The organism is Microcystis sp. M079S1 (assembly GCF_020246425.1).
Lineage (GTDB): Bacteria > Cyanobacteriota > Cyanobacteriia > Cyanobacteriales > Microcystaceae > Microcystis > Microcystis aeruginosa.
The window spans coordinates 1-57671 of sequence record NZ_JADBSZ010000052.1; the positions used below are offsets into that span (position 1 = coordinate 1).

At 42.4% G+C, this 57671-nt stretch carries 53 protein-coding genes (1 of these 53 running past the window's edge); 23 read left to right on the forward strand and 30 right to left on the reverse strand.

Features of this window, described 5'->3' with window-relative positions; translation table 11 throughout:
• Window positions 1-177: 177 nt before the first annotated feature.
• From IM456_RS02765 to IM456_RS02775, 3 genes are all read left to right on the forward strand, one after another.
• Complete coding sequence (locus IM456_RS02765) at window positions 178-741, forward strand: thylakoid membrane photosystem I accumulation factor (protein ID WP_149986934.1); 564 nt, start codon at window positions 178-180, stop codon at window positions 739-741.
• 270 nt (window positions 742-1011) lie between these two features.
• Window positions 1012-2574 (forward strand): iron uptake porin, encoded by a 1563-nt coding sequence (locus IM456_RS02770; protein ID WP_287692814.1) that lies wholly within the window; start codon window positions 1012-1014, stop codon window positions 2572-2574.
• An 814-nt stretch (window positions 2575-3388) separates the two neighbouring features.
• Entirely contained in the window at window positions 3389-4219 is an 831-nt protein-coding gene (locus IM456_RS02775; RefSeq protein WP_149986936.1) for an energy-coupling factor transporter transmembrane component T family protein, read from the forward strand.
• Between the two features lie 9 nt (window positions 4220-4228).
• Here IM456_RS02775 and coaE read toward each other — a convergent pair whose 3' ends face one another.
• Both coaE and purC read right to left on the reverse strand, forming a co-directional pair.
• Window positions 4229-4810, reverse strand: coding sequence for a dephospho-CoA kinase (gene coaE / locus IM456_RS02780; protein ID WP_287692817.1), 582 nt, complete (start codon window positions 4808-4810; stop codon window positions 4229-4231).
• Between the two features lie 310 nt (window positions 4811-5120).
• Window positions 5121-5846 carry a phosphoribosylaminoimidazolesuccinocarboxamide synthase gene (gene purC / locus IM456_RS02785; RefSeq protein WP_287692819.1) on the reverse strand — a complete coding sequence of 242 codons (726 nt, stop codon included), beginning with the start codon at window positions 5844-5846 and terminating at the stop codon, window positions 5121-5123.
• A gap of 337 nt (window positions 5847-6183) precedes the next feature.
• On the opposite strand from purC, the gene IM456_RS02790 reads away from it, so the two are divergent.
• Window positions 6184-6480: a DUF7219 family protein gene (locus IM456_RS02790; RefSeq protein WP_002743720.1), complete on the forward strand. Its 297-nt coding sequence runs from the start codon at window positions 6184-6186 to the stop codon at window positions 6478-6480.
• 87 nt (window positions 6481-6567) lie between these two features.
• Here IM456_RS02790 and thrS (IM456_RS02795) read toward each other — a convergent pair whose 3' ends face one another.
• Window positions 6568-8367 carry a threonine--tRNA ligase gene (gene thrS, locus IM456_RS02795; protein WP_149987354.1) on the reverse strand — a complete coding sequence of 600 codons (1800 nt, stop codon included), beginning with the start codon at window positions 8365-8367 and terminating at the stop codon, window positions 6568-6570.
• A 134-nt stretch (window positions 8368-8501) separates the two neighbouring features.
• Here thrS (IM456_RS02795) and IM456_RS02800 point away from each other — a divergent pair, with 134 nt between their 5' ends.
• Complete coding sequence (locus IM456_RS02800; RefSeq protein WP_287692821.1) at window positions 8502-9422, forward strand: metal ABC transporter solute-binding protein, Zn/Mn family; 921 nt, start codon at window positions 8502-8504, stop codon at window positions 9420-9422.
• 302 nt (window positions 9423-9724) lie between these two features.
• Here the strand turns inward: IM456_RS02800 and IM456_RS02805 are convergent, their stop codons facing one another.
• A complete protein-coding gene (locus tag IM456_RS02805; RefSeq protein ID WP_149987352.1) occupies window positions 9725-10810 on the reverse strand; it encodes a CobW family GTP-binding protein in 1086 nt (361 codons plus the stop codon).
• Window positions 10811-10912: 102 nt separating this feature from the next.
• Window positions 10913-11350, reverse strand: coding sequence for a DUF4079 domain-containing protein (locus IM456_RS02810; protein ID WP_046660890.1), 438 nt, complete (start codon window positions 11348-11350; stop codon window positions 10913-10915).
• 4 nt (window positions 11351-11354) lie between these two features.
• Between IM456_RS02810 and IM456_RS02815 the strand changes: the two genes are divergently transcribed.
• A complete protein-coding gene (locus tag IM456_RS02815; RefSeq protein ID WP_149987351.1) occupies window positions 11355-13991 on the forward strand; it encodes a M1 family metallopeptidase in 2637 nt (878 codons plus the stop codon).
• Between the two features lie 137 nt (window positions 13992-14128).
• On the opposite strand, the gene IM456_RS02820 is transcribed toward IM456_RS02815, so the two are convergent.
• From IM456_RS02820 to IM456_RS02850, 7 genes are all read right to left on the reverse strand, one after another.
• Window positions 14129-14740 carry a DUF4276 family protein gene (locus IM456_RS02820; RefSeq protein ID WP_149987350.1) on the reverse strand — a complete coding sequence of 204 codons (612 nt, stop codon included), beginning with the start codon at window positions 14738-14740 and terminating at the stop codon, window positions 14129-14131.
• Window positions 14741-14764: 24 nt separating this feature from the next.
• Window positions 14765-15952, reverse strand: coding sequence for an AAA family ATPase (locus tag IM456_RS02825; protein WP_079208723.1), 1188 nt, complete (start codon window positions 15950-15952; stop codon window positions 14765-14767).
• Between the two features lie 307 nt (window positions 15953-16259).
• A complete protein-coding gene (locus tag IM456_RS02830; RefSeq protein ID WP_287692825.1) occupies window positions 16260-17300 on the reverse strand; it encodes a sulfate/molybdate ABC transporter ATP-binding protein in 1041 nt (346 codons plus the stop codon).
• 80 nt (window positions 17301-17380) lie between these two features.
• Complete coding sequence (gene cysW / locus IM456_RS02835) at window positions 17381-18223, reverse strand: sulfate ABC transporter permease subunit CysW (RefSeq protein WP_002797969.1); 843 nt, start codon at window positions 18221-18223, stop codon at window positions 17381-17383.
• Window positions 18224-18264: 41 nt separating this feature from the next.
• On the reverse strand, window positions 18265-19107 hold the full coding sequence (gene cysT, locus IM456_RS02840; protein ID WP_002797970.1) for a sulfate ABC transporter permease subunit CysT: 843 nt from the start codon (window positions 19105-19107) through the stop codon (window positions 18265-18267).
• A gap of 19 nt (window positions 19108-19126) precedes the next feature.
• Complete coding sequence (locus tag IM456_RS02845; RefSeq protein WP_002768372.1) at window positions 19127-19468, reverse strand: NIL domain-containing protein; 342 nt, start codon at window positions 19466-19468, stop codon at window positions 19127-19129.
• Between the two features lie 11 nt (window positions 19469-19479).
• The gene (locus IM456_RS02850) at window positions 19480-20523 is read right to left on the reverse strand and encodes a sulfate ABC transporter substrate-binding protein (RefSeq protein WP_287667742.1); all 1044 of its coding nucleotides are present in this window, start codon (window positions 20521-20523) and stop codon (window positions 19480-19482) included.
• Window positions 20524-20693: 170 nt separating this feature from the next.
• Here IM456_RS02850 and IM456_RS02855 point away from each other — a divergent pair, with 170 nt between their 5' ends.
• On the forward strand, window positions 20694-21473 hold the full coding sequence (locus IM456_RS02855; protein ID WP_002802585.1) for a Crp/Fnr family transcriptional regulator: 780 nt from the start codon (window positions 20694-20696) through the stop codon (window positions 21471-21473).
• A 19-nt stretch (window positions 21474-21492) separates the two neighbouring features.
• Here IM456_RS02855 and rnc read toward each other — a convergent pair whose 3' ends face one another.
• Window positions 21493-22170, reverse strand: coding sequence for a ribonuclease III (gene rnc, locus IM456_RS02860; protein WP_052278499.1), 678 nt, complete (start codon window positions 22168-22170; stop codon window positions 21493-21495).
• 58 nt (window positions 22171-22228) lie between these two features.
• Between rnc and IM456_RS02865 the strand changes: the two genes are divergently transcribed.
• From IM456_RS02865 to IM456_RS02910, 10 genes are all read left to right on the forward strand, one after another.
• On the forward strand, window positions 22229-22795 hold the full coding sequence (locus tag IM456_RS02865) for a hypothetical protein (RefSeq protein ID WP_287692827.1): 567 nt from the start codon (window positions 22229-22231) through the stop codon (window positions 22793-22795).
• Window positions 22796-23390: 595 nt separating this feature from the next.
• Entirely contained in the window at window positions 23391-24419 is a 1029-nt protein-coding gene (locus IM456_RS02870; protein ID WP_287692884.1) for a chlorophyll a/b binding light-harvesting protein, read from the forward strand.
• A 266-nt stretch (window positions 24420-24685) separates the two neighbouring features.
• Window positions 24686-25198, forward strand: coding sequence for a flavodoxin FldA (fldA, locus tag IM456_RS02875; RefSeq protein WP_002760221.1), 513 nt, complete (start codon window positions 24686-24688; stop codon window positions 25196-25198).
• 132 nt (window positions 25199-25330) lie between these two features.
• The gene (locus tag IM456_RS02880) at window positions 25331-26074 is read left to right on the forward strand and encodes an alpha/beta hydrolase (protein ID WP_287692829.1); all 744 of its coding nucleotides are present in this window, start codon (window positions 25331-25333) and stop codon (window positions 26072-26074) included.
• A gap of 19 nt (window positions 26075-26093) precedes the next feature.
• Window positions 26094-26471, forward strand: coding sequence for a hypothetical protein (locus tag IM456_RS02885; RefSeq protein WP_106908245.1), 378 nt, complete (start codon window positions 26094-26096; stop codon window positions 26469-26471).
• 109 nt (window positions 26472-26580) lie between these two features.
• Window positions 26581-28437 (forward strand): threonine--tRNA ligase, encoded by a 1857-nt coding sequence (gene thrS / locus IM456_RS02890; protein WP_287692831.1) that lies wholly within the window; start codon window positions 26581-26583, stop codon window positions 28435-28437.
• Between the two features lie 113 nt (window positions 28438-28550).
• Window positions 28551-29582: a CobW family GTP-binding protein gene (locus IM456_RS02895; RefSeq protein ID WP_287692832.1), complete on the forward strand. Its 1032-nt coding sequence runs from the start codon at window positions 28551-28553 to the stop codon at window positions 29580-29582.
• Between the two features lie 521 nt (window positions 29583-30103).
• Window positions 30104-30883, forward strand: a complete 780-nt coding sequence (locus IM456_RS02900) for a hypothetical protein (RefSeq protein ID WP_149987341.1) — start codon at window positions 30104-30106, stop codon at window positions 30881-30883.
• Complete coding sequence (locus IM456_RS02905; RefSeq protein ID WP_149987340.1) at window positions 30883-31692, forward strand: metallophosphoesterase family protein; 810 nt, start codon at window positions 30883-30885, stop codon at window positions 31690-31692. Before IM456_RS02900 ends, IM456_RS02905 begins: the two co-directional genes overlap by 1 nt.
• A 21-nt stretch (window positions 31693-31713) precedes the next feature.
• Window positions 31714-32412 carry a metallophosphoesterase family protein gene (locus IM456_RS02910; RefSeq protein ID WP_002735860.1) on the forward strand — a complete coding sequence of 233 codons (699 nt, stop codon included), beginning with the start codon at window positions 31714-31716 and terminating at the stop codon, window positions 32410-32412.
• Between the two features lie 122 nt (window positions 32413-32534).
• On the opposite strand, the gene IM456_RS02915 is transcribed toward IM456_RS02910, so the two are convergent.
• The 6 genes from IM456_RS02915 to IM456_RS02940 form a co-directional block, all read right to left on the reverse strand.
• Window positions 32535-33518 (reverse strand): methyltransferase domain-containing protein, encoded by a 984-nt coding sequence (locus tag IM456_RS02915; protein ID WP_287692886.1) that lies wholly within the window; start codon window positions 33516-33518, stop codon window positions 32535-32537.
• Between the two features lie 176 nt (window positions 33519-33694).
• The gene (locus IM456_RS02920) at window positions 33695-33934 is read right to left on the reverse strand and encodes a FeoC-like transcriptional regulator (protein ID WP_149987339.1); all 240 of its coding nucleotides are present in this window, start codon (window positions 33932-33934) and stop codon (window positions 33695-33697) included.
• Between the two features lie 109 nt (window positions 33935-34043).
• The gene (gene feoB / locus IM456_RS02925; protein ID WP_287692835.1) at window positions 34044-36368 is read right to left on the reverse strand and encodes a Fe(2+) transporter permease subunit FeoB; all 2325 of its coding nucleotides are present in this window, start codon (window positions 36366-36368) and stop codon (window positions 34044-34046) included.
• Between the two features lie 35 nt (window positions 36369-36403).
• A complete protein-coding gene (locus tag IM456_RS02930; protein WP_149987337.1) occupies window positions 36404-37045 on the reverse strand; it encodes a FeoA family protein in 642 nt (213 codons plus the stop codon).
• 1033 nt (window positions 37046-38078) lie between these two features.
• On the reverse strand, window positions 38079-38969 hold the full coding sequence (locus IM456_RS02935; RefSeq protein ID WP_287692837.1) for a PEP-CTERM sorting domain-containing protein: 891 nt from the start codon (window positions 38967-38969) through the stop codon (window positions 38079-38081).
• A 267-nt stretch (window positions 38970-39236) separates the two neighbouring features.
• Window positions 39237-41624: an ATP-binding response regulator gene (locus IM456_RS02940; RefSeq protein ID WP_287692839.1), complete on the reverse strand. Its 2388-nt coding sequence runs from the start codon at window positions 41622-41624 to the stop codon at window positions 39237-39239.
• Between the two features lie 277 nt (window positions 41625-41901).
• On the opposite strand from IM456_RS02940, the gene IM456_RS02945 reads away from it, so the two are divergent.
• The 3 genes from IM456_RS02945 to kaiC all read left to right on the forward strand — a co-directional run bounded on the left by IM456_RS02945 (window position 41902) and on the right by kaiC (window position 44958).
• Entirely contained in the window at window positions 41902-42831 is a 930-nt protein-coding gene (locus IM456_RS02945) for a circadian clock protein KaiA (protein ID WP_287692841.1), read from the forward strand.
• Window positions 42832-42887: 56 nt separating this feature from the next.
• Window positions 42888-43202 carry a circadian clock protein KaiB gene (kaiB, locus tag IM456_RS02950; protein WP_002733742.1) on the forward strand — a complete coding sequence of 105 codons (315 nt, stop codon included), beginning with the start codon at window positions 42888-42890 and terminating at the stop codon, window positions 43200-43202.
• A 193-nt stretch (window positions 43203-43395) separates the two neighbouring features.
• Entirely contained in the window at window positions 43396-44958 is a 1563-nt protein-coding gene (gene kaiC, locus IM456_RS02955) for a circadian clock protein KaiC (RefSeq protein WP_012266128.1), read from the forward strand.
• A 21-nt stretch (window positions 44959-44979) separates the two neighbouring features.
• Here kaiC and IM456_RS02960 read toward each other — a convergent pair whose 3' ends face one another.
• The 7 genes from IM456_RS02960 to IM456_RS02990 all read right to left on the reverse strand — a co-directional run bounded on the left by IM456_RS02960 (window position 44980) and on the right by IM456_RS02990 (window position 51957).
• Window positions 44980-45975: a lysylphosphatidylglycerol synthase transmembrane domain-containing protein gene (locus IM456_RS02960; RefSeq protein WP_287692843.1), complete on the reverse strand. Its 996-nt coding sequence runs from the start codon at window positions 45973-45975 to the stop codon at window positions 44980-44982.
• Window positions 45976-46269: 294 nt separating this feature from the next.
• Window positions 46270-47367 (reverse strand): sulfotransferase family protein, encoded by a 1098-nt coding sequence (locus IM456_RS02965; RefSeq protein WP_287692845.1) that lies wholly within the window; start codon window positions 47365-47367, stop codon window positions 46270-46272.
• Between the two features lie 5 nt (window positions 47368-47372).
• Window positions 47373-48761 (reverse strand): aspartate aminotransferase family protein, encoded by a 1389-nt coding sequence (locus tag IM456_RS02970; RefSeq protein WP_287692846.1) that lies wholly within the window; start codon window positions 48759-48761, stop codon window positions 47373-47375.
• 418 nt (window positions 48762-49179) lie between these two features.
• Complete coding sequence (locus tag IM456_RS02975) at window positions 49180-49413, reverse strand: photosystem I reaction center subunit IV (protein ID WP_147068840.1); 234 nt, start codon at window positions 49411-49413, stop codon at window positions 49180-49182.
• Window positions 49414-49492: 79 nt separating this feature from the next.
• Window positions 49493-50122, reverse strand: coding sequence for a DUF6391 domain-containing protein (locus IM456_RS02980; protein ID WP_149987266.1), 630 nt, complete (start codon window positions 50120-50122; stop codon window positions 49493-49495).
• On the reverse strand, window positions 50119-51240 hold the full coding sequence (locus IM456_RS02985; protein WP_149987265.1) for a tetratricopeptide repeat protein: 1122 nt from the start codon (window positions 51238-51240) through the stop codon (window positions 50119-50121). The genes IM456_RS02980 and IM456_RS02985 overlap by 4 nt, the downstream gene beginning before the upstream one ends.
• A gap of 15 nt (window positions 51241-51255) precedes the next feature.
• Window positions 51256-51957 carry a 16S rRNA (uracil(1498)-N(3))-methyltransferase gene (locus tag IM456_RS02990; protein ID WP_149987264.1) on the reverse strand — a complete coding sequence of 234 codons (702 nt, stop codon included), beginning with the start codon at window positions 51955-51957 and terminating at the stop codon, window positions 51256-51258.
• A 322-nt stretch (window positions 51958-52279) separates the two neighbouring features.
• On the opposite strand from IM456_RS02990, the gene IM456_RS02995 reads away from it, so the two are divergent.
• The 3 genes from IM456_RS02995 (at window position 52280) to IM456_RS03005 (ending at window position 55113) form a co-directional block, all read left to right on the forward strand.
• The gene (locus IM456_RS02995) at window positions 52280-52450 is read left to right on the forward strand and encodes a hypothetical protein (protein ID WP_172970535.1); all 171 of its coding nucleotides are present in this window, start codon (window positions 52280-52282) and stop codon (window positions 52448-52450) included.
• A gap of 315 nt (window positions 52451-52765) precedes the next feature.
• Window positions 52766-54706, forward strand: coding sequence for an AAA family ATPase (locus tag IM456_RS03000; protein WP_287692847.1), 1941 nt, complete (start codon window positions 52766-52768; stop codon window positions 54704-54706).
• Window positions 54706-55113, forward strand: coding sequence for a hypothetical protein (locus IM456_RS03005; RefSeq protein WP_002798003.1), 408 nt, complete (start codon window positions 54706-54708; stop codon window positions 55111-55113). Before IM456_RS03000 ends, IM456_RS03005 begins: the two co-directional genes overlap by 1 nt.
• 42 nt (window positions 55114-55155) lie before the next feature.
• On the opposite strand, the gene IM456_RS03010 is transcribed toward IM456_RS03005, so the two are convergent.
• The 4 genes from IM456_RS03010 to argS form a co-directional block, all read right to left on the reverse strand.
• Entirely contained in the window at window positions 55156-55407 is a 252-nt protein-coding gene (locus IM456_RS03010; RefSeq protein WP_002798004.1) for a hypothetical protein, read from the reverse strand.
• A gap of 5 nt (window positions 55408-55412) precedes the next feature.
• Window positions 55413-56171: a hypothetical protein gene (locus tag IM456_RS03015; RefSeq protein ID WP_149987273.1), complete on the reverse strand. Its 759-nt coding sequence runs from the start codon at window positions 56169-56171 to the stop codon at window positions 55413-55415.
• Window positions 56172-56201: 30 nt separating this feature from the next.
• Window positions 56202-56594, reverse strand: a complete 393-nt coding sequence (locus tag IM456_RS03020; protein ID WP_149987262.1) for a Mo-dependent nitrogenase C-terminal domain-containing protein — start codon at window positions 56592-56594, stop codon at window positions 56202-56204.
• A 629-nt stretch (window positions 56595-57223) separates the two neighbouring features.
• Window positions 57224-57671, reverse strand: partial view of an arginine--tRNA ligase gene (gene argS / locus IM456_RS03025; protein WP_149987261.1) — the 3' portion only. The gene runs 1310 nt beyond the window's last position; only the last 448 of its 1758 coding nucleotides appear in the window; the start codon falls outside the window, past its right edge; the stop codon is at window positions 57224-57226.

Consider the following 57671-nt stretch of genomic DNA (forward strand, 5'->3'; position numbering starts at 1 on the left):
AAGGGAGCGAAAGTCTGAGGAGAGAACCACCTCTGGGTGGGATTTCGCCAGGAATCTAATTCAAGTGGACTCGTTGAGCCAGAAATTCACAGCAGTGATGCTAGAAGAATCCACGTCCGTTTACGGCGTGGGGTATGTCAAACTAAAAATTGTCTTAATATTCTAACCCTGTTGATCATGAAATCTCGTTATCGGCTGCGTCTTCAGATCTGTCTTGTCTTTCTCATTGTTGCTCTGACGAGTTTCTCTCCTTGGCTAACCCCTAGCGCCTATGCGGGGATCGATGATGATCGCCTCGATGGTAATATTTTTGTGGTCTATGCGGGTAATGGTTCCCTCGTGCCACCGCGTTTAAATTTAGCGGAAACTTTTCAACGGAAAATTCCAGCTATTATTGTCTATTATTTGGATGATAGTAGTGATTGTAAGCAATTTGCGGCGATTGTCTCCCGTTTTCAAGAGTTTTACGGTCGCGCCGCCAGCATTATCCCCGTTACTGTCGATTCTATCCCCTTAAAGTCTTCCTATCGTCCCGATGAACCGGGTTACTATTATCGCGGTGGGGTTCCCCAAACGGTGGTTTTAGACCAACAAGGTAAAGTGGTTTATGATGGTTTGGGCAATGTTAAATATGAAGATGTGGATGATGTCTTAAGAAAGGTTTTTGAGCTTCTGCCTCGATCAGAATCGGTAGAGTTAAAAAGACGCTCTTTTAACGAGTTTAACGCTGAATTGCGCTAGTTACCTCTTTTTTATCCTCAATTGAACCAAAAATAATCATTTAGAGATGCTGTCAGCAGCGTCTCTATCTTGTTTTTAGGAACAATAAAATTATTTACTTATTGCTTTTATTATCATTTAAGATTTATTTTAATCAATAAATGCTAGGCAATTCAGATTTTATCTGGAGTAACACTTGAAAAATATTTGCAACAGTGCCAGACTGAAAAAAGTTTGCTAACCTGATTATACTGAGAATAATAATCATTCTTATAGGTGTGGGAGACAACAATGAAAATCAAGCAAAATTTCCTAACAGCAGCGATATTACTGGGTTTTTCTGGTCCGGTACTGGCTAATAGTCTCGAAAACCTCTCTAGTAACCCCATGGCACAGGTGACGACGGTGAATCAATTGCGGGATGTTTCTCCCACCGCCTGGGCTTTTGAGGCATTAAGAAGTCTCGTGGAGAGGTATGGTTGTATAGTAGGTTATCCTGACCGCACTTTTCGCGGTGAACGCGCTTTAACTCGTTGGGAATTTGCCGCCGGGTTGAATTCCTGCTTAAATACCCTAGAAAGATTGATTCAAGAAGGAGTAGCGGTATTAAAAGAAGATCTAGACAGAATCAAGCGATTAGTCAGGGAATTCGAGACAGAATTAGCGGCATTAGGGGCTAGGGTTAATAACTTAGAAAATCGAGTCGCTTTTCTGGAAAATAATCAATTTTCCACCACTACTAAATTAACTGGGGAAGTGGTGATGGCATTATATGGGGTAGCCACAGGAGAAAAAAACGGTGGTGAAGGAATTCCCCAAGTACCAGCTTTTGGTTATCGGGCCCGTTTAGAATTAAATACTAGCTTCACAGGCAAAGATTTACTCTATACCCGTCTAGCAACAGGAAATATTGCCGATTTAGCCGATACCACCGGAACTTTTGCAAGTACCTTAGCCTTTACCCAACCCGACGGCAACGATTTATTGCTAGAAGTTTTAAACTACAGTTTCCCCCTAACGGAAAATATCCAACTCTGGTTAGAAGCGACGGGAGGTGCTAAAGATGACTTTACCAATACCCTCAACTTTTTCGATGGAGATGGTGCTAGTGGGGCGCTTTCCGCTTTTGGTACCCGCAATCCCCTTTATTTTGCCCCCGGACAAACTGGACTCGGTTTACAGGGTAATTATGGGTCTTTCCAGTTCAGTGCCGGTTATCTTGCCGGAGATGCTAACGATCCTAACCCGGGAGGGGGTTTATTTAACGGTTCCTATACTGCCCTAGGGCAGCTGGGTTATGTTCCAGACGAGAATTTTGGCATTGCTTTATCCTACTTTCATGGTTATAACCAATTAGATACGGGAACGGGAAGCCAGCGCTCAAATTTCCAATTTTTCACCGAAGAACTATTCGGGGAGGCTGTCCCGACCATTAATAATAGTTTGGGTTTACAATTTAGTTGGCGAATTGTCGATGGTTTTGTCCTCGGTGGTTGGGGGGGTTACACAAAAGCTATCACCCTTAGCACCTTAGATGGACAACTAGAACGCGGGGATTTAGATATCTGGAATTGGGCGATAACTTTGGCTTTTCCTGATTTATTTAAGGAAGGAAATACGGCTGGTATTATTGTTGGTATGCAGCCCTGGGTATCTAGTTCTAGTATTAGATTAAATGATGGTAGTGCCACTAATGATCCCGATACTTCCTTTCATATCGAAGGATTTTATGAGTGGAAACTCACCGATAATATTGCCCTTACTCCGGGGGTAATCGTGATTACTTCTCCTAACTCGAATAACAACAATTCCACCTTAGTTATCGGTACTATCCGCACGACTTTTACTTTCTGATTTGTCTAGGCAGCCGGTCAGAAATAAACTACTAAGTTTCTCATAAAGATGAAGTATAACGGGATTTGACCTCATCTCTCGACGACCGGCTGCTGTTCTGGCGTTCCCCACTCTCCTATCGCTTTTAAATAGGATTTAGTATCAGTAAGTAAGTGGTTTTAATTATAGCAGTTTTCATCAGAATGAGGTATGGGCAAGGGGCTTAAACCCCTTGTTGGCAAAACTTGTCGATACCTCAGTAACGTGAAAAGTGCTATAAATAGGGTTTGCGGCAAAAAGTTTTTCCTGGGGGCAGGGTGTGGGGTGTAGGGTGTGGGGTGTAGGGTTTTACCGATTTTGAGGGGGTCAATTACCTAATTTTCAGGGAAAAAGTACCTGAATTTCCCCCTGATCACTCCCATGCCAGGCACTTTGGGATTTCAAAAAGGTCTAAAAGTCTTATCCAACTAGATTTTTAGATTTATTCATCAAGCCCTAAATAGAAGATAGATTTTGCCTTCGATCCCCCCAACCCCCCTTGATAAGCTATCCATTATAGGGAGCTTTATTCACAATTTTGTCAGTAAGCACTCCAACCCTTATCCTGACTTGATTTCAGTTTTTTCTTTGTCAGTAAGGGTGTCAACAAGGAATATTACAGATTGTTAACCGAGTCTTGAAAGCCTTGTGCTACAAAGGTTTGAAATGTTAAGAAAGATGTGACTAATGGACAGAAGGGGGTGCCGATGGGCGGTGATCCCCCCTTAATCCACCCTTGATAAGGGGGCTCTGACAATTTTTAACACCTAACTACTTACTAACTTTTTTCTTGATTATGCAATCATTTAACTGGCAAACCGTCGATCGAGATTCTCCTTTTACTACCTTAGATTTTCGGACAAAATTAACCATGATGATCATGGTTACTCTCATCGCTTTTACTTGGGAAAGTCCGATCGCTGGCGGTTTGCTAACTCTTATTGTCGCTTTAGCTTGTCTCTGGGCCGGGGTAAAATGGTCTTATCTCCTCACCATTTTAAAATTCATGGCTCCTTTTTATCTATTCTTATTAATTACCATGGGATTTTTTAATGTGGAACAGGTAAAAAATTTAACGGGAAAAACTGAATTAACTCCCTTATTAACTGTCGGTTCTGCTCAAATGACTGTCGAGGGAACCCTCTACGGTTTAAATGTGATCTTTAAAACTCTCACCATGGTTTTAATTATTCCCCTCGCTATTTTTACCACTGATATAAATCAGATGATGGTCAGTTTAACTAAAGCCAGAATTCCTTACAAAATAGTCTTTATCTTTTCCTCTACCCTGCGCTTATTTCCTCTCCTAGTAGAAGAATCTCGCTCGATTATTTCTGCTCAAAGATTACGAGGATTAGCAATAGAAAAAATGGGTTGGTTACAAAAAGGAAAAATTTACGCTTCTATCGCTGTACCTTTAATTTTAAACGCTATGGCTAAATCGCAAAAACTAGAGGTAGTTTTACAAGCTAAAGCTTTCTCTGGTGATCCTGATCGCACATTTTTACAGGAATCAATCTTAACCAATAAAGACTATTTATTAATTATTGGCTTTCTATTTTTATTGGTTTTGGCAATTATTCTCTATGTAAAATTCGGGGTGGGAAAATTTGCCTGGTTGTTTTAAGATTAATCCCTATTGTATAGCTCGATCGATCTGGGTATATAAAGCTTCTAAATCCCCAGAATTGTCTAAAACAATATCAGCTAAGGCAATTTTTTCGGCTAAAGGCATTTGATTATTAATCCGAGCGATCGCTTGTTCTCTAGTTAAGTTATTTCTAGTCATTAAGCGTTCAATTTGTTGCTCGAAACTGCAAGAAACCACCCAAATCTCTGTGACTAAATGGGTTAATTTGGCTTCCAATAATAAAGGAACAGAAAAAACAACTATCGGGACTTCTAACTGCTCTAAATGCCGCTTAAAACATTCTCTAACGTAGGGATGAATCTGACTTTCTAACCAGATTTTTTCCTCGGGATTATTAAAAATAATCTCTCCTAACTGTTGGCGATTAAGGGAATTATCCTCAGTTTTAACTTTTCTGCCATAACGCTGAAAAATTCTCTCTAAAATTGCCGAACCTTTTTCCACTGCTTCCCGGGCATAAATATCCGCATCAAGGACAGGAATTTTGTAGATATTTTCTAAATAATTGGAAACCGTGGATTTACCACAGGCTATTCCCCCTGTTAACCCGATAATTCTTCTTGACATAAATTATTACAGCGTTTTTTGAAAAGATGAAGTACATTCTCTGCTGGGGTGCATCTCATATTTGTAGAAACACCGACAATTAGCAATTATCAGTTACTCTTAAATCAATACAAATATATGAACAACTGCGTGTAAGCATCTCACCGAAAAGCTAATGCGCGGGGGGTTTGGGGGGTAGAACCCCCCAAGAGTTTGGATTGAGTGATAAAATCGGCAGTAACGCCCAATTTTAGCAGAGAGTTTCCTTTTAAAAATACCAACTTAGTAGATTTACAAAAATGAGATGCACCCGCCCTAACACACCCTAAATTTATAAACTCTCTATCTGTTGTAAAACTCTTGCTTGTACTTGTTGATAGGCAGTTTCCACATCTCCTAAATCGCGACGAAAACGATCCTTATCGAGAATGCGCGCTTGGGCATCCTCTTGGGTTTTATCCCAGAGACGACAGGTATCGGGACTAATTTCATCACCTAGATAAATTTTGCCCGTTTTATCAACTCCAAATTCTAACTTGAAATCGACGAGAATAATCTGGCACTTATCGAAAAATTCTTGCAGATATTGATTGATTTGCAGGGCTAAATCTCGTAACTGATTGACTTGCTCCTCGCTGGCAATATCGATCACTTTTATGCGATCGGGCGTTAACAAAGGATCGCCCAAAGCATCATCCTTGAGGTAAAATTCTACAAGAGGAAAAGGTAAAACTTTCCCCTCCTTTAATCCCGTTTGCTTGCACAAACTCCCAGCGGCGATATTTCTGACTACTACCTCCAAAGGAATAATTTTAATCGCCTTGACGCGCATTTCCCTAGAACTAGGGCGATCAATATAATGGGTAGGTATTCCTAGTAATTCTAACCATTGAAATAGAGCAGTGGAGACAGTACAGTTAATTTCCCCTTTGCCGACAATTTGCCCGCGTTTTTGGGCATTAAAAGCGGTGGCATCGTCTTTGTAATAAGTGAGGAGAATATCGGGATCATCGGTTTGATAGAGAATTTTGGCCTTACCTTCATAGAGTTTTTCCATAGTTATCATCCTCGGCATTGATAAACGAAAATCGATGGTTAATCAGATAGCGGCAGCAGCAAATTTTGGCGATCAACCTAGACAAAAAATTTATATCATTGGGTAGATGATCGTTGAAAAAAAATAATGTATAATTGCTGCTTAAAGATAACTGCCAACATTTTGCGACCGAATCTTAACCTATAACCAAAAAGTGTCACGATCCCAGGGTTCAACTTTTGGCGAATCGGCCCAGTTTTTACTTAAATCCCCAATGATAGCCAACAATTGATATTATCTCCCATTACCATTACCGAAAAATCTAAAGAAATTCCGAAAAATTACCCGCCGTCGCCCTATGAACCAGAATCCTCCTAACGATGATAACCCGAATCTCCCCGATCGCCGCAAGGAGGATTTTCTCTATCCTCGCGCCCCCTACTATGGAGAATTTAAGCCAGAAAACCTGCTATTTAACGCTAATTTACAGGAATTTGCCCAAAAAGTCAGTTTTATTTGTAATCTGGAAACGGGGGGCAAAATCAGTTCTCTAGAAGCCTATCAAAAAATTAAAGCCCTCTGGAAAGACTTAAAACAGAGCAAAAAAGGCCTAGGCATTGGGGAAAATCCCTTTCAAAAAGATGATGATACCTAAAGGGTAATCAGGAAAAATCTCCTCGCTTGATAAAAAATACTGGGACAGAAATATTTTCTGCCCCCATACAATTAGATGAGTAAACGCTTAAAAATTACCGTGATTTTGGATGGCATTTTCTAATTTTGCCACCACTTCCTCGACGCTAATTACTCCTAAATCGCCCGTGGCACGGGTGCGAATACTTAAACTATTACTTTCCATTTCTTTGGCCCCCACCACTGCCATCACTGGAATTTTTTCAGTTTCAGCATTGCGAATCATTTTACCCAAACGTTCGCCACTGGTATCGGTTTCGGCGCGAATTCCTAACAACTGCATTTTCGCTGTCACCTCTTTAGCGTAATCCAATTGAGTATCACTAACCGGTAATAATCGTATCTGGACAGGGGCTAACCAAAGAGGAAAATCTCCCGCGTATTCTTCGATTAAAATACCGATTAAACGTTCCAAAGAACCAAAAGGTGCGCGATGAATCATCACCGGACGTTTACGATTACCATCTTCGGCAACGTATTCTAGTTCAAAACGTTCGGGTAAATTATAATCTACCTGTACCGTTCCTAACTGCCATTCTCTTTCGAGGGCATCTTGGAAAATAAAGTCTAATTTTGGACCATAAAAAGCCGCTTCTCCGGGGGCTTCAAAATAATCCATCCCCAAAGTTTGCACCGCTTTTCTAATCGCTGATTCTGCCTTTTCCCAAGCTTCATCGGAACCGATATACTTATCCGATTCGGGGTCACGAAAACTCAATCGCGCCTTAAAATTCTTTAATTGTAAACTCTTAAACACCGTCAAAATTAAATCAACAACGCTTAAAAATTCCTTGTCTAATTGTTCGGGAGTGACAAACAAATGGGAATCATCGACGGTAAAACCGCGAACTCTAGTCAATCCTCCCAATTCTCCCGATTGTTCGTAACGATAAACTGTACCGAATTCTGCCAAACGCATCGGCAATTCCCGATAGGATCTCAAATCACTTTTATAGATTTGAATATGAAAAGGACAGTTCATCGGTTTGAGGACAAATCCTATTTCTTTACTAGCAGATTCCTCATCGTCTGCCATCATGGGAAACATATCTTCTTTGTACTTTTGCCAGTGACCGGAAATTTTAAACAAATCGACGCGAGCAATATGGGGAGTAACTACGGGTAAATAACCGCGTTTTAACTGTTCTTTTTTGAGAAAATCTTCTAACAAAGAACGAATTAAAGTTCCTTTGGGTGTCCATAAAGGCAACCCCGGCCCGACAGAATCAGAGAAAATAAATAAACCTAATTCTTTGCCTAATTTCCGATGGTCGCGTTTGAGGGCTTCTTGCTTACGGCGCTTGTATTCGGCTAATTGTTGGGGATTTTCCCAGGCTGTGCCGTAAATGCGCTGTAATTGGGCTTTATTCTCATCCCCACGCCAATAAGCACCCGCTACCGTCTCTAATTCGATCGCTTTTGGGTCTAGTTCGCTTGTATTATCTAGATGCGGACCGGCGCACAAATCCCACCAAGCGTCACCAAGATGATAGAGGGTGATGGGTTCTTGAATTCCCGCCAGAATTTCCAGCTTATAGACCTCATTAATCGCTTTAATGCGCTTTTCCGCTTCTTCCCGAGAAACTTGCTCGCGAATCACCGGCAGTTTTTTATTGATAATTTTGACCATCTCTTTCTTGATGTCCTTGAGATCCTTATCGGTAAAAGGTTCCGGCACATCAAAATCGTAGTAAAATCCGGTTTCAGTCCAAGGCCCGATAGTAACTTGGGCTTTCGGGAATAATTTCTGCACCGCCATGGCCATAACATGGGAGGTGGTGTGACGAATGCGCTTGAGGTGGTCGGATTCGCTGGTTTTCGGTAGTTTAATCGGGGCTTGGTTATCCATATCTCTTCAATTTACACCTTCTCTATTCTCTATTTTAATAGTAAAAGGAGTCTTTAGTCAGGAAAAAAATCAGGATAGATATCAATGCCATTTCCCCTCATCTCTAACCTCTAACCCCTCATCTCTATTTCTCGATGAAAAAACTAATTTTATCCTGTTTATTTTTGGGATTGGTTGCTTGTAATGCCTCGGTTAATACCACTGATAACCAAAAACCCAAGGTAATCTCCACCAGCACAATTATCGCCGATTTAACCGCACGAGTGGGCGGTGAAGAAATTGACCATCAAGACATTTTAAAACCGGGGGATGATCCTCACGTTTATGAACCGGTTCCCGCCGATAGTGTGGCTTTAGAAAAAGCTGATTTAATTCTCTATAACGGTTATAATCTCGAACCGGGGTTAATTAAAATGATCGATTCTACGGGAATTAAAGCTAAAAAAGTGGCCGTGGGAGAAGCCATTACACCTTTACAACTGGAAAAAGAGGGGCAGAAAGTCCCCGATCCCCACGTTTGGGGTTCGGCCAAAAACGGTATAATCATGGTGGAGAAAATCCGAGATCAATTGATTGAATTAAGTCCCGAAGATAAAGAGATTTTTACTGAAAATGCCGCCAAATTAATCAGGGAATTAGAAAATCTTGATCACTGGATTACTGCGGCTATTGAAACTATCCCCCCTTCCCAAAGGCAATTAGTCACCACTCATGACGCTTTTCAGTATTATGCTCATGCCTACGGTTTAAAAGTTGCGGGAACTTTAATTGGCATTAGTACCGAAGAACAACCTAGCGCCCAAACGGTGAAAAATTTAGCCGATGCTATTAAAAATCTCCAGGTTCCTGCTATCTTTGCCGAGACGACTATTAATCCCGCTTTAATTACCACTGTAGCCGCAGAAGCGGGGGTGAAATTAGCACCACAACAATTATATTCTGATTCGATCGGTGCGGTGGGTACTGGGGGGGATAGTTATGTAAAAATGCTGAAAGAAAATACTCGCTCGATCGTGGAATCTTTAGGAGGAAAAGTACCTCAAGAAGGTCAATAGACCTCTTGTAAAAATCAAAAAATTGTCCTTAGAGTCAGGAGTTAGGAAGGCAGAAATACCGACAATCAGCAATTATCGGTGACTTTTAGATGATGACAAATGGATCAGCAGCTGCCTGTAAGCATCCCACCGAAAAGCTAATGCGCGGGGGGTTTGGGGGCGGCGCCACGCCCCCAACGGGGGGTTTGGGGGGTAGAACCCCCCAAAAGCTTGGATTGAGGGAAAAAATCGAAAGTAACGCCCGACTTTAGCAGAGAGTTTCCCCTTAAAAATCCCAACTTAGTAGATTTACAAAGCGGGGTTTATTTGCCAAATCCTTTACCGCGATTGACAGCAGGTAAAATGAGACAACTGTTAATCTGTTCTTTTAGGGTTTCATGATCGAGATTTTGACCGATAAGAACTAGCTGATTTTTGGGAGTACCTTTCCATTCGTCATCTTCGAGAGTAAAACGTTTACCACTGAGGTGAAAAATATGACGTTTAGGACTTTCATCAAACCAGAGAATACCCTTAGCGCGGAAAACGCTTTCTGGTAACTGATTATCGAGGAAATATTGGAACTTCCGAATCGAAAAAGGTTGGTCACTAGCAAAGGAAATAGAAGTAAATCCATCCACCTCTAAATGATTGGAATGGTCGTGATGATCATGATCGTGATCGTGGTGGTGATCATGATCGCAATGGTCGTGATCGTGGTGATGATGGTCGTGGTGTTCTTCTTCTGTGTCGAAATATTTATCCGATTCAAATAGTCCGACGCTGAGAATTAGGGGTAAAGGGACTTGACTTTTGCTAGTACGAAGAATTCTTGCTCCTTCCTTCATGTCCCGGATTCTTATTTCTAAAGAATCCACATCCGCTTCATCCACTAGATCGGTTTTATTGAGAACAATAATATCACCGTAGGTGATTTGACTTAAGGCCGCTTGCGAGTTGAATAAATCGAGACTAAAATTGGCACAATCCACCATAGTGACAATGGAATCTAAACGGGTCATTTCCCGTAATTCCGTACCTAAAAAGGTTAAAGCTACCGGTAAAGGATCGGCTAATCCCGTGGTTTCTACGACTAAATAATCGATTTTTTCGGGACGTTCGAGAACTTTATAAACCGCTTGAATTAAATCCTCGTTAATCGTGCAGCAAATACAGCCATTATTTAATTCTACCATGCTGTCATCACTACTGATAATCAGTTCGTTATCGATACCGATTTCACCGAATTCATTGACAAGAACAGCAGTTTTTAATCCCTGTTGATTGCTGAGAATATGATTGAGGAGAGTAGTCTTACCACTACCAAGAAACCCAGTAATAATTGTTACTGGAAGACCTTGTTTTTGCACTGACATCGTGTTAATAGCTTGTGATTCGACGGTTTGCATAATGATTTGGGGGTGAGTATTCTGTCACTAAAAAGCGATTTTTCGGGATGAGATAGCTAGTTTTTCTCGATCAAACAGTCTCCACTCGATCGCCGACTATTTTTATTGTAGATATTTTTGGACCACATCCCATCCTGTTAGGGTAACAAAAAGAAAACCCAGAAACAATAAAAGATTAGTGCCGATGTGGAGAGACCGCGCTAGAGGTGGACGGGTTGTAATGTTCAGTCCGCTAATTGCCGAAACAAAAACCAGAAAAACCACCGATAAACCCGCTATCAGGTGGGAAGAGTGGCCTAAACTGCCATAATGACCGATTGTTCCCACTAATCCGATTCCCAGCAGAATTAAGACCAAAGCAACCATGATCAGGCCGCTGAGGAGATGAAAGGATCTTAACCATTTCGGTCGAGATTGGCCCGCGAGTCGTCGATAACCCATGTTTACCCCCGAAACCGCTAGTAAAAAATAGGCAAAGAGAGCAAATCCCATCGACCAAGCGGCAATTTTCCATAACCAGAGAAAGGAAGGGAGATTCATAGGGGTGGGATTATTATTAGCAAGGAAAGGGACGACCGATCGTGTTAATTTAAGTTTACCGGACAAAAATCAGCAAGTTAGGGCTAATATGTCTCATCTCACCATCGACACGGAAAATAATCAGCGTCAACCCTTTGAGTTACCCGGGGCTAAACCCCATTATAACCCCGATCGACCCGGACAAGTTAATCATATTTTTCTCGATTTAATTATTGATATTCCCCGACAAAGTTTTCAGGGCAGCTGTCAGATTACCCTCACCCCCATTCGTCAGGGAATTAGCAGTTTAACTCTGGACGCGGTGGATCTAAATATTAATTCTGTGTTCATTGAAGGTATCAGTCAACCCTTTGACTATGATCGTTCTCTTCTGACCATTCATCTGCTACAACCCACTACCGATAAACCGATTATCCTGACGATTAACTATCAGGTTAACCAACCACAACGGGGATTATATTTTATCGGCCCCGACGAATACTATCCCGATAAACCGATGCAAGTTTGGACCCAGGGAGAAGATGAAGATTCTCGCTTTTGGTTTCCCTGTTTTGATTACCCTGGCCAATTAGCCACTTCCGAAATTCGGGTTAAAATTCCCCAACCCTATATCGCTATTTCTAACGGGGAATTAATCTCGGTGGAACCCGTGGGTGAGGACAGAATTTATCACTGGTCACAAAAGCAAATTCATCCCACCTATTTAATGACTCTTGCGGTGGGAGATTTTGCCGAATTATGCGACTCATGGAATGGTGTTCCTGTCACTTATTATGTGGAAAAAGGACGGGAAGAAGAAGGCCAAAGAAGTATGGGTAAAACTCCCCGCATGATCGAGTTTTTTAGCCAAAAGTTTGGTTATCCCTATCCCTATCCCAAATACGCGCAAGTTTGTGTAGATGATTTTATTTTTGGTGGGATGGAAAATACTTCTACCACAATTTTAACCGATCGCTGTTTAATTGATCAAAGAGCCAGCATTGATCATACTTGGACAGAAAGCTTAGTTGCCCATGAATTAGCTCATCAATGGTTCGGTGATTTAGTGGTAATTAAACACTGGTCTCACGCTTGGATTAAAGAGGGAATGGCTTCCTATTCTGAGGTTTTATGGACAGAATCGGAATACGGAAAAGCAGCCGGTAGTTATTATTTATTAGGGGAAGCAAGAAGTTATTTAGAAGAAGATACTTCCCGCTATCGTCGTCCGATTGTTACTCATGTTTATCGAGAAGCGATCGAACTTTATGATCGTCATCTCTACGAAAAAGGTGCTTGTGTTTATCACATGATCCGCTCTATTTTGGGGGAAGATTTATTCGGAAAAGCGATTCAGACTTTTGTGCGAGATAATGCCCATAAAACCGTGGAAACTGTGGACTTATTACGGGCGATCGAAAAAGCGACCGGCTACAATTTATTATTCCTCTTTGATCAGTACGTTTATCGCGGTGGTCATCCCGATTATAAGGTGGCCTACAGTTGGGACAATCAGAATAATTTAGCCCAATTAACTGTCACCCAAACCCAGGATGAAAAAGAACTATTCGACTTGAAAATTCCCGTCGCTTTTGCCTATCTCAACTCTGAGGATATTACCTACAATCTGCGGATTCACCAAAAAGAACAAACTTTCTATTTTCCCCTAGCACAAAAGCCCGATTTTGTCAAGTTCGATCGGGGTAATAATTTCCTCAAAACCGTCACTCTTGAGTATCCCATCGGCGAATTAAAAGCGCAATTACAACAGGATACCGATCCAATTTCCCGTATCTATGCAGCGACGGCCATTGCTAAAAAAGGCGGTTTAGAAGCGATCGAAGCTTTAGGGACATCCCTAGAAAATGAGCCTTTTTGGGGGGTGCGTGTGGAGGTGGTCAAACAGTTAGCGACTCTTGGTTTAGATCAGGCGGTTACTGCTTTAATTAAAGGTTTAAACGATGAAAAAGCACAAGTCCGTCGGGCAATTGTCGAGGGATTAAGTGAAATTAAAACCTTAGATAGTTATAATGCGCTTAAATCCCTATTAGAAACTGGAGATGCTAGTTATTATGTGGAAGCGGCCACGGCGCGAGGATTAGGCTCTATGGCCGTGGGACAATTGCAAAATAAAGAAGGGGAAATTATTGACCTACTCAATCATATTTTACAGTTAAGAAAGGGGTGGAATGAGGTAGTAAGAGCGGGCGCAATTGGCGGTTTAAGCCAGTTAAAAACCTCGCCGGCGGCTTTGGAGTCAATTTTGACCTACACGGCTTTAGGCACGCCTCAACCCCTGAGATTAGGAGCTATCCGCGCCCTGGGAGCGATTTCTTCGGGACAAACCACAGACAAATTAACCGTAATTTTGGAACGTTTAGAAACTATTGCCAAGGAAACTTTTTTCTTGACGCAAGTGGCAGTGTGTAACGCTTTAGGACAGATAGAAAATGCCAAAGCTATCGCTATTTTACAAGCTTTGAGCGATCGAACTCCCGATGGTCGCGTGCGTCGTGTAGCCGAGGAAGCAGTACAAAAAGTCCAGAAAAAATTAGGTTCCGAGAAAGCAATTCAGGAAATTCGCGAGGAATTAGAAAAAATGAAACAGGAAAATCAGGAACTTAAAAGTCGTTTGACCAAATTAGAGGCGAAAAATAGTTAGTTAAGCTGAGTTATCAGTTATCAGTCAATATAAACACCGAATTTTGAACAATTATGCCACAATTTATTCAACAGTTAAAAATCAATTTATCCTTGACAGTGATCTAGCAGTTTTATCATTTACTTTCCTAAACATCCTTAGGTGATCATCGCCAATAAACCTTGATAAAAAATCTGAAAACTAGGAGAACAATTATGAGCGGGAGTCATAAATTGAGAAATTTCTCTGGCTGCTTTCACTTTTTCTAAACCTCCTCGATGATACCCAGCTTTTTGAAGTATCTTTTCTAAGTTTTCCCAAGTTCCCCCCGTAATTTCATCCGGTTTTCTGTATTTTGCTTGCTGTCCCACATTAGTAGAAACTTTGGGATAGGCTGAGACTATAGCCTGAATATCACCAAAAAACCAAGCTTCTAATTCTTCTATAGCAATTCTATTTAACACCTGAAATGTTTTTTTATCTTCGCTAATCGTTTTAGTGATCAGTCCTGTTTGTTGGGCAATATTTTCTAACTTTTCTTTGAGCATTTGACAATCTTCATTGTCTCTATCTACAAGAATAATGATTCGATAATCATCGGGTATCCAGCATTTATAACCTTTTAATCGCTCCGGTAGTTTTTTGATTAAATCGGATTTACCTCGAAAGGCATGAATTTTATAGGTGACATTCTCAAATAATATTTGAGGTAAAATTTGATTTAAACATTCTTGGGTAGAAAATTCTTCAACTAAAAATTCAAGATGCACTTTTTCCCTCCTTTGCTATTAAATTTAAATGCTAGGATTACCCACATCAAAATAGTCCTCCATCCATAATTGACCCAACAAAGCACCATTTTGAATAAATTCCTTAACTCCTTGCATTGCTGAAGTACGTTTAGCTTGAGTAAAACCATTTTCATCTCGATAAAGTACCCAAACCTCCTCCGGTTTCAAACCATCTACAAAAAAGGGAGAATGAGTTGTTACCATTAATTGTGTACTTGCGGTCGCTGCCCGACATTCTTCTGCTAATTCAGGTAATAAACGGGGATGAAGATGATTTTCTGGTTCTTCTATTCCCAGTAATTGCGGAGGGCTTGGATCATATAATATAGTTAAATAAGCCAACATTTTTAAAGTGCCATCGGAGGCAAATTTGGCAAGAATTGGATCTTGAAAAGGTGCGTCTTTAATTTGAAGTAAAAGCTGTCCATTCGGCATAATAGATGCTTCTACTTTTTCTAATCTGGGAATTCGACGAGAAAGGGTTTGTAAAATAGATTCTAATCGTTGAGGATGATCTTCTTTTAAATATTGAATAACATTAGGTAAATTGTCACCAGTTGGCGATAATCTTTCTTGCGCTCCTGCTTCTGGTTGAGTGCGAGTATTATCTGCGGTTAAGTAGGAAAGATACCAACTTGTGATAAAACGACGCAAAGCACTAACCCGGGGATGTTTGGCCAATTGTCCGAGGGTACTAACAGCTAAAAATTCCGGGGAGTCTAATCGTTCAGAAATTCGTTTATCTTTTGGTTTGGGATTTTCTCCACTAATCACTATTCCTCCCCCTTCTTTAAAGTCTAAAAAGCGATAAGGTTTGCCCTTCGCTCCTTGTCTCCACTGTAACCATTCTTCGGCAACATAAGGGCGATTGTTAGCTTCATTAATAGCCAAATGATAGGTAATTAAAGGTGATGCCAATTTTTCTCGATATTTTAATTCGATAATGATGTAACCTTCTTGTCCTCTGGTTCTTAATTCTTTAAATCTTCCCCGTCTGTCCCAAGCTTTTTTTAAACCAACAGTAAAACATTCAGAGAGAAAGGCAAAGACATCAAATATGGTAGATTTTCCGCTCCCATTAGGACCGAGAAAAACGGTTAAAGGAGTAATGCTTTTTAATTCTAAGTCCTGTAAAGCTCGGTAATTTTGCACGCGCAGATTTTCGATTCGAGGTATAGAGTTTTTAGACATTGATTGTTGCTCTCTGCTGCTTTTAGCTCGTCTTGTCCCAGATTAGCTGTTAATTTCGCCAGTTCCCCGAAAAAACTGGTCAATTTTTAGTAATCTCTACTTATAATACCAAATCCAATCGGTGATCAGATACACCCATTTCTCTTTCCTGAGTTTCCCCATCATCTGCTTTGTCAAGACCAGAATCGGCCTTGACTTGGCTTTAAGGTTTATTTTATAGATGCCTTTGATGTTAACAGTAGGGAACTATGGCATAATCCAGTTATACTTCATCTTTATGAAAAACTCTTTAATAAACCTAGAGTTTTTAAATTGAGTAATCGATAACTTTCTCACTTTTATTGTCAAAATCAGTGAGTAAGGTCGCTTTTCTCGGTTTTAAATGTACCGTTTGTTCTGGTTGTAACTGTAATTGCTTGTATTCCTCACGATTGAGATAAGCCACCACCATTTCCCCATCGGCTAAGATTAATTCTACTTGTATTTCCCAGCCTAAATGAATAACTCTTTTTACCACTGCCCAACTATTCAAACCATCTTGTTCGGGCATAATTTCCAGGTCGTGGGGACGGATAAAAACGGTGGAATTATGACCCTGATGATGTCCATTTCCTAATCCTGCTAGATTAGGTAAGATATTCACTTCCCCAATAAATTGCATCACAAAAGGTGTGGCAGGATGATCGTAAATTTCGGCGGGAGAACCCACCTGTTCAATTTTACCATGATTCATCACGACAATCGTATCGGCTACTTCCATTGCTTCCTCTTGATCGTGGGTAACAAAAACACTGGTAACGTGAACTTCTTTATGTAAATTTCTCAGCCATACCCTTAATTCTTTTCTAACTTTTGCATCTAAAGCTCCAAAGGGTTCATCTAATAATAATACATTCGGTTGAATGGCTAAAGCGCGGGCTAAAGCTACTCTTTGCCGTTGTCCTCCCGATAATTGGGCGGGATAGCGATCGCCTAATCCTTGTAATTGAATTAATTCTAATAATTCCTCAACTTTTTTCTTAATTACTGGCGATTTTTGCTGGCGAATTTCTAGACCAAAAGCAATATTTTGACGAACAGTTAAATGTTTAAATAGGGCATAATGTTGAAAAACAAAGCCGATATTTCTCCGTCTAGGATCCACATGGGTGGTATCTTGTCCGTTAATGATAATCGCGCCACTGTCGGGACTTTCTAATCCGGCAATTGAACGTAATAAGGTGGATTTTCCCGATCCCGATGGTCCGAGGAGGGCGACTAATTTGCCTTCAGGAATGGTTAAACTGATATTATCTAAAGCTTGAAAATTGCCGAAACGTTTAGAAACTTGCTGGATGGTAATACTCATATTTTTAGGTTTTTTGTAGAACGTAGGTTGGGTTGAAGCATGAAACCCAACGCCCGCTCATATTTTTAGGTTTTTTGTAGTTAGGTAGTGTGAATTTTGTGGGCGGTTTTACGTTCGAGAATTTCTTTGATAATTAAAGTAACTCCCGCTAGTAAGGCGAGAATAGCCGCCGCACTAAAAGCGGCAGGAGTTAGATAATTTTTATAGGCCTGTTCTACGAAAATTGGCAGGGTAGCAGTTCTCCCTAAAATACTGCCAGAAACCACAGAAACCGCCCCAAATTCTCCCATCGCCCGGGCATTAGTTAACAGCACTCCGTACATCAATCCCCAACGAATATTGGGTAAAGTTATGCGCCAGAAAATCTGCCAATCACTTGCCCCTAAAGTGCGCCCCGCTTCCTCTTGTTCCAAGCCAATTTCTTCTAAGACTGGGATAACTTCTCTAGCGACAAAAGGCATAGTAACAAATATAGTTGCTAATACCATTCCGGGTAAAGCAAAAAGTATTTTTATATCGAAAAATTCTAGGAAAGAACCTAACCAACCATTGCGCCCATAGAGCAGTACAATCATTAAACCCGCTACCACGGGAGAAACGGCAAAAGGTAAGTCAATTAAACTAATTAATAAAGTTTTGCCACGAAATTGATTGCGAGCAATTACCCAGGCTGCACAAAGTCCAAAAATTGTGTTTAAAGGTACAGTAATTAGGGCAATAATTACTGTTAATTTTACCGCTTCGATAAAGTCAGAAGTTCCCGCCGCTTCTAAAAACGCTTGGAATCCATTGCGAAAAGCATAGTAAAATACTGCCGCTGCTGGAATAAATAATAATAGTGCCAGATAAACAAGGGCGATGATAATTAGTAGGGGTTTGTAATCCCACTCTTTCGGTTTAGTTGATTTTTTTAGACTCAGCATTTTTGATCTGTCTCCAGTTATACCCTAATATTTTTTACTCTTTACTTAACTCTGTATTTTTGCCCCCATTGCTGCAGGAAATTAATTACTACTAACATGAACAAAGAAACCAGTAATAAAACCATGCCGATTACTGTCGCACCTGTGTAATCATATTCCTCTAGTCTTTGGAAGATTAAAACTGGGGCAATTAAATCCTTAAAGGGAATATTAGATGAGATAATAACTACGGAACCATATTCACCGATCGCTCTGGCAAAACCGAGGGCAACTCCTGTTAAAATAGCGGGTAGTATTGTGGGAAAAATAACTCGCCAGAAGATTTGCCAAGAGGAAGCGCCGAGGGATAAAGCCGCTTCTTCTACTTCTTTTTCCATTTCCTGTAAAACTGGCTGTAAGGTGCGGACAATGAAGGGTAAAGCGATAAATAACATCGCCACAAAAACCCCTAAAATGGTAAAGGATATCTTAATACCAAAGGGGGCAAAAAATTGACCGAGCCAACCGTTATCACTGTAAACTGTGGCTAGGACTAAACCGGCAACAGAAGTGGGTAAAGCAAAGGGCAAATCCACACAAGCATCGACAATTTTTTTACCTGGGAATCGATAACGCACTAATACCCAAGCGATAATAGTGCCAAAAACTCCGTCAATTAATCCGGCGATTAAGGAAGTAAAAAAAGTGACTTGGTAAGCGGATAAAGAAATCGGTAAAGTGGCAACACGCCAAAATTCGGCAAAACCAAGAGTTAGGGATTTAGCAAATAGTGCCGCTGCTGGTAAAACCAACAAAACCACTAGATAACTAATGGTAATTACCCAAGGAATAGAAACTTTTTTCAGGGGTTGACTGGGAGATAAAGATAATTGTGGGTTAGCCATTGTTTATTATTGCTAGAGATTACCAATTGTCCGCTTCTTCAAGAACTTGTGCTGAATCATACCAAACTTCTACATCTAAATCTGCCAGATAGGAAAGGGCATTTTCTATCCCTTGGGAGTTGCCTTGTAGTTGTAGATCGAACCAGCCATCTTGATTATTATTTGCCGCTAACAAAGCGGAAAATATATTCACTTTTAGACCGGGAAAAGACCCTAAACGTGCTATAATTGGCTCGTTAATATATTGTTTAGGAATCCGAATTTTTATTCTTCGGGACGTGGGGCGATCGAGTCCCGATTGATCGAGATGTAAATCACTTTGGGGATGATTAATAGTCTGCCATTGAGGTTGATTATCCATGGTTTTTCTCCTTAAGATTTACCAGCTTTAGTCAGAATTTTATCGAACAAGGCTCCATCTTCAAAGAATTGTTTTTGTACCTTATCCCAACCGCCTAAATCCTGCACGGTAAAGAGATTTTTTATCTGAGGAAATTTACTCTCAAACTCTTTAACTATCGTCGGTTCAACGGGACGAAACCCCACCTTAGCAAATTCTCTTTGTGCCTCTGGGGTAAATAAAAACTGCACAAAAGCCTCCGCCACTTTTCTCGTACCTTTTTTATCCACATTGGCATCAACAACCGCCACGGGATTATCAATAGAAATATTATAATCAGTGGGAACAGTATAGGCTAAATTCTCACCTTTTTGGTTAGCGAGAATCATCTCGTTTTCGTAATTAATTAGCACATTTCCCTGGCCTTGTTTAAAAAATACATCACTAGATTCACGAGCATCTCTAGGTAAAACTGGCGCATTTTTAAACACTTTTTCGACAAAAGTTTGCGCCGCTTGTTCACTGCCTTCCGCTTGCGTCACCGAACCCCAAAGAGCGAGAAAATTCCAGCGCGCTCCGCCAGAAGTCTTGGGATTAGCGGTAATAACTTTAATATTATCCTTGGCTAGATCTGACCATTTATTAATTTTAATATTGGCATCACGAGGAACAAAAGCCACTACAGATTTATGAACAATAGAGTCATTGGGAGCTTCTTTTTCCCAACCGGGTTGAATTAATCCCGCTTGCTCAATTTTCTTGGTATCCAAAGCTAAAGCCAACGCTACCACATCCGCTTCTAAACCATCGATAACGGCACGAGTTTGGGAACCGGAACCACCATAACTCTGTTCAAAAGTTACTTTTTGCCCCGTTTTTTGTTGCCATTCCTCGACAAATTTGGGAATGATTTTTTCGTAGGCACTTTGGGTGACAGCATAGGAAACAAGTGTCACAGTCACGGGTTTTTGGCTGTCATTGCCGCTATTGGTGGGGGATGGGGTGCAAGATGCCAGCATTCCTCCCGTCAGGACAGTTGCCATGAGTAGGGATAAACAAGACTGGGATGACTGCATCGGCGGCGCTCCTAAGCTTTACTCTGAGGTTGTATCTGTTTTCAGGTGTAGTTTAATCCTACAGCATGGAAAACAAAATTTCAATACATTTATAAAACAAATTGGAAATAAGGTGATAACAAGGGAAACTGTGAGAAGATGGAATCAGTGCTACATCTAGGTTTGAGACTATGGGCAAGAGCGTCAAAACCAAAAAAACAACCCTCCTACAACAACTGATTAACCAGAGTTTTCTCTTTCGCGGACTAGAGGAGGCTTGGTTAAGTCAGTATCTGGATGCTGACAATCTCAAGTTAGAGACGCTATTTTCCAATCGTCCAGTCTATACGGCTTTTCTCCCCGATGAATTTCTAGATGTTTTGTATGTGATTTTGAATGAGGGTGTAATCGTCGTCCGCAGCACCCCCCTCGACCGGATTATTGCCATTACCTACCCCGGCGGCTGTTTTGGCATGAGGAGTTTACCCTTTAGTTATGGTTTAGCCAGTCGCGCCTTTCCCTGTTTGGTGGAATCCTATAAAACTACCCACGTCCTGAAAATTCCCTTATCGGCGCTAGAAAAGATTTACAACGATAACGAAAGTTTTCGTCAACGGTACTGTTTTTTATTTGAATTACAGCAAAAATTCGAGTATCATTTGCTTAATTGCAGTAGCTATCCACCCCAAGCTGTAGCCACTTTACTCAGAGCTTTAATCTATCAAGAAAGAGAATTAGGCAGTCAACCGAGTGCCGAAAATATCTATACTTTTGATCTATCCGTCGATATGATTGCTCGCGCTTGTCAACTCAATCAACGCACCGTCGAACAGGTATTAAAAGGATTGCAAAACGTGGGATTAATTGCCTCAGAATCGACGGGGGATTTAATTCGGGTACTGGATGCCGAGGGTTTAAAAGAAGTGTACAGTGCCACCAGGGATAAAGTTAATTGGTGGCCCCTCAGATAAGTAGGTTTGGCCTTATTTATTATTGCCATTGACAGCGCTTTAAAGCATCTTCGGCAGCCGCTTTGGTGGCATCCTGTTTCCGTTTACCTTTACCTGTACCGTAGAGAAGGTTATTAACCCGCACTTCGGCAGTAAATTCCCTAGCGTGGGGGGGTCCTGTCACATCGATGATCGCATATTCTGGATTAGAGGCGAAATTGGCCAGCGCCCACTGTTGAAAGAGATTTTTGGCATCGATAAAAGATGGCGATTCCGATTGTTGAGAGACTAAATGAGAGGCTACAGGGATAAAAAGCCCGTGCAGATAGTTTTTAACCGCATTTAACCCCGAATCTAGATAATAAGCCCCAATTATCGCTTCAAAAGTGTCCGCTAATAGGGTAGGATTCGATCGCCCCCGATCTTTAATTGCCCCCTTACCCAAACGCATTAACTCCCCCAGGCCGATTTCGATGCCTAATTGCGCTAATTGTTCTTCTTTGACCAAATTTGACCGCAAACGGGTTAATTCTGCCTCATTCATGGCGGGATATTTTTGATACAAAAGTTCGCCCACCAAAAAAGCCAAAATCGCATCGCCCAAAAATTCTAGGCGCTCGTTATTTTCCGTCAATTGGGACTGTTCATTAACATAGGAACGATGGGTTAAAGCTTGGGTGAGAAGGAGAGCATTTTGAAAAGGAGGCAAACAAGACATTACAGAAATGATCAAGTCAAGAGCATTTCTTATCTTAATCTGACCCCACCCCGAATAGATGAGACGAACGATCCTTTTTTTACTGTTTTTTCCAGCTAGTTTAGGCATAATCTCCCAAATATTCTCACCGGAAAACCTATCCGCTGCTATTCTTGCCCTAGGTACCCTGGTGATGTGTATAGAACAGGCACGCATGGCAGCGGTGGACTTGGCAGAAATTGCCCAATTTCAGCAAAAAACCAGCGATCCTCGCCTTGATCGCTTTTTTATGGTTACAATTAGTACAATTGTTTTAGAATTGTCGGGCTTTTATGTGGCTGCCCTCTGGATAGGATGGGGAGCTTTAATAGTTTTAGTCAGTCAAATTTGGTTTCAATGTTTAGCCAAAATTCAACTGCAGCCAAGCACGGAAAAAATTATTGACCATGGCATAGGGCCACGTTTACCCATCTTACTGGCTGACGGAATCGGCATAATCTTCGTGGCTTTCTGGTTAGCCAAAATTGCCCCCCTAATTATGGCCATGACTTTAACGACAATGTTGTTAATCTACGGCTCTATTAAGTATCTTTTCAGAACTGGGGAGGGGAGAGAAAGGAAAATCCAGAGGCTGCAATCCCTATAAATGGGCGCTCAGAGACTCTGACGCAGTTTAAATTCAGTACAGCTTAGGGACTTGCGTGAGAATCATATCCCAATCGATCGGAGGGCGCAAGCTTTGCGCCCCTACAGTAACGGATTTTGTCGACAATGTAGGGGCGAACTGCGTTCGCCCAAAAGGTACATTATCAAAGCGCAAGTCCCTTACCACAACCGACGGGGAGGCGAATAGCACCGGCGGGTATTTTATCGAATAAAAAAGAGATTTCAGGTTAAAAATTAAATAAAGAGCATATTTAAGCTTATTTATGCTCTTTAATGCCCAATTATGCGCTTGTTTAAGTGATGACAAGCTAATTATCCTCTAGTCTTTGTTAAAAATTAATTAATAATTATTCTCAATTATTTGAGGTGATTACTCTAGCTGCGATCCAAGATTCATGCTGAAAAGCCTTGATTTTCAAAGGCTGATCAGGCTAAAAATACTGATGTATTAAAGTATGCCGAGCAACTGTAACAATTCTTAACTTGACTTTATTGAGAATTATTCTAGACTAAGACTTAAAGCTTATTGCATATAATTATCAATAAGCTTGGTTCTATTTTCGTTAAAAGATGCCATGCAGACCTACGATAATCCTCAGATCGAATACGACTGGTGGGCAGGAAATGCCCGTTTTGCCGATAAATCAGGCTTATTTATCGTCGCCCACGTTGCCCAAGCTGCTTTAATCGCTTTTTGGGCAGGAGCCTTCACCTTATTTGAAATTTCCCAGTATCGCCCCGATATAGCCATGGCAGAACAGGGCTTAATTTTACTGCCGCACCTGGCCACTTTAGGCTTTGGAGTCGGAGAAAAGGGGCAAATCATCGATATCTATCCCTTTTTCGTGATTGGCTCAATTCATCTGATTTCTTCGGCAGTTTTGGGAGCAGGAGCCTTATTTCACCTGTTAAGAGTCCCAGAAACCCTGAAAGATTCCTCCGGTCCGGGGAAAAAATTCCATTTCGATTGGAGTGAACCCCGACAATTAGGAGTTATTCTCGGTCATCACCTGCTCTTTTTAGGTATAGCTGCATTATTATTAGTGGCCAAAGCTATGTACTGGGGGGGATTATACGACGCAACTATCGGCGCTGTCCGAGTCGTTAGTGAACCAACCCTCGATCCTTGGGTTATCTATGGCTATCAAATCCACTTTGCTACTGTGGACAATCTCGAAGATTTAGTCGGTGGTCATATCTACGTCGGTTTAATGTTAATTGGGGGAGGTATCTGGCATATTATCGTTCCCCCGCTCAAATGGGCGAGAAATGTGCTGATTTTCTCCGGAGAAGCCATTTTATCCTATTCTTTGGGCGGAATTGCCCTCGCTGGTTTCGTGGCCGCCTATTTCTGTGGGGTAAATACCCTCGCTTATCCAGTCGAATTTTACGGGCCAATTTTAGAAGTGAAGTTAGGAATTGCTCCCTACTTTGCCGACAGGGTGAAATTGCCCTTTGGAGTACATACGGCGCGCTGTTGGTTGGCTAATGCCCACTTTTTCCTCGCTTTCTTCTTTTTACAAGGTCATCTCTGGCACGCTTTACGCGCGATGGGTTTTGACTTTAAACGAGTAGAAAAAGCCTTAAATGCGATAGAAGCCTAGTTTTTTCAAGGAAGATTAGGATAAACTATCGATTTTCCTAATTTTCCCCGCTGATCAATCTTTCTAACTGTCCCTTATGCCTTACTGTACCTGTTGTAACACCAAATTGCTGCATCACATTGGACGCTCTCGCTCTTATTGGTACTGTAGTTCTTGCCGGCAGGAAATGCCAGTTTCAGAGGGAGAAAACTGTAATCAGGGGCTTTATTCCCTATCAAGGAGAATTAAGAGTTAAACTCACTTATTTCGCAACAAGGACAAATTTTATGGCAAAAATTGGCTTATTTTTTGGCACGCAAACCGGCAAAACCGAAACGGTGGCGGAAATGATTCAGAAAGAATTTGGAGGTGAGGCAATTGTAGAATTACACGATATCTCCTCCGCTTCTACCGAGGATTTTGCCCCCTACGATGCCCTGATTATCGGTTGTCCCACCTGGAATATCGGCGAATTACAAAGCGATTGGGAGGGTTTTTACGATGAATTGGATGACATTGATTTCGTCTCCAAAAAGGTCGCTTATTTCGGGATGGGGGATCAAATCGGTTATGCGGATAACTTTCAAGATGCTCTGGGGATACTGGAAGAAAAAATCGCCTCCCTAGGGGGTAAAACCGTCGGTTACTGGCCGACAGAAGGTTACGATTTTAACGAGTCGAAAGCCCTAAAAAATGGCAAATTTGTCGGTTTAGCCCTCGATGAAGACAACCAATCCGATTTAACTGAACAACGGATCAAAACTTGGGTCGCGGGACTTAAGGGCGAATTTGGCGTTTAGTTAGCTATCAATCAGTTATCAGTTATCAGTTATCAGTGAATAGTATTAAGTGGCTAGTTCGCAGCTTTCTTTTCACCAATTACTGATTACTGTTTACTGATCGCTAAAAAATCCCCTATATCCTTGATTATTATGTCTCGATTACCTGATGCAGTTTGGATTAATGTTAACCCCAGTTTTCGCCGTTTTGATCGCCCGGTGTTGGATTTTTTAGCCAGGGAAATTGCGATCGCTGATTGGCAATACTGTCAATCTCTTGATCAGCCAGCTTCTCTTGATATTGCCTTGATATTACTACAAGATTACCTGAAACAATGCGATCGACCGCTGCATTTAGTCGGCCACGGCACGGGGGGATTAGTAGGATTACTGTATGCGCGTCGTTATCCAGAAAGGGTGAAATCCTTAACTTTGCTCTCTGTGGGAGTCTATCCGGCGATCGATTGGCAAGCTCATTATTATGTGCTATCAAAATTACTGCCTTGTTCTCGTCAAACTCTGCTCAATCAATCGGTTCACAATCTTTTTGGTCATCAATCCTGCGCTTTAACCCAAGAATATCGCTATCTCTTGGAAGAGGATTTATTATTGTCCCTTTCTCCCCATAATCTCTATCAGAATGCCCATTTCCCCCCGGGGACAGTTCCCGTACCCCTGTTAGTCTGTGGGGGAGATATCGATACGATTATCGATCAGCATTTATTGCAGGGATGGCAACCCTGGTTAAAGTCAGGCGATCGCATTTGGAGTTGTCACAAAGGGCGTTATTTTTTCCACTATTCCCACCCCTACAGCGTCAGTCAAGAGATTTTTAGTTTTTGGCGATCGCTAATCCGACAGGAATTCCTTTCTGAGCAAACTGTAATTATTCCTTAATTGACAAAAATCGAGATTTATGTTAAGGCTAATACCGCTCTTTTGTCCGATCGCGATCTGGATAACGCTGCTGTTCTTTTTTACTGCTCTTTTTCTTGCTGTTGCCCAAGGGCGCCGGCAGTTGCAAAAGCTGCATCGAATTCCCTGTAGTCGCTGTGTTTTTTGTACTGGAGATTATCGCTTGAAATGTGCGGTGCATCCAATGCGCGCTTTTTCGGAAGAGGCACTCGATTGTCGGGATTTTGAGCGAGAAATTCAGGAAAATCAGAAAACGGGTTTCTTGAAGAAACCCGTTTTCTCAGTTTCTTTTCTCGTCATCATAACCTGGATTCTGGCTGTTAAGTCGAGAATATCGTCGGTAATCCCTGTTTTTAAAACGGGGAAACTTCCAGTTTGAGCGGTAAGCTATCAGCGTTGAGCTTGCCGCTAGAGGATTTGAGCGCATTTTTCTCTCAGACATCAGCCCTCCTTTGCTAAAATGATAATCATTATCACTTTAACTGGCAATGGTCAATCAAATTAAGTCCCCCCGAGCAGAAAGCCCCGTTATCGAGGAAGATTCGCAAAAAATCGTAAAAATACGCCATACTTGCGCCCATATCTTAGCGATGGCTGTACAAACTCTCTTTCCTGAAACCAAAGTCGCTATTGGTCCCTGGACAGAAACGGGATTCTACTACGATTTCGATCGCCCAACACCCTTTACCCCCGAAGATTTGGAGAAAATAGCGGCAGAAATGGGGCGAATTATCGAGAAAAACCTGCCAATTATCCGAGAAGTGCTGGAAAGAAGCGAAATTACCGCAGAAATCGAGCGCCTTAATCAACCCTACAAAAAGTTAATTTTAGAGAGAATTCCCCCAGATGAAACCATTACCCGTTATTTTATCGGTAGTCCAGACGCAGGACGGAGCGATCGAGAACCCTCGTTAATTGATGGCGCTGTTTCTCCCCCAGAAGAATTTTGGTGGGATCTGTGTGCGGGACCCCATCTCAACTCGACGGGGGAGATTAACCCAGATGCTTTCGCCTTGGAAAGTGTAGCGGGTGCTTATTGGCAAGGAGATGAAAAACAGCCGCAATTACAGCGAATTTACGGCACAGCTTGGCAAACCCCCGCAGAATTACAAAATTATCTCCAACAAAAAGAAGAAGCGCAGCGACGAGATCATCGCAAATTGGGACAACAATTAAAATTATTTAGCATCCAAGAAGATGCCGGTGGCGGCTTAGTTTTTTGGCATCCCCGGGGTGCAACAATGCGTTATTTAATCGAAGATTATTGGCGCCAAGCTCATTTAGAAGCGGGTTATCAATTTCTTTATACTCCCCATCTAGCTAATTTAGATCTGTGGAAAACTTCTGGACATTGGGACTTTTATCGCGACAATATGTTTGAGGCGATCGAGTTAGAACAGCAAAGCTATCAAATTAAGCCGATGAATTGTCCTTTTCATGTTTTAACCTATCAACATGACCTGCATTCCTATCGAGAATTTCCCCTCAGATGGGCAGAATTAGGCACAGTTTATCGTTACGAGCGATCGGGGGTTTTACACGGATTAATGCGGGTGCGAGGTTTTACTCAAGATGATGCTCATATATTTTGTTTGCCCGAACAAATTGCCGCAGAGATTCTAGGAGTTTTGAACTTAACCGAGAAAATTCTTTCCGATTTTGGCTTTACTAATTATCAGGTAAATTTATCGACTCGCCCCAGTAAATCCGTGGGTAGTGATAGTGTTTGGGAATTGGCAACCGCAGCTTTAATTGAGGCCTTAAATGCTAAAAAATGGGATTATATTGAGGATCAGGGAGGTGGGGCTTTTTATGGTCCTAAAATTGATATAAAAATTCAAGATGCGATCGGTAGAATGTGGCAATGTTCCACGATTCAGGTCGATTTTAACTTGCCAGAACGCTTTGATATGCAATATGTCGCTAGGGATGGTACTCGGGAAAGACCGATTATGATTCATCGAGCTATTTTTGGCTCTTTGGAAAGATTTTTTGGTATTTTAATCGAGAATTATGCAGGAGATTTTCCTCTCTGGTTAGCACCTATTCAAGTCCGTTTATTACCCGTTAGTGATGAACAGCATCATTATGCTTTAGGGGTGGCAATGCAGTTAAAACAAGCTGGTTATCGAGTGGAAATCGATAAAAGTGGTGAGCGTTTAGGTAAACAAATTCGTACAGGAGAACTAGAAAAAATCCCTGTCTTAGCTGTGATTGGAAAACGAGAAGTTAGCAGTAAAACTCTAAGTGTTCGCACTCGACAAGGGGGAGATTTAGGTTCGATGACACTGGCAGATTTATTAGAAAAAATGCAAACGGCGATCCTATCTAAAACTAATCTCTGAAGCTTTTGTATAAACCGGCAATAGTGGAGATCGATCCCTTCCAGGCGAATTTAACAGGGTTGAGAAAAGCCTATTTTCTGCCAATTAATTAACTTACAAGTGGGTTAGCTGCCATGAGTTCTTTGATAATTCCTCTCTCCGATTCCCTCCCTTGCTTGCCTAAATCGGGAATGCCTGTGACGATTATTACTGGTTTTTTAGGGAGTGGAAAAACCACCTTACTAAATCATATTCTTGACAATAAAGAAGGGTTAAAAGTTGCCGTATTAGTCAATGAGTTTGGGGATATTAATATTGATTCTCAATTGCTTGTTTCCATCGATGAAGATATGGTAGAATTGAGTAATGGCTGTATTTGTTGTACGATTAATGATAGTTTAATTGAGACAGTATATCAGGTCTTAGAAAAAGAAATCCCCGTGGACTATCTAATCATTGAAACCACAGGATTAGCCGATCCTTTGCCAATTATCCTCACTTTCTTGGCCACGGAATTAAAATATCTGACTCGCTTAGATTCTATTATTACCCTCGTGGATTCTGAAACCTTTACGGCGGATCATTTTGATAGTAACATTGCCCTTAGTCAAATTCGTTATGGTGACGTGGTAATTCTCAATAAAATAGATCGAGTCAGTGGCAAAAAATTAGATGATTTAGAAAATTTTATTCGTCGAGAGAAACAGGGTATAAGACTCCTAAAAAGTAGTTATGGTCAGGTTCCTTTAGGTTTATTGTTAGATCTAGGTTTAACTAAAGAAGAATTGTATAAAAACCAGTTGAGAGACTTTCAAAAAAATCGCCCAAGCTCCAGTGATAATCAATCTCCTGAAGACTTTAATTTTGTCTCCTTTGTTAGCGATAAACCATTTAATCTAGATAAATTTGAGCCTTTTATTACGGAAAAAATGCCGATAAATGTTTTTCGAGCAAAAGGTATTCTCTGGTTTCAACAAAGCGATTTAAAACATATTTTTCAATTGAGCGGTCTCCGTTACGATCTGCAAGCGGTAGAATGGGATACATCTCCTAAGAATCAGTTAGTTCTTATCGGCAGAAATTTAAATAAAGAGGAAATCTTGACACAACTAAACGAATGCTTGGCCAGTTCTCAAAAAATTAAAAAGGACAAACTAAGTAGGTAGGTGTTAAAAGTTTTCAGACACCCCCCCCTTATTAAGGGGGGATTAAGGGGGGATCGACACCCCCCTTATTAAGGGGGGACTAAGGGGGGATCGGCACCCCCCTTATTAAGGGGGGATTAAGGGGGGATCGAACCTAAAATCCATTTTTAATTTAATTATAACCAGCTACTTATGAATAATTTATGGATAAAAACTTTAAAATTTAACGAACCCTCGATCCCATGGTTTTACATCTCTTTGTTCTCCAAGTTCATTATCGCAAACCCTTGCACTTTACGGAAGCGGCGATCGATTAAGGGAACAATTAAAAACGAGGGGAATTACCTTGGTTGATTTACCCGATGGACAAACCCAATGGTATCCTAGAGAAAAGAGCCATAACCATGATTAATATCCCAAGAAACCGCCAATTTTTCCCAAAATAACCTGGCTAAGTCGAGAGGATTGGTTAAGGAAGATTACTTGCCCCAATCTAACTTATGCTAGAATGATTATCATTACCACAGTAGAGAAGGAGCAGAATGATTATCGTGGTGACGGGGGGTATAGCTGCGGGAAAAACCCATTGGATTCGCCAACAAATCGCCAAACAGACGCAGCCAAGCCTATATTTTAGTCCCCAGACGGAAACTTTTCCCATTGATCACCTCACTTTACAGAGTGACTTTCCCCAGTTGTCCTGTATTTCTAGGGAAGAAGAAGACCTTTTGAGCAGTTTATCGATGGAAAACACGATCTATATGGAAGTACCATGGCATTTAGACACGCAATCCCTCGAAAGCTTTCTAAAACCCCTCAATTGTCATCGGGTAGCGATTACGTCTCCAGAAGCAGAAATCTCCGAAGGACAAGTACCCGTCGATGAAATTGTCTTCAGTCCCGTCAAAACAACCATAAAAGGTGATCAATGGTTAAAAAAACGAGAAATACAGATTTATAGAGCCGTTTTAACGGGAGAAGTCCTCGATTTTTCCAGTTTAACTACCTTTTGGACAGAATTAACCCAAGGGGCCTATGGGGAAGTGCTGCGGGTTAAAAGTATCTTCGATATCATCGATGGTCAGTGTATTTATGGGGAATTTATGGATGAATGGCCAGAAAAAGACTTTCAAAGCTTAAATTTACCCTTAAATCTCGATGGGAGACCGAATCGCTTCAGTGGGATTGAAATCGTCGGTCGCAATCTCGATAAACCCATAATTGCCGATACCCTTAGTGATTGTTGTCTGTCCGATGAGGCACTTTTGTATTATCAACAACAATTTCAAGAATCTTTAGAGCCAGAAATGGAGTTAATCTGATGAAAATAGCCGTTTTATCCTGTATTCATGGCAATATGCCCGCTTTTAATGCTGTTTTGCGAGATTTAGACCAACAGGGTTGTCAAGAAATCTACTGTTTAGGGGATTTAGTTGGGTATGGACCCCATCCTAACCAAGTGGTGGAAAAAATCCGTCAACTGGGGATTACCACGGTACAAGGGTGTTGGGATGAGGATATCGTTGAGGGATTAAATGCCTGTGAGTGCAGTTATCCGTCGCTTTTAGCAGAAAAACGGGGTAGATTAGCTCATGAGTGGACAAATCAAATAATTACCTCGGAAAACCGTAATTATTTGTCAAAACTGCCCGAAATTTTTAAGCTAGATAACCTCTGTTTTGTCCATGGTAGTCCCCAAAGTAACCATGAGTACCTTTTAGCCGAAATGGACGCTTTTACGGCTTTAGAACGGGTTTTATCAGTAGATACAGAGGTTTTATTCTGTGGACATACCCACATCCCCTACATTCGCACTCTCGACGCGGGAAGCTTGCAAATAAAAGTGTATCAACCCGATGGGGAACAGTCGCGGCAATTTACCACACCGGTTAAACGTATCATCAACGTGGGGTCGGTGGGAGAACCGCGTCACGGTCGTCCAAATGCCACCTATGTGATTTACGATCGAGAAACGGCAGCGGTACAACTGCGAGAAGTGGCCTATAACTATCAGGAAACCTGTCAGGCTATTTTAGCATCGGGTTTACCTCCTATTTTCGCTTGGCGATTGGCTAAGGGTCTAGAATATGCGGAAAAAGCCGATGATCCGACTCATGTTTGCGAACGTTAATTTGTGATAAGTCAAGAAATTATGTGGGCGATTTTAAGCGGTATTCAAGGCAATTTACCAGCCTATCAAGCGGTCTTGGAAGATATTCAGCAACGGTCAGTTACTGTAGAAAATTTATATATTTTAGGAGATTTTATCGGTGTTAATCCCGATAGTGAAATGCTAGTAGAACAAATACGTTATCCCACTAAAAATAACTTATATCCGCAGGTTTGTCGGGGATGGTGGGAAGAACAATGTCTAATTTTACACAGTTTGGGAGCCACAGGAGAACCGACGGAATTAATCGATAAACATGGAATTGATAGCACTAAACAACTCTGGGATGCAGTTTCTTTAGAAACAGTGCAATGGTTACGAAATCTCGATTTTGGTTTTGTCGAGTTGGATTGTTTATTAATTCATGGCAGTAGTGTCAGTGTTAGTGAAGAATTAACCCCCGATACTCCCCCATGGCAAATTTTAGATCGACTGCAACGGGTGGGAGTTAATAATCTATTTTGTGGTCGTTCAGGAAAAGTTTTTGATTATTCTTTACAGTCCGCTAATTTAACTAGCACTGTTACTACTTTAGATAAACGGCAACCAAGTCAAACTTTGACGATTCAAGATAAGCGTTTAATTGGGGTTGGTAGCGTTGGTAAAGAATTAAATAAAGCAGTTTACACTCTCTATAATCCCAGTAATAATTGCGTGGAGTTTAGAACCGTACCTTATTAATTTTTCAGAGATTAATTAAATATTAAAGATTAATTTAAGTAGGTAGGTGTTAAAAATTATCAGACACCCCCCTTATCAAGGGGGATCAAGGGGGGATTTATCTTCAATTTAATTATAACCAGCTAGATAACTGAGGTAAGAGACTCTTGCTGACTTGCTTGCAGATGGGATTGAGCGCGAACAGCGCGGAACATCCCAAAACGACATAAACCCGTACCAAAGGCCAAACGCATCAGAAGAATTGTCGGCACTTCTCGGACGGATTTAACCAACCCAGTTAGACCAAATTGCCACCAACCTTGGGGACGAATCACCCCTTGCCAAATGGTATCAATCCAAGAGGGTAGAGTGGCTTTTGTCCAGTCAGCAGTCATCACTTCCCCATCTACCAATCCCGTGGCCGCTAACTGTTCGGCAAAACCTTCGATACTGGCAAAAGCGGGGTGGGACCACTGATCCAAAAGTTGGCGCATTACAGGACTTTCCCAGAAATTGAGCGGTTTTTGACGTTCATCTCGCTGATTCCAGTCCGCTACCACTAGGACTCCCCCCGGCTTAAGAACTCGCAGTAATTCCTGTGCAAAAACGGCTTTGTCCGGCATATGGGGACCGGCTTCGATTGACCAGACCACATCAAAACTCTCGTCGGGAAAAGAAAGGGCCATGGCATCATCGACCAAAAAGCGAGCATTTACATCTGGGGGTGTTAGTTCTTTGGCCCGTGCCACTTGTTTGGGACTAATGGTGATACCGGTAACGGCAAATCCGTAGTCCCGGGCCAGAATGCGACTGCTGCCACCAATACCACAACCGACATCGAGGAGAGTGGCACCGGCGGGTAGTTTATCCAAACCTCCCCAAGAGACCATTTCCGCCACAAAGTCAGCTTTTGCCTGTAGAAAGTCTTTTTTTTCTGGTGGGGAACCGTAGTGACCTAAATGGATGTGTTCGCCCCAATAATATTCTAAAATCCCGTCCTCGGTCCATTGGTCGTAGGAATTGGCCACCGAGTCCGACGATTGGTACTTGCGAGAGGAAACAAAATAGACGACGATAGCGATCGCTAGGAGTAACCCTAAAGATGATGTCAGCAAAAGTATATTCATTAAATGCTGCTGGGCAAACTGATACAAAGCTTAATAACTCTTAAAGATTATACAACCTTGAGGTTCTGCGGTTGAGTGACTTTGGTTCCTCGCCAGAAATTAACTATCCCAGTTGAAAGCGACTGGTAATACAGCAGTTATCTTAATGGTGAGATCACTTCTGTAGTATTAAACTTTTATCTGTTTGTCCCTGTGGAATTGCCCTCAATCCATTCGTAAAAAGCCATAGATTCTGGGGAACAACGGCTGCATCCTCCGCATTTTTCTAGGGAAATCAGGCGAATTCGCCCCTTTTTCAGCAAGCGATCGAGCATAGGACTTAAGGCATCCGCTGACATCCGAAAGTGTCTGGATAAGTCAGACAGAGATGCTTTCTGATTTTTGGCAAGATAAGCCTGTATATCGATTAAAATCATGGTTTATAAGCGAAAAAAATCGAGAAAAGTTGCTTGATTGCGGTGGGTTACGGCGAATCTAAATAATTTGTTAGTTGCCTAGCTTTTTGTCGCCTAACCCACCCTACTTTTAAATTGCCGGACGGTTGATTTTTCGGGGACGGAGATTTTTTAAGGTGAATAAAACCCCGACTACGGTTAAACCCATCAAGACTATCCAAAAGAGAGAAAATCCCGGATGTCGAGAAAAAGTGGCGATTTGATAGAAGGAAGTGGCAACAATATAGGCCATTCCTGTGGTCCAGAGGGCAATAAAAGCAGTCCAACCGGCATTAGTTTCGCGATATACTGCCGATGTGGCCGAAACACAGGGAAAATAGAGCAGAACAAACAACAGATAGGCAAAAGCACCCGCTTGACCATCAAATCTTTTCGCCATTGCCCCAAAGATTCCTAAATCTACCTCTTGCTTCTCGGCAGCCGTTTTTTGATCTTGCAGATCACCAAGATTTAAACCCAAGGGATCAAGTAATTGATTGGGTAATTCCGCTAAATTGGCGGGAATAGTGGCGATAGCTTCCTGAATTTGCCCCCAAAAGTCGAATTTTACCTGTGCTGCCCCCTTATTCGGGTTATCTTCCCCTGCTAGTTGGCTGTAAATTGAGTTTAATGTGCCTACCATTGCTTCTTTGGCAAAAACTCCCGTAAAAATTCCCACCGTTGCCGGCCAATTTTCCGGTTCTAGTCCCATGGGTGAGAAAATAGGAGTTACAGCTTTACTGGTAGCACTTAAAACCGATCGCTCGCTGTCTTGATTACCAAAAGAACCATCAAAACTGACGGAGTTGAGTAATCCCAAAATCATCACCATTAAAACGATAACTCGTCCAGCTTTCCATAAAAACGCTTGCAGACGTTCCCAAGTACGAATTAAAACCCCTTTCAGACGCGGTAGATGATAGGGAGGCAATTCCATAATAAAGTGACTGACTTCTCCCTTGAGTAGGGTTTTTTTCATCACCAATCCCGTCAAAATAGCGGCGAGAATTCCTAAGATATAAAGACCAAAAACGATGTTTTGACCACCTATGGGGAAAAAAGCCGCCGCAAATAGGGCATAAACAGGTAATCTGGCCCCACAGGACATAAAAGGGTTCATCATAATCGTCATTAAACGATCGCGAGAATTTTCTAGGGTTCTGGTGGCCATAATTGCCGGCACATTGCAACCAAATCCCACTAGCATGGGGACAAAGGATTTACCCGGCAATCCCACCAAACGCATCAATCGGTCCATGACGAAGGCTGCCCGGGCCATATAGCCGGAATCCTCTAAAATTGACAAAAAGAGGAACATAAAGCCAATTACGGGGATAAAAGTGGCGACGGTTTGCACACCTCCCCCCGCTCCATCAGCGAGCAGAGCAATTAGCCAACCCGGGGTATGGATTGTTTGTAAAACTTGGGCAAAACCATCGACAAAGATAGTCTGGGCAGTTAAATCGAAGAAATCGATAAAGGCAGCACTAACATTGATTGTAAACAAGAACATTAGGTACATTACGCCCAAAAATATCGGAATTCCTAACCAGCGATCGAGAACAATCCGATCAAGGCGATCAGACATAGTATCATTTATCTGTCCAGTCCGTTGAGTGGCTCCCTGGGTAACTTGTTGAATAAAGCCATAACGAGTATCAGCAATTAAAATATCAAGGTCTTCCCCTAAAACTTGGTGTATTTGTCGTCTATGCTTGACGATAATGCTTAATAGTTCCTGGGAGCGCAATTCTGGGGCGATGCGATCCTCGTATTGCAGTAGGTTTAAAGCAGTCCATCTTGGCTCAACGATCCTTTTACTGCTATGGTCGTTAATGTAGGCAACAATCTCGTTAAGAGCTTCCTCAATTACCGCAGGATAAGCCACATAAGCGGCAGTATGGTTAATATTACCAACTAATTCCCCAATTTTTTGCTTTAATTCTCCGATTCCCTCCCCTTTAACCGCACTAATCGGCACGACAATTGCATCCATGCGAGCGCTTAAGAGTTGCGGATTAACCACAATACCCCTAGTTTTAGCCACATCCATCATATTCAGGGCAATCAACATCGGTAAACGCATCTCCATGATTTGGGTAGTAAGGTAGAGATTGCGCTCTAAATTGGCAGCATCGACGATATTAATCACTAAATCCGCTTCTCCTGACAGCAGATAGTCCCTAGCGACTAATTCATCCATTCCTGTCTCCCCTTCTTCTACATCGAGGGAATAGACTCCGGGTAAATCCACAAGGGTGATATCTTCCCCGTTAACTTGAAATCGTCCCTCTTTGCGATCGACTGTTACTCCTGGCCAGTTGCCAGTGCGTTGATTGGCCCCCGTGAGAGCATTAAAAAGGGTAGTTTTGCCACAGTTAGGATTGCCAATTAAGGCGATAATCGGTTTGACCATAATTAGGATATTGAGTGACGAATAGGCTTAGATGATTAAATTTTGCTTTCTGGGTCTATTTCTTCGACGATTAAAGTGTCTGCCTCCTGTTTTCGCAGACTGAGATGAAATCCCCGCACTCGAATCTCGACGGGATCCCCCAAAGGTGCGACGCGAATGACGGTAAACTCTGTCCCCGGAGTTAATCCCATTGATAACAATTTTCCTTTGTATCCGCGCAATGCTCGGTCATAACCGACAACTTTACCCGCTTTTCCTATGGGTATCTCCCGCAGAAATGTTCTTACTTCAGGTAGGTCTTTTTTGGGTTCCAGTTTTTTCGGTTGACTGTCACTAACGAGGATTTTTTCGGCCATTTCCGCCCCGATACCGATACGATTGTCTTGAATGCCAATTAAAACTGACCCCCTCGGTTGGGAGCTAATTACCTGTAATTGAATGCCGGGGTTTAATCCCATACCTAGGAGTCGATTGATTCCTCCTGTCCCCTGAAATCCCACTAACCAGACGGTTTTTCCCATTTCCACTTGTGCGAGGGGATAGGTGGCTGTTAGCTCAGTACCCATGGTGTTAGTACGTTCTGCTGCTGCCTCTGTACCGCCCCAAGGGGAAAATTGGGCTTTATTTGGCGATTTTTCTGGTTTTTCTGCTTCATTAGGTCTAATTTTATCGTCCATGCTTTTCTTATCTCCAAAGGCAAAGAAGGTCTTTCATTCAAGAGTGATAATAATTCCTTAATAGCTCATCGAGTTTACTTCAGTAGCCAAAGGGTGATAACTGCGCTAATGTCAGCCTCAGTCAACGGTTTTGAAACTGTCTAAGACTTGCGATCGCTAAAATAAATGCTAATTATTCTCAATTACCAGTCTAATCGAAAAGGGGAGACAGAAAAGAAAAATATTTATTTAGGGTCGGCTGAATAATGGTAAAACCCTTTGAAAATAAGGCTTTTGACCTGTTAAAATCCGATGTTAGTGCTGCGAAAATCGGATTGGGACCCCCAAAAACCTGGCATTATCCTCCTTTCAGTACATAAATTAGTACAAAAAGAGAGGGCAACAAAGCCTGAAACGACCGGCTACTGACGACCGGCTACTGACGACCGACTCCTGGCCCCACCAACAAACTTTTTGCCGCAAACCCTACCTAGTGGTCTGCGGCAAAAAGTAGGGGCGAAGCATTCGGGCAATAACCTATCGGTGAAACCGTAGATTTTCTATCCGAATGCTTCGCCCCTACAGGACGCGGGCCGATGAAGACGCCAGGTTTTGAAGCACGATTCTCTCAAAATCTTGCACCTGTGGGAGCAAGAAAAGCCACAAAACCCTTACCATGCCTACATTTCCCTCACCCCCTTCCCTGTCCCAGAGCGTTAGAGGGGAGGGGGTGAGGGCAATTAACCATCTCTGCCATTACTTTTGAAAAATGGGATAATTCGTTGTCAGTATCTCCAAACATTGACTAATGAAACTAAAAACTTGACTAACTATCAATGGCTAACCTATCGCTGAAACCGTAGATTTCCTATCGGAATGTTTCGCCCCTACTTTTTCAGCCAACCCCAATTAGGGTTGGCTGAAAAAGTTTCTCCTGTGGGGACTGACGCAGGTTCGTTCAGCATACCCTAATTAAAAACCGCCCCCAAAGGACGGAGTTTCAAACCGAGAAGCTACGATGCCTCTCCTCATCTTATCTTGACGTTAAGCTCGGTTAGCCATCCTTTTGTCGGCGTTTCATCGCCAGACCTAAGCCACCAACAACCAGCAGTCCAGCAACAGTCCCCGGTTCAGGAATAACCACCTGGGTGAAGGTTTGTGAGAAACTCGTAATGTTGGACGTACCCACAACAGCCATAGAAGTTGGAGTTTTAACCCGGCGAGCTCTGAGGTCTAATGTGTTCGCTACCATAACCGTGGTTACTGCTGGAGCAATCACCATAGTGTCAGTCATCATCGACGTGCCGCTGGAGTCCAACGAGGTATTATTGAAAGCTGCATAACTTGTCGTTCCAGAAGTGGGACCAACAACTGCCGCACCTGTTAGCTTATCTTCCTGTTCAATGATTGGGACATATTCAGCGGACATGAGATCGAACTCGAAATAAACAGTCGCACTCCACGAGACGGCATTACCCGCCGGAAGTGGCGGAGCTATCAGCAGGGCATTATTAACAACAGTGTAATTGAGAGTACTACTACCAGAGACACCAGGAATGTAAGTGCCGGTTGCACTCACTTGAATGTTGCCTTGGGGATCGATCAGAGTATTAGCCGTAGGACTTTTGCTAAAGTCGTAATTCGTCCAGTTCTTGAACACTTTCTCAATTGTGCCATTTCCGTCCTCATCAACTTCGATGAAACCACCGCCAAGGAGCTCGGTGAGTGTACAGAATGAGGTACTTGTACAGCCGGTATAGGTTACCATAGCAGCCGCCTGGGCTGGTGCAGTGGCGAGGCCTAAGGCAGTGGCGACGGCCAGAGCAGCAGCGCTAGGAATGGTAAATCTGAGTAATTTTGTCATCTGTATAGACTCCCACAGAGGTAAAGTGGATGTATAAATGATTATCGCAATGCTAACAGCAAATTTTTCCTTTGTCAACACAGAATTGCCTATTTGTCAAGAGATCACTGAAAAATTGTCAACAGATCACTGAAAAGAGTTTCTCCCCACTTCCCCACTTCCCTAGATCTGATTCATTCTCCGAATCTAATTCTTTGTTTTGTTACCTTTAATCGCTTATGAGGTAAGCAAAGCACGACGTTTTGACAAATTTTCAGCTATTTAGGGTTTGCGGCAAAAAGTAGGGGCGAAGCATTCGGATAGAAAATCTCCGGTTTCACCGATAGGTTATGCCCGAATGCTTCGCCCCTACAGGACGCGATCGCCGCTCAAGTGGCCAGAAAAAGCCAGATCAGCAGTCTCGATTACCTTTAATAGCTGTTCGATGCGGTTTTCCGTCGGGGGGGCCAAACAGGGAAAAACGGCTAAACCGGGGATTTGATTGGCCACCTCGGTGACAGCCACATCAAGGGTGACTAGGGGTAAATTAGCTAGGGTTTGCGACTCGCTCAAGGTTTGCAGATAAGAGTATAAATCTTCTGCGATCGAACTATCGATTAAGATAGCGTCCACCTCCCAGACACCAGCTAAAAGTTCCGCCTGTTCGCAACTATCGGCCTCAATAAAACGATAATTCTCCCGAACTAATTGATTATTCCAAATCCAGCTAAAGGAAGATAAATCGGAGAAATTGGGGGCATAATGGCCGTGTAAACGCAGCAGAGTCGGAGCAGTGCGCCGTTTGCGGCTAGGAATGGGGGAAACGGTCAGATTCAGGCAAGCTTGCAGAGCTGCCGAGGTGATCGGCGGAACCAGAAAACTATCGGCCCCTTGCTGTTGACTGCGGTTGCGCTCGGAATCAGCGGCGGTGACAATAACTTTCATATCTTTGGTTTGGGGATGGGATTTCAGCAGCGTTAACACATCCCAACCGGACAAGAGGGGGAGATTAGGATTGAGAAAAACACAACGGGGTTTTAACTGCCTGGCTTTTTCGATCGCCTCAGTGCCGCTACGAGCGATAATCGCTTTTAATCCCAATTCACTCAAGCGATCGACAAACTGTTCGATCACTTGGGGATTAGCTTCCACCACTAACACCAGACGCTGGGGAGTGGCGGACTCCTGCTCGGCAGCTTGGGGATGAACCGGCAGCAGTAAAGTGAATTGACTGCCTTCCCGGTCCTTGGAGACAAAGGATAGATCGCCACCGTGACAGCGCGCTAATTTTTGGCTGAGGACTAAACCTAAACCGGCACCCTCAAATTGACGGGTGAAAGGACTTTCTAGCTGTTGGAATTTCTGAAAAATCAGATGCTGGGATTCTTCCGGAATACCGATCCCCGTATCCCAGACGGTAAAAGCCAGCCAATTTTCCCAACGATTGACTTTAATGCCGAAATTACCGCCATCAATGGTGAATTTAACCGCATTATCTAACAAATTCACTAACATCTGTTGTAAACGGGCTTCATCGGCCAGGGCATAATCTAACCCTGATTCAATGTCAAGACGATAGCTGCCGGGGAGATCGAGACGTTGGGGATACTTATCGACGATGATATCGTACACCCGTTGACAGAGGCGATCGATTTTGACTCTAGATAAAGTTAATTTTAGTTGTCCTGTCTCCAGGCGGGTTAAATCGAGGAGATCATTGACCAGAGCCATCAACTGGCGACCGCTGCGATAGATTAAATCGGCATATTTGGACTGTCGGGGGTTAAGTTCACCGATTTTTTCTTCCCGCAGCAGATTGGAGAGACCGATCACGGCGGTGAGGGGCGATTTAAACTCATGGCTGACACAGGCGAGAAATTCATCCTTAAGACGATTTAAATGGACTAAATCGGCATTTTTAACCGCTAATTCCTGACAATATTGCTGTTGTTCCGTGATATCGGTAGCCAACAGTAACCACAGTCCCGAAGTTTTCTCGAGCAAGGGATAATTATCCGCCCAATTTAACGGCACGGACAACAGTCGCCAAGTCTTGGCTAAACCCGATGTCACCGTTTCTAGACGCTGGGGAAACAGGGGGGGGGTGGGGGATGGGAGGGTTAAGGGGTCATTAACCAAAGCAAAGGGAAAGTTATCGATATTAGCGGGGAAAGCCGCCCCGATTTGTTGACACCAAGCCTGATTTTGGTATAAAATTCCCGCTTCTGGACTGTAGAGCAGCAGCGGCAGCGGTAATTGTTCCAGAAATTCCAGAGGACGATCGCTGCGGGGGAGGGAATTGCGATCGCTGATGCGGGGCTGCGGGGGAGGATCATCGAGAATCGAGTACCCGAGACAAAATTGGAGAAGTTTGCCCGTGTCTAAGCGTCCTAACAGTTTGCCCTGAGCATCCACTAAAATGGGGACGAAGGCGAGCGCTTCTCCCGTCAGGGTTGCCAGAAACTCACTTACGGCCATGCGAGCGTTAAGAGGGATAATCGGACGCAGCCAACCGCTCAGATCCAGACAGTTGGAGGAGGGGTTTCTGGTTTCGGGGTGCTGTTGTTGATAGAGGAGGTAAGCAATCAGGGTTTGACTCTCAATCAGTCCTAGGGGACAATACCGCTCATCCACCACCACGATCGCTTCTGGATTGCCCGTATTAATTAAATCGCAAAGACTTGCCCGGTCAATAATTAATTCACAGGCAGTGACGGATTGATGAAAGTGATGGAGGCTGAGGGTAACGCTAGGCATGGGGATAATTGGGTGGGCGGTGGCGGTAACTTTAGGGCATAATTAACAAACTGATGGCCAAACTATTAGTAGTCCTAGAACTTGAATCTACCTTGATTATGACGCTCGCTCATCTAGACGACCTCCCCATTGATTACAATTAACTACAATACCCACTGCCAAAAAGCAAAGTTAACTTTAACTTCCCCGATCTGATGGCGAGGGGGTTGTCTTCTCAACAGAGAAAGCCTAACCTAATTGTTTGTTATTTTCTATCTACCTTGCGGGTGAGAAAACGTTGCCTCCGAGACTGACTATTTATGCTTTTGTCCCAACGGACCCACCCTTGACGGGAGTGAGTTCACCTCTGGGGCTGGTTAATTCTTTGACGGCTTTATTGGCTAATGAACGCTATCATCTAACCCTAGGGTCGTCTTCTAGCGAATTACTGGCTAATATCGAGGCACAGAAGGAAAAAATCGATTGTTTGCTGGTGGTCTTTCATCCTTCCCTACAGCCGACTTTTAATCAACTCTACGAAGGGGGGATTTTACTGCCAGTAGTGATCATTGTCGCTGACAAGAACATCACTGCCGAGACGAATGACTCTCCCACCTGTCTCTATCATAGTGCCGAATTACAAATTACCGTCAAGGAATTAGACAGCATCACCTCGGTCATCGACCAAGCGATCGCTCGATTTCTCCATTTAGCTCCTAATTGCTCTTTTTCCGAACCTACCACGATTGTTAACCAACCAAATCCCGTGGAAAATAATCACAGTTTTCTCCTCCTACAACAGCGCCGTTTAGCGGAAAAATTAAAAGAAAGACTCGGCTATTTAGGTGTTTACTACAAACGCAACCCGCAGCTATTCTATCGCAATCTTGCCCCGGCGGAAAAAAACGAATTACTGCGGGAATTAAGAAGAGATTATCGGGAGATTATTTTAAATTACTTCCAACAGGATTATCCGATTAATCAAGCGATCGACGAGTTGGTTAATAATGTCTTTTTTACCGATCTCTCAGTGTCGCAAATTCTGGAAGTTCACATGGAGTTAATGGATGAATTTTCCCAACAGTTAAAATTAGAAGGCAGAAGTGAGGAAATTCTCCTAGATTATCGTCTCGCTCTCATTGATATCCTTGCTCACCTAGGGGAAATGTACCGTCGTTCCATACCTCGCGAGGATATCCCTTATGATTTATTATTGGGAATAGACTAAAATATCCCCAATAAATAGCAATGAACTCATATCCCCAGCCCCTTTGATCCTAACCTATGAGCGTCTTTAAAAAAACCTATGTTTTAAAACTGTACGTCGCCGGGAATACCCCCAACTCCGTGCGCGCCTTGAAAACCCTGAAAAATATCCTAGAAGAGGAATTTCAGGGAGTGTATGCGCTCAAGGTGATTGACGTGCTGAAAAACCCGCAACTAGCGGAGGAAGACAAGATTCTCGCTACTCCTACCCTCGCGAAAGTCCTCCCTCCCCCGGTGCGGAAAATTATCGGTGATTTGTCCGATCGAGAGAAGGTTCTGATCGGTTTAGACTTACTGTACGAGGAAATTCGTGAACGAGAAAATGATAGCTAGTCCTTCGGCAATAGGTGATTAGACGGGTTATATTTATTGAAGGAGAAATGATCGGGGCGTAATCTAGTACGTCTATGGGAAAGTCAAGAGTCAATGGGAATCGAGATGGTATAAAGTATCTAGTCAGGCCTGATATGTTTCTGTGGAAAAATTAGATAAAAATCCTACTCTTTAAATATTCGCTGGATAAATAATGACTCAATCTAACTCTAATAGCCAATTGAATCCACCGATTAAACCGAAAGGTGTTCGCAAAATTAGAACCCTAATTGAAGGTTTTGATGAGATCACTCACGGTGGTTTACCCATGGGGCGAACCACCTTAGTGAGTGGCACTTCTGGCACGGGAAAAACCCTGCTTGCCGTTCAATTTCTCTACCACGGGATCAAGTATTTTGACTATCCGGGACTGTTTGTTACTTTTGAAGAATCTCCCACCGATATTATCCAAAATGCCTATAGTTTTGGTTGGGATTTAGAAGAATTAATTGACCAGGGTAAGTTATTTATTCTCGATGCTTCTCCAGATCCGGAAGGTCAAGAGGTGGTGGGTAGTTTTGATCTTTCGGCCCTGATCGAGCGCATTCAATACGCAATTACCAAATATAAAGCAAAACTGGTATCAATTGACTCTGTAACTGCTGTTTTTCAGCAGTACGAAGCGGTGTCAGTGGTGCGGCGAGAAATTTTTCGGCTCGTGGCCCGGCTAAAATTATTAGGAGTGACTTCAATTATGACCACGGAACGTATCGAAGAATACGGAGCGGTGGCGCGTTTTGGTGTAGAGGAATTTGTCTCTGATAATGTGGTAATTATGCGGAACGTGCTAGAGGGAGAAAGACGACGCAGAACCGCAGAAATCCTCAAATTACGGGGAACAACCCACATGAAGGGGGAATATCCCTTTACTATCACCAATGATGGCATTAATATCTTCCCCCTCGGTGCGATGCGTTTAACTCAGCGCTCCTCTAATGTCCGCATTTCTTCGGGAGTAAAAACCCTCGATGATATGTGTGGGGGCGGTTTTTTCAAGGATTCGATTATTTTGGCTACAGGAGCAACCGGTACGGGTAAAACTCTCTTAGTTAGTAAATTTCTGGAAGAAGGCTGTAGGCGCGGTGAGCGGGCGATTTTGTTCGCTTATGAAGAATCTCGCGCCCAATTGTCCCGAAATGCTTCTTCTTGGGGGATCGATTTTGAGGAGATGGAACGCAAGGGATTATTAAAATTATTGTGTTCTTACCCCGAATCGGCGGGATTAGAAGACCATTTACAGATGATTAAGTCGGAAATCTCGGAATTTAAACCCTCCCGTATTGCCATCGATTCTCTATCGGCGCTCGCGCGGGGGGTGACAAATAATGCTTTTCGGCAATTTGTGATCGGGGTGACAGGATACGCCAAACAGGAGGAAATTACGGGATTTTTCACCAATACCACCGACCAATTTATGGGAGCGCACTCGATCACCGAATCCCATATTTCTACGATTACCGACACGATTTTAATGTTGCAGTATGTGGAAATTCGCGGCGAAATGTCGCGAGCGATTAACGTCTTTAAGATGCGCGGTTCTTGGCACGATAAAGGGATTCGTGAATATACTATCAGTCAGGACGGGGCGGATATCAAGGATTCTTTCCGCAATTACGAGCGGATTATTAGTGGTTCCCCGACTAAAATTAGCGTCGATGAAAAGACTGAATTATCGCGGATTGTTCGCAATGTGCGCGAAAAATTACAGGATGAATAATCGGCAGTTGACTGATTGAGATTATTTTGAAGGGCGATCGGGTAAAGTTGGTCTTAGGGAAAATAACCACCAGATCAACAAACCTAATATAATCCAGAGAATATCTTTAACCCGGCGAATTACAGAAATCGCTAAACCTAATTCTAGACTACCGGTTAAAGAAGCACCCAGCAGCACTAAAGAACCTTCTAAAGTACCGATATTAGCGGGAATAAAAAAGGTTCCAGCGCGCACTAATTGGGCAACGGAATCAAATAACCAAGCATCGGCAAAAGTGATCGGATGTTGGAGAAGTTGCATTAAAACATAGATTTCTAAAACTCCGAGGGGCCAATTGAGAAAACCGACGATCAAGCCATTTCTAAATAGTGGCAGATTTCGGTAAAATTCCCCTAAACGATCATCGACACTGCGAAGATTTTCTAAAGGTTTAGCTAGGCGATCGCCTAAAAAAGAATGACCTAATCGATTAACTATTCGGGAGGATAAACGGAATCGCTGAATCAAGAAAAATATCAGGATACAACTGGAGAATATAGCGAGACTTAATCCGGTAAAAGTTTTCAAAGAATTGGAGAATTTTGGGGAAGCGAGGAGCAGAAAAAAACCGATAATTGCAAAGAAGACAAGGGAAGCAGTATTTAATGTCTTGGTCAGAATAATCGAGGCACTGGTTTCTTTATAGCTAATCTGATAGTGAGTTTTCAACATCACTGCTTTAAAACCTTCTCCTCCCAAAGAAGCGAAGGGAGTCACGCGATTAAAGGCTGCCCCTACCATGTAAATTAATAATAGGCGAATTGTCCATCGAGGTTGGATAGGAATGCTTTTAAAAGTTAGTTGCCAAGTAAAAACATCGGTGAGAAATTCTAGGAAATAAAAAATAATTACTAATGTCATTCCCCACCAACCGACTAGGGTGATTTGTTGCCACACTTCTTGCAGATTTGTTTTGCGTAAAATTACCCCTAGTAAAACAAAACCTAAACCCAGAAAGATAAATTTAAGATATTTCATAAGTAGTCGTGTAAAATTAATTTCTTGGTTAAGATATAGGCAAAAGGCAAGAAGTAGTTATACTAAATCCTGTTTAAAAGATATAAAAGAGCGGGAATTATGACTTAAGTAGCTGGTTATAATTAAATTAAAAATGGATTTTAGGTTCGATCCCCCCTGCCCCTCTTGATAAGGTAGGGTTGATTCATGAATCAACCCTACCCTTGATAAGGAGGGTGTCTGATAATTTTTAACGCCTACCTACTTATGACTGATAACTGATAACTGATAACTGATAACTGAAAAAGCTGATGACTAAAAATAATTCCAACGTTGAATAAATGGCAGCCAATGAGATTCGACTAACTCGATCGCTTTTGCATCTGGGGGATAATTATTTTTTTTATATCCTTGCAGACTACTGATATATTTCTCAAAGCGAGGCCTAGCTATTTTTAAGTCGGGAAGTTGCAGTTGATCGTAAATTTTCTCGATTTGTGCTAGGGGGTCTTTTTCTAAATCTTCAAAACGAATTTCTACAAAACTATCGGCGGGTAAATCGGCACTATCTCGCAGGAGAGAATTGAGCATTGGGGTATAACTTTTCAGAATTGTCTGCTCGATTTCATCCGGGGATAAATTATCGTAGGATTGTAGTGCTAGTTCCGGTAGGATGCGGGTAAAAAAGTGACGGGTTGAGGGAAAAACGAGATAGGGATTGCGGTAGATATGAATAAATTTAGCATCGGGCCAGATAGCTCGCAATTTGGCAATGTGTGCCGTATAAACGGGGTTTTTGATTAGTAATTGTTTGCCTTTTTGATGGATGGAAACTTTTTTTAATAGATGAGTATGCCAACGCTGCCAAGTGGCGATTTCTTTCTCGCTGCAGCCCTGAAAAAAAACCCCTCGCTGGAAATGATACTGAAAACGTTGGGGAAAGTATAAACCATGGTAGTAGGAAAGGGGGATCATGCTGGCCAGGGCGATCGAGTCTTCTTGAGGTGAATCGGTAGTAACGGCAACGTTATCCACATGGCGATCGCTCGGTAGGGCTAATTCTAGCAGCGGTTGTAATAAGCGGACGATACCGAGGATATCCCAGGGTAATCCCACCGCTAGGGGCGAAATATAGCCAAAACGCTCCGATTGACCGAGTAAATTGTGCAGATGGGTCGTGCCGCTGCGCCAATAGCCGACAATAAAAATGGGTGATTTTACCTGTACGCCGCGCTCATAAAACCCTGTCATTAAAATTCGTTCTAGGGTAGAAAAAGGCAGTCGCGCCAGGGTAACTGCCAGCGCCAGGGTTGCTGGGGCCAAATTGGGGCGATCGATGCCGCCATTGGTCAAAAATAAACGAAGGAGAGTGCTAAGGTTACTACCGCAGAGGGGATGAAACAAACTGGACATATTAACTATTTTTGGGCGGTTTTTTGGCGGATAGCTTGGCTGGCCAAGGTTTTGCCGAATTCCCAAGCGGCTCCGGGGAAGCGGTGAGCATCAGCGACCACATCTTTAACGGCGGTGATCAGCCAACGGCAATCCTCATCGGAGAGGGTGAGGGGGGGGATAAACTTAATGATATTCATGCCGTGGCCGGAAACCTGCGAGAGGATTTGATGGCGGGTAAAGAGGGGAACGACGATTAACTGGGAAAATAGCCCTTTATTGGCGGTTTCTAGCATTTTCCAGGCAGCTTTTAGTGACCAACTGCTCGGCTCGGCAAATTCCAAGGCTATCATCATACCCAATCCCCGCACTTCCTGCAAACATTCGTACTGATCTACGAGGGGCTGTAGTTCTGCGATAATTTGTTGACCGATTACGGCCGATCGCTCGACTAATTTTTCCTCCTCAATCACCTGTAAAGTGGCAATACCGGCGGCCATGGCCAGATTATTTTTACCAAAAGTGCTACCGTGCACCACAGAACGGTCCATGCGATCGAATACTCGATCGAAGATCCAGCGACGACAGAGAACCGCTCCCACTGGCACAAAACCGCCCGAAAGAGCCTTGGCAACACATAAAATGTCCGGTTCTACCCCCCAATGTTCCACTGCCCAAATTTTGCCAGTCCGGCCCAAACCGGTCTGCACTTCATCGGCCACAAAAAGAGTGCCGTAACGACGACAAAGGGCAGCCGCTGCGGGGAGATAGTTCGGTTCGGGAATTCTCACCCCGTGACCTTGGATCGGTTCGGTAATAAAAGCCGCTACTTCTTGATTAATTAGAGCTTTTTCGAGTGCAGCCAGATCGCCGAAGGGTATTTCCTTAAAGTCGGCCACAAACGGCCCAAATCCCTGGCGATAATGGGGATCGCCGGTGGCGGAAAGGGAACCCATGGTTAACCCGTGGTAGCCTCCCTGACAGTAAACAATTTGGCTGCGTCCGGTGGCGTAGCGGCTGAATTTAATGGCGGCCTCGACGGTTTCCGTGCCGGAATTAGCAAAGAAAACTCGTTCTAATCCGGGAGGTGCGATCGCTGCTAACCGTTCCGCCAGCAATCCCGCTAGGATGGAAGCATCCAATTGGACTAAATTGGGCAATGCTGCCGTCAATACTTCCTGTAAAGCTTGCACGATCTTGGGGTGATTGCGTCCGAGGGCGAAAACACCAAAACCACTCAGTAAGTCCAGATACTTTTCCCCCTGATTGTCGAATAGGTACGGACCTTGGGCTTTAACGTAGTGGCGATCGTAGCCGATCGTTTTTAGTACCCTGACCATCTGGGGGTTTAGGTATTGTTCGTGGAGGGCAAAGTTTTCTTCTAGTCTTTTTTCTATCAGTTCTAAAATGCTCATAAATTCCAGATTTGATTACTGAAAAACTATTTTTTAAACACCTCAAAACCGATTATGTCCATAGCACATTATCATTATTTTTTTGGTTATTTAATATCATAAATTATTCAATATATTTTGTCAAGTATTTAAGAACTTATCTAGGATAATTAAACTAATTAGCTCTTGTGGGCTAAAGGTTAAAGCGACTTTGAGATAATTTATTAGTCAGTTTTTATATGGTGGGGGCGCATCGCGTGCGCCCAAAATGTAATATCAGTAAACAGTGAACTGATAACTGATAACTGATAACTGATAACTGATAACTGATAACTGATAACTGATAACTGATACAAGGCTGATAGCTATAAAAAAACCGACCGACAAGAGAGGGTTCCCGTCAGTCAGTCGGTGATGATAGGCCGAATTTTACTCAGCTTTATTTCTTAGCGGGGGCAGCCTTAACGAGTTCCAATTCACTTTCAGCGAAGTTATTGGTATTCAGTCCACTGGCGCTACCACTAAAACCGTGGTAGTTAACAGTATCAAAACGGACGATAACGGGATAGAGGATACCACTTTTATCAACACTGGCTACGGTTCCCACATCGTTGTACCAGTAAGACTCTTTACGTTTGATTCTAACTTCGGCTCCGCGTTCGATTCCAGGCATAGCTGTTGTTTTTTTTTTAGGGTTTAGTTAACAGGTTACAATCAGAGCGAGTTTGCCGAAAGGGTTTTTACTTTAAGTTTTATTGCAAATCTTGCCACTCTGTTTGGACAAAATGCCCCGAACGTCCCCATAGGTCTGCCTTTGGTGCAATGTTAACGATTGTTAAGTTAAAAGGAATGGCCGTAGTCAGGTATTTTTGGGCCGACATTCCCACATCTGGCCCGATTTGAAAAGCGGCGGCGGTGGCTAAACCTAAGCCTAATAACTGAGAAATCGGACCTCTGGGTAAGAGAAGATGAGTTCCTAAGACTAAGCCGGCGGTTAAGGCTAAAGTTACCGATAAATTGGTTCCACAACGCGGATGTAATGCCAATTGCCCCTCGCCATTTTTGAGACGATGGAGTGCCTGTTTGGCCGCAATTCGCAGTTCATTTGTATTAACCTGCCCGTAGAGATAAAAACCCCTATCGGTGGAGAGTCCCCCTAGGGCCTCGTTATCCGCTTGGGAGTGGTCAAAAGGCGATTGACGACGGGCAGCCATTTCGCTTAATACCCAGACGGTGGCGTGTTCCAAGGCGTGAACCTGTCGCAGGGTCAGAAATTCTTTGAAACCGGGGATAAAGCCGATTTGTGCCAGTAAATCGCTGTCTTGCTGGGGCGAGTGGTTAAACCAGTCGAAAGAGGGGTTAGAAGGGCTACTAGGGGTCATAAAGTTGCGGTAGGGGGAGTTTTTTCGAGGAAGATAAGGGTGCTATAGAGTTGAAAGGCGGTGTCCCAGTAGGTGTCTTCAATGCGTAATAAGTCCAAATGGGGATTGACCATAGGCAGTAATTCGTAAAAATCGGCGGTGGTTTCGGCAAAAGCTGGAAAATCTGACCACAGGGGAACTGCTGCTAGTTGTTGTTTTAGGTAAGAAGCGAAATGATTCCAGTTATCTCGATTGCTGGTCTGTCTTTCCCGACTTTGTTGGTGGTCGGAAAAAGTAATCCCCGCTTGAAAGTGGTAATGGCGATCGCAAATACGGATAATTAAATCCTGTTTTTTCAAATGTAGATCAATAATCTGGGCATAATCAAGAATACTAATTTTTCTCACTTGATGGCGGCGCGCATCCATATCGACACATTCCCCAAAAATCGGCAAGATTCCCTCTACCACGGCGGTAACTTCTGACCAATCAAAAGTTATACTTGCGGTTAGGCCGTGGGAAGATTGATAGACTAGGGTGGCTTCTGGTTGGATAGCCCGGAAATATCGAGCTAAATAGACCCTAGGCCGGTTAATCGCTTTAATTGGCTGGCAAAAACAGGGAATTCCTTCTTTTCGCAAGTCGTGAACATATACTGCTAATTCTGCCATCGCCCCGACTCGATACAAGCGCCACGAACGACTAGGGATGTGTAAGCGGGCGCTATAGGCATCTATTTTAAATATTTGGGCAAATTTTAGAGCTAAGGGCTGTTTTTCTGCGTTAGCCACCGGTTCAAGAATTAAAAGCCCCATTTCTCGATTACTAGGGTTGGTTTTGGCTTTTTCGAGGGCAGCCTGTCGCTGTTGTTGTTGCTGTTCAACTTCCACCTGTTCAATCGCTTCTAAGCGGGCGATTCCTTGACGAATTTGGGCGATAAGTTGAGGATTAGCGGTTAATCGCAACATTTTTCGGTATTCTTGCCCTGCTAGTCCAATTTCTCCCGTGATTTCGTTTAAACGCGCTTGGTAGAATTTCAGCCAAGGGTTATCGTTTTCTAGGGTCTGGAAGTCGTTGACAAGACGGGCGGCAGTTTGATAGTCTTGACGGTCGAGCGCTTCAGCAATTTCTTTGAACATAGAAACTCCGGTCGATTAGCTGTCTAAATAGGCGTTAATGATAGCGAGAGCCACTAAGGGAGCGGTAATTGTTCTCAAAATCCGTTTTCCCAGTGATACAGGTAGAAAATCAGCAGCGATCGCTTGTTCTATTTCTGCCTCCGTCCATCCCCCTTCCGGTCCGATGGCAATGGTTATCTCGGTTGATGTTTGCAATTGAGAAAGTAGCGGGTCCACTGTTCTACGGGTAACACCAATATAACAAGTTGTCCCTGGGCTAACTCCCCGCTTAAGGATGGCTAAAAATGGTTGTGGTTCTTCGATAATAGGAATAATCTGTCTTTCTGATTGTTCTACAGCTTCCCGGGCAATTTTTCGCCAACGGTCAATTTTTTGAGGACTAGGATTAACTAAACCGCGTTCTGTCAGCAGCGGGATAATTCGATAAACTCCTAATTCGGTGGCAGCGCGAACGATATCATCAAAGCCATTTTTGGGAATTGCTACCATTAAATTCACTTGTACTGGTAGTTCGGTGGTTTCGTTTATCGCTTCTAAAAGATGGGCCGAATTATCAATTATTTCTGCTAACCACGCTTGTCCTTGTCCATTTAGGGCAATAAAATGGTCATGGGATTTTAAACGAACAACTTTTTTAAGATAATGACTTTGTTCGGATGTTAAGGCAATTAACCCGTTTTCTAGGGTATTAAAATCAAGAAGAAGACGATAATACAAGGCTGTTTAGTCTATATTACTATTGTGTTCAGAATCACTGTCAGCTATCTATTTTAGCTTTTATGGTGTTTTTGTATAAGGTTGAGAGTAGATCAGCTTATAGCAGTTATCTTAATGGTGAAGTACGAAGTTTTCCTTTTGGTTAGTCAGTCGTCAATACCAAATTAGGTTATACTTCATGTTTATGACAAAGGCTATAACTTACTATGGCCTTACCTACTCAGATCTGTTATAAAATTTATCCTCATCAAGGTATATCTTGCCAAATAAGAATTAAGACTTGACAATCTCCACTCCCTAACCCCTAACCCCCAGAAAATCCATGGACATAACTGCTAAAATTAAAGAACTGGCACAAAAATATGAGATACCTCCCCAACTGCTCAAGGAAGCCATGGCTTTAGAAGTAGAAAAAATTACTCTAAAAAATCGGCGGCTATCACCTAAAATTGTCAAACTTATCGAAAAATATACCGACTCCCCACAATCATAAATTTTATAGATCTCTTGCATGATTTATTTTTGGTAAGTAGGGAGGCACAATTATTTGTAGGATGGGTTAGCGGTAGCGTAACATGAGCGGACGTTGGGTTTCATGCTTCAACCCAACCTACGTTCTACGTTCATCTTATATTTAATTCCACCCACCCACTTAGTTTAAAAACGACAAAAATAAATATTAAGTTGCATAAAATCTCTAAATAAACCATTTAATTGATTATTATTCATTCTTAATTCTCCTGATTACTGACTACTGGCTACTGACTACTAACCAACCACAAAATTTTTGATTTTTACAAGAGTTCTTATGACTTTGAGACTGAAACAAATTCGCTTAACTAATTGGAAATGTTACCCTAGTCAAAATATTACTTTTAACCTGCATCCCGAGAGAAAAATTCAGATTATCTTCGGTAATAATGGCCACGGTAAAACTTCTCTGATGACAGGGATTTTATGGTGTCTCTATGGGGGAGATATTGTATCTAAAGAGACTCTGGAAACCTATTTTTATCGAGGTAAGTATGATTCTTCATCAGTAAGAGAAATGCGGGTAGAATTAAATTTTACTAGAAACGAGAAAAATTACTTTATCAGTCGCACAGCGAAATTAAAAGTTAATGGTAGCACTTTTTATCCCAGCGCAGAGGAAGCATTATTTTATGAAGATGGAACCATAAGAAGTAACTCTAGGGAATATATCGAAGCATTGCTTCCTAAATCTATTCGAGATTTTTTCTGTTTTGATGGCTTAAAAATCGAACAATATACCCAGATAACTCAAACTAAAGAAGCAAAAGAAGCAATTGAAAAAGTTTTGGGTATCCCGGAATTAAGAAATCTGCGCGATGATACAGAAAAAGCCTTGCAAGAATTAGAAAACCGTCTTAATAAGGCAGAGGGAACCAGTCAAACTTTTAGAGATAAGATGCAAGAATTGCGAGAATTAGAAGAAGACATTGATCTTAAAAAAGGTCAGCTTAAAAATGCTAAAGATGAGGAAAAAAATGCTATAATCATTCATCAGGATGCTCAAGAAAAAGCCGCTCAGATTGAAAGTTTACGAGAAAAATTAGAGGAAATTCATAACTTAGAGAAAAAGCGTATCGGTTTACAAACTCAGTTAGATAACCTGCAAAAGTCTATCGATTCTTGGTTAAAAAAAGCTTCGATACCTTTGCTGATTAACTTTGTGCAGGAAATGGCTGACGATTTGCAAGTTACTAGCTTAAAAAGCACTTATAAAACTAATTCTACAGCAGTTTTAAAAGCAATACTTGACGATGAAAGCTGTCTATGTGGTCGTTGTTTAGATAAAAATTCTCGGGACTTTATCCTTCAACAAATTGCCGAACTAGAGTCCTTAGAAGTGGACAACGCTACCAGAATAGAAAAAGACAAAATTAGAATTGATTTACAGGGAATTATGCGAGATAATGCTAAATTTAGCAACTATAGTCAATTGCTTTTACAAAGAGATCGTTTAGAAGAACAAATCGAAGAAATTAATCAACATATTAGACAGCTAAAACAGGAAACCACGGGAATAGATCAAGACTCGGTGAGGGAGATTTGGCGAAAAGTTGGCGAATCGGAACGAAAAGTCAAGGAGATTGAAGAAAGGATCGAACGCTTGCAAAAGGAAATCGAAATCAAAGAAAAGCAATTAGAAAATTTACGCCAAGAAGTGGAAATTTTAGCTAGTGAAAATCAAACCACATTGATGTTATCTAATCAGGTTAAAATGGCCAGAGGTTTAAAAAATGCCACTAACGAATTAATCGAATGGCATATCGATAATTCCCAAAAAATGATTAATCAAGTAACCAGCGATCGCTATTTACAAGTAACCAACAAACCAGAGGAATATAGAGGAGTAGAAATCACTCCCGAATACACTTTAGGAATCCGTACCATCACAGGAAAATTATTAAATCCCGATGTTTTAAGTGCGGGAGAAAAGGAAGCTTTAGCTTTTGCTTTTATCACCGGTTTAAATCAAATAACCGATACTTGTGTTCCCCTAATTATGGATACACCTTTTGGTCATTTAGATCAAGAACATCAAAAAAATATTATTAACTCTCTTCCTAATTTAAACTCCCAAGTGATTATTTTAGCCACGGATCGCGATCTTCCCGATCCACTTTTAAATCTGCTGCGTCCCCACAGTACTGATATTTTAAAAATACACCGTTTGGCTGCCGATGAAGATGCTTCCGTGATTGAAGTGATGGAGAGTTACTAATGCAGAGAATCGATCCCAGTTTGAAGATTTATGCCTCGGAAACTTCCAGAAATTATCTACAGGTACTAAAAGATAATAAAACCTTTGAGCGCATGGTAGATGCCTATTTATTCGCCGCTGCTTTTGCCATTAAACAAGACTTCAGTATCTACGGAACCACTCTGAGCAATCGACAAGATTTAATTACTATTAGCCAAATCGATCCAGAAGTTATTTTAGCTTTAACCGCAGGAATTTATATTATCTGTAAAAAGAATTCCTATCCTCAACCCAGCGATGGCAAAGAAGTTTTAGATAAGATCTGTCAATACGCAGAAGTGGGATTAAGGGAATTAAAAGAACGCTGGCAAGGCAAAGTCAGCAATCAAATCCAAGCTGATATTGAGAGAATTATCGATAATCTCTAAAATTCTCTGGCTCTAACTATCTTTTTTAGCGATAACGGCAAATTATATTCTTTCCACACTGCCAAAAAAGACGGGTTCCACGCGAATAGCAATGATACTAGCCGGACGTAAAACCATATATTCCCCTTGGATATTTCTGATCGGAACATTGATAAAATCCTGGGAATCGGCTTTCGGAACTAATTCGTTACTGTACCACTTTTGAAATTCTTGGATAGTCAAAAAACGAACCTCCTCGCGATGTCCACTGCTTAAGAACAAATGTACGGCGTACTCGTCAGCTTTTCTACTCATTTTTTTTAACTAATCAGATTGAATTTTTGTAATAAAGTTGCCATTAAAGGCGGAAAAGTGAGACGCAATTCGCTAGGATCCGAGAAAATTAATTTTTGGTAGCTTGGCAGGTCAAAAGCCAGTTTACCCTTTAATTCCGCTCGATTTTGATAGGTTAGCAGAATTTGTCCGCCCTGTTTACAAGCGATCGCATAACCTAATTCTACACCCACTAGGGGACTGGGCAGTAATTCCGTTTCCTTTTGGCTAATCGCCGTAGCATCGGCAATAAATAATAAACTTTTGCGAATTTTGCGTAATTGACTATCACTCAATCTGGTGACATTGCCCTCAGTTCGGGGCGTTTCTTCGATGTTTAAGGGCAAACGGGAGCGTTTATTGAGATTTTCGACGGTTTCGGTCAAAATTGTTCTTAAAGCGGTGCTAGAGTCCTTAAATTGGCTTTGGGAGCTAAAATAAATGACGGGATCCAACCAAGCGCTGAGGTCCTGTTTAGTAAAGTAAATTTCTTGGGAAATCAGGTCAATATTCGAGATGACGTAACCGCCACTACCTTCGAGGTAAAATTCCACCCTTTCCCCTTCTAGATAGCGTTGGAACCAGACAGAACCCTGTATCGTCAGGCTATCATCGAGAAAATCGGCTCTTAAACCCGATTTTAAGAGACTATTGCGACTTAAGCGCAAGTCGTGGGGACGTTTGACAACCTCGCGGATAGGTTCGTATTTGTCCAGATACCAAGCTTTCAGGGCAATGATGGCCATAGGTGTGGCGATTAAAGACACTCTCCCATTTTAGCAGTAAGCACCGATATCCTCTCCACATTCATCGGCAAGGTAAGAAAGAGCGCGAAATCTTAACATCATCAGGTTTTCGTAGAGGGGATTTAGCTTGCAAAGGGGCGGAATCTCTAGAATTGTCTGGCTAAATAGGGTAATTTTCCGCGCAAAGGGACATTGAGCCGGAATTAGACGACAAATCCGATGAGCTAGTGCAGGTGTATTAATCTCTAGGCGATCAATTCGTTGCCGCAGGGGTTGCCATAAATCCCATTTTGGTTGCGGTGACGGGTTTTTCCGATTGCCTTTCGACCAAGGGGCAATCCAATTAGACAAAATTATTTTATTTGTGGTATAATCTGATACATCAGCATCGGCCATAGCCTTACCTTCTATTGATTGACTCATAAGGTTCTATCTGAGATTACGAGAGGGCGAACAATCTTCCCCGAAAATCTTCTGGGACGTTCGGACATTTGACCGCTTTAACGATAACATCTCTGGGATAACAGATGTGGCTTATTGCGTCAGCGGCCCAGATGCGGGAGTAAGCTGTTAACTATCTAAATTACTCGTTAAGACTGTCTATGAGCGAGCAGGGAGCAGCGAGAGGAAGTTTGAGCATTTGTACTAACTTCTCATCTCCGAGTTATCACCTAAAAGCGAATAGGCAACAGACGACAATAAGATAACGTCACCAGTGAGTTTAACTAGATTAATCTCTAAGCTTCGCCCAAAGATATTGGCTCTGATTAGAGCTATTTCTAGGTTAGCAAAAACTCAGGTTTTTTCACGTCAGCATAGTACACTTTTTCTGGGTATAAAATAGCACCCGCTTTTGTCAAAGATACGCAACCCAAGGGGTGGGGTGTGGGGTGTAGGGTGTAGGGTGTGGGGTGTAGGGTGTGGGGTGTGGGAATTATGAATTATCAATTATAAATTATAAATTGGGTAGTTTTTTGCTGTGAATAGTAAACGGTGAACTGATAACTGATAACTGATAACTGATAACTGATAACTGATAACTGATAACTGATTTACATTCTTTCCAAAACGGGGATTCCTAGCAGAGATAATCCTAATTTTAGGGTTCTTGCCGTTAAATCACACAAGACTAAACGAGAGGTTTTCATCGGTTCTGCCGATTTCAGAACGGGACAATTCTCGTAGAAACGATTATACTTTTTACTGAGTTCGTAAAGATAATCACATAAACGATTGGGTAATAAATCCTCTTCGACGGCACTAATTACTTCCGAAAATTGCAGTAATTGTTTAGCCAGAATTAATTCGCTTTCATCCTTGAGAATTAGCGATGAATTGGCACTTAAATCCTGAAAATTAATACCACCTTCGCGACTGATACTCTGAACCCTAGCGTAAGCGTACAGCATATAGGGGGCGGTGTTGCCTTGCAGATTGAGCATTTTGTCATAACTGAAAACGTAGTTACTATTGCGATTTTGGCTGAGATCGGCGTATTTA

What these genes read in the sequence shown, in the direction of transcription:
- IM456_RS02765 (WP_149986934.1), top strand. Translation starts at nt 178, where the DNA reads ATGAAATCTCGTTATCGGCTGCGTCTTCAGATCTGTCTTGTCTTTCTC.
- IM456_RS02770 (WP_287692814.1), top strand. Translation starts at nt 1,012, where the DNA reads ATGAAAATCAAGCAAAATTTCCTAACAGCAGCGATATTACTGGGTTTT.
- IM456_RS02775 (WP_149986936.1), top strand. Translation starts at nt 3,389, where the DNA reads ATGCAATCATTTAACTGGCAAACCGTCGATCGAGATTCTCCTTTTACT.
- coaE (WP_287692817.1), bottom strand. Translation starts at nt 4,810, where the DNA reads ATGTCAAGAAGAATTATCGGGTTAACAGGGGGAATAGCCTGTGGTAAA.
- purC (WP_287692819.1), bottom strand. Translation starts at nt 5,846, where the DNA reads ATGGAAAAACTCTATGAAGGTAAGGCCAAAATTCTCTATCAAACCGAT.
- IM456_RS02790 (WP_002743720.1), top strand. Translation starts at nt 6,184, where the DNA reads ATGAACCAGAATCCTCCTAACGATGATAACCCGAATCTCCCCGATCGC.
- thrS (WP_149987354.1), bottom strand. Translation starts at nt 8,367, where the DNA reads ATGGATAACCAAGCCCCGATTAAACTACCGAAAACCAGCGAATCCGAC.
- IM456_RS02800 (WP_287692821.1), top strand. Translation starts at nt 8,502, where the DNA reads ATGAAAAAACTAATTTTATCCTGTTTATTTTTGGGATTGGTTGCTTGT.
- IM456_RS02805 (WP_149987352.1), bottom strand. Translation starts at nt 10,810, where the DNA reads ATGCAAACCGTCGAATCACAAGCTATTAACACGATGTCAGTGCAAAAA.
- IM456_RS02810 (WP_046660890.1), bottom strand. Translation starts at nt 11,350, where the DNA reads ATGAATCTCCCTTCCTTTCTCTGGTTATGGAAAATTGCCGCTTGGTCG.
- IM456_RS02825 (WP_079208723.1), bottom strand. Translation starts at nt 15,952, where the DNA reads ATGTCTAAAAACTCTATACCTCGAATCGAAAATCTGCGCGTGCAAAAT.
- IM456_RS02830 (WP_287692825.1), bottom strand. Translation starts at nt 17,300, where the DNA reads ATGAGTATTACCATCCAGCAAGTTTCTAAACGTTTCGGCAATTTTCAA.
- cysW (WP_002797969.1), bottom strand. Translation starts at nt 18,223, where the DNA reads ATGCTGAGTCTAAAAAAATCAACTAAACCGAAAGAGTGGGATTACAAA.
- cysT (WP_002797970.1), bottom strand. Translation starts at nt 19,107, where the DNA reads ATGGCTAACCCACAATTATCTTTATCTCCCAGTCAACCCCTGAAAAAA.
- IM456_RS02845 (WP_002768372.1), bottom strand. Translation starts at nt 19,468, where the DNA reads ATGGATAATCAACCTCAATGGCAGACTATTAATCATCCCCAAAGTGAT.
- IM456_RS02850 (WP_287667742.1), bottom strand. Translation starts at nt 20,523, where the DNA reads ATGCAGTCATCCCAGTCTTGTTTATCCCTACTCATGGCAACTGTCCTG.
- IM456_RS02855 (WP_002802585.1), top strand. Translation starts at nt 20,694, where the DNA reads ATGGGCAAGAGCGTCAAAACCAAAAAAACAACCCTCCTACAACAACTG.
- rnc (WP_052278499.1), bottom strand. Translation starts at nt 22,170, where the DNA reads ATGTCTTGTTTGCCTCCTTTTCAAAATGCTCTCCTTCTCACCCAAGCT.
- IM456_RS02865 (WP_287692827.1), top strand. Translation starts at nt 22,229, where the DNA reads ATGAGACGAACGATCCTTTTTTTACTGTTTTTTCCAGCTAGTTTAGGC.
- IM456_RS02870 (WP_287692884.1), top strand. Translation starts at nt 23,391, where the DNA reads ATGCAGACCTACGATAATCCTCAGATCGAATACGACTGGTGGGCAGGA.
- fldA (WP_002760221.1), top strand. Translation starts at nt 24,686, where the DNA reads ATGGCAAAAATTGGCTTATTTTTTGGCACGCAAACCGGCAAAACCGAA.
- IM456_RS02880 (WP_287692829.1), top strand. Translation starts at nt 25,331, where the DNA reads ATGTCTCGATTACCTGATGCAGTTTGGATTAATGTTAACCCCAGTTTT.
- IM456_RS02885 (WP_106908245.1), top strand. Translation starts at nt 26,094, where the DNA reads ATGTTAAGGCTAATACCGCTCTTTTGTCCGATCGCGATCTGGATAACG.
- thrS (WP_287692831.1), top strand. Translation starts at nt 26,581, where the DNA reads ATGGTCAATCAAATTAAGTCCCCCCGAGCAGAAAGCCCCGTTATCGAG.
- IM456_RS02895 (WP_287692832.1), top strand. Translation starts at nt 28,551, where the DNA reads ATGAGTTCTTTGATAATTCCTCTCTCCGATTCCCTCCCTTGCTTGCCT.
- IM456_RS02900 (WP_149987341.1), top strand. Translation starts at nt 30,104, where the DNA reads ATGATTATCGTGGTGACGGGGGGTATAGCTGCGGGAAAAACCCATTGG.
- IM456_RS02905 (WP_149987340.1), top strand. Translation starts at nt 30,883, where the DNA reads ATGAAAATAGCCGTTTTATCCTGTATTCATGGCAATATGCCCGCTTTT.
- IM456_RS02910 (WP_002735860.1), top strand. Translation starts at nt 31,714, where the DNA reads ATGTGGGCGATTTTAAGCGGTATTCAAGGCAATTTACCAGCCTATCAA.
- IM456_RS02915 (WP_287692886.1), bottom strand. Translation starts at nt 33,518, where the DNA reads ATGAATATACTTTTGCTGACATCATCTTTAGGGTTACTCCTAGCGATC.
- IM456_RS02920 (WP_149987339.1), bottom strand. Translation starts at nt 33,934, where the DNA reads ATGATTTTAATCGATATACAGGCTTATCTTGCCAAAAATCAGAAAGCA.
- feoB (WP_287692835.1), bottom strand. Translation starts at nt 36,368, where the DNA reads ATGGTCAAACCGATTATCGCCTTAATTGGCAATCCTAACTGTGGCAAA.
- IM456_RS02930 (WP_149987337.1), bottom strand. Translation starts at nt 37,045, where the DNA reads ATGGACGATAAAATTAGACCTAATGAAGCAGAAAAACCAGAAAAATCG.
- IM456_RS02940 (WP_287692839.1), bottom strand. Translation starts at nt 41,624, where the DNA reads ATGCCTAGCGTTACCCTCAGCCTCCATCACTTTCATCAATCCGTCACT.
- kaiB (WP_002733742.1), top strand. Translation starts at nt 42,888, where the DNA reads ATGAGCGTCTTTAAAAAAACCTATGTTTTAAAACTGTACGTCGCCGGG.
- kaiC (WP_012266128.1), top strand. Translation starts at nt 43,396, where the DNA reads ATGACTCAATCTAACTCTAATAGCCAATTGAATCCACCGATTAAACCG.
- IM456_RS02960 (WP_287692843.1), bottom strand. Translation starts at nt 45,975, where the DNA reads ATGAAATATCTTAAATTTATCTTTCTGGGTTTAGGTTTTGTTTTACTA.
- IM456_RS02965 (WP_287692845.1), bottom strand. Translation starts at nt 47,367, where the DNA reads ATGTCCAGTTTGTTTCATCCCCTCTGCGGTAGTAACCTTAGCACTCTC.
- IM456_RS02970 (WP_287692846.1), bottom strand. Translation starts at nt 48,761, where the DNA reads ATGAGCATTTTAGAACTGATAGAAAAAAGACTAGAAGAAAACTTTGCC.
- IM456_RS02975 (WP_147068840.1), bottom strand. Translation starts at nt 49,413, where the DNA reads ATGCCTGGAATCGAACGCGGAGCCGAAGTTAGAATCAAACGTAAAGAG.
- IM456_RS02980 (WP_149987266.1), bottom strand. Translation starts at nt 50,122, where the DNA reads ATGACCCCTAGTAGCCCTTCTAACCCCTCTTTCGACTGGTTTAACCAC.
- IM456_RS02985 (WP_149987265.1), bottom strand. Translation starts at nt 51,240, where the DNA reads ATGTTCAAAGAAATTGCTGAAGCGCTCGACCGTCAAGACTATCAAACT.
- IM456_RS02995 (WP_172970535.1), top strand. Translation starts at nt 52,280, where the DNA reads ATGGACATAACTGCTAAAATTAAAGAACTGGCACAAAAATATGAGATA.
- IM456_RS03000 (WP_287692847.1), top strand. Translation starts at nt 52,766, where the DNA reads ATGACTTTGAGACTGAAACAAATTCGCTTAACTAATTGGAAATGTTAC.
- IM456_RS03005 (WP_002798003.1), top strand. Translation starts at nt 54,706, where the DNA reads ATGCAGAGAATCGATCCCAGTTTGAAGATTTATGCCTCGGAAACTTCC.
- IM456_RS03010 (WP_002798004.1), bottom strand. Translation starts at nt 55,407, where the DNA reads ATGAGTAGAAAAGCTGACGAGTACGCCGTACATTTGTTCTTAAGCAGT.
- IM456_RS03015 (WP_149987273.1), bottom strand. Translation starts at nt 56,171, where the DNA reads ATGGCCATCATTGCCCTGAAAGCTTGGTATCTGGACAAATACGAACCT.
- IM456_RS03020 (WP_149987262.1), bottom strand. Translation starts at nt 56,594, where the DNA reads ATGAGTCAATCAATAGAAGGTAAGGCTATGGCCGATGCTGATGTATCA.